General features: G+C 64.6%; 55 protein-coding genes (1 of these 55 only partly in view). 25 read left to right on the forward strand and 30 right to left on the reverse strand.

Going from position 1 to position 55,572, the window contains the following annotated elements; all coding sequences use genetic code 11:
• The coding region (locus TX80_RS19035) for a cation:proton antiporter regulatory subunit (protein ID WP_195893079.1) at window positions 1-189 on the forward strand (189 nt) is incomplete at its 5' end.
• Between the two features lie 39 nt (window positions 190-228).
• Here the strand turns inward: TX80_RS19035 and TX80_RS12955 are convergent.
• Entirely contained in the window at window positions 229-2,466 is a 2,238-nt protein-coding gene (locus tag TX80_RS12955; RefSeq protein WP_049923544.1) for an AAA family ATPase, read from the reverse strand.
• 145 nt (window positions 2,467-2,611) lie between these two features.
• On the opposite strand from TX80_RS12955, the gene TX80_RS20010 reads away from it, so the two are divergent.
• The gene (locus TX80_RS20010) at window positions 2,612-2,746 is read left to right on the forward strand and encodes a DUF7128 family protein (protein WP_049923545.1); all 135 of its coding nucleotides are present in this window, start codon (window positions 2,612-2,614) and stop codon (window positions 2,744-2,746) included.
• A 15-nt stretch (window positions 2,747-2,761) separates the two neighbouring features.
• Here the strand turns inward: TX80_RS20010 and TX80_RS12965 are convergent, their stop codons facing one another.
• From TX80_RS12965 to TX80_RS19040, 3 genes are all read right to left on the reverse strand, one after another.
• Window positions 2,762-3,007 carry a DUF7508 domain-containing protein gene (locus TX80_RS12965; RefSeq protein WP_049923546.1) on the reverse strand — a complete coding sequence of 82 codons (246 nt, stop codon included), beginning with the start codon at window positions 3,005-3,007 and terminating at the stop codon, window positions 2,762-2,764.
• A gap of 4 nt (window positions 3,008-3,011) precedes the next feature.
• The gene (locus TX80_RS12970) at window positions 3,012-3,464 is read right to left on the reverse strand and encodes a DUF5796 family protein (protein WP_049924081.1); all 453 of its coding nucleotides are present in this window, start codon (window positions 3,462-3,464) and stop codon (window positions 3,012-3,014) included.
• A 144-nt stretch (window positions 3,465-3,608) separates the two neighbouring features.
• Complete coding sequence (locus TX80_RS19040; RefSeq protein WP_154658646.1) at window positions 3,609-3,761, reverse strand: hypothetical protein; 153 nt, start codon at window positions 3,759-3,761, stop codon at window positions 3,609-3,611.
• Window positions 3,762-3,950: 189 nt separating this feature from the next.
• Here TX80_RS19040 and TX80_RS12975 point away from each other — a divergent pair, with 189 nt between their 5' ends.
• Together TX80_RS12975 and TX80_RS12980 are read left to right on the forward strand one after the other, a co-directional pair.
• A complete protein-coding gene (locus TX80_RS12975) occupies window positions 3,951-4,823 on the forward strand; it encodes a shikimate kinase (protein ID WP_049923547.1) in 873 nt (290 codons plus the stop codon).
• Window positions 4,820-5,143 (forward strand): chorismate mutase, encoded by a 324-nt coding sequence (locus tag TX80_RS12980; RefSeq protein WP_049923548.1) that lies wholly within the window; start codon window positions 4,820-4,822, stop codon window positions 5,141-5,143. Before TX80_RS12975 ends, TX80_RS12980 begins: the two co-directional genes overlap by 4 nt.
• A 23-nt stretch (window positions 5,144-5,166) precedes the next feature.
• On the opposite strand, the gene TX80_RS12985 is transcribed toward TX80_RS12980, so the two are convergent.
• The 3 genes from TX80_RS12985 to TX80_RS12995 form a co-directional block, all read right to left on the reverse strand.
• Window positions 5,167-5,550, reverse strand: coding sequence for a PIN domain-containing protein (locus tag TX80_RS12985; RefSeq protein WP_049923549.1), 384 nt, complete (start codon window positions 5,548-5,550; stop codon window positions 5,167-5,169).
• A complete protein-coding gene (locus TX80_RS12990) occupies window positions 5,547-5,792 on the reverse strand; it encodes a hypothetical protein (protein WP_049923550.1) in 246 nt (81 codons plus the stop codon). The genes TX80_RS12985 and TX80_RS12990 overlap by 4 nt, the downstream gene beginning before the upstream one ends.
• A 549-nt stretch (window positions 5,793-6,341) precedes the next feature.
• Window positions 6,342-7,286 (reverse strand): nucleoside hydrolase, encoded by a 945-nt coding sequence (locus tag TX80_RS12995; protein ID WP_049923551.1) that lies wholly within the window; start codon window positions 7,284-7,286, stop codon window positions 6,342-6,344.
• A gap of 257 nt (window positions 7,287-7,543) precedes the next feature.
• Between TX80_RS12995 and TX80_RS13000 the strand changes: the two genes are divergently transcribed.
• Both TX80_RS13000 and TX80_RS13005 read left to right on the forward strand, forming a co-directional pair.
• Window positions 7,544-8,794: an acyl-CoA dehydrogenase family protein gene (locus TX80_RS13000; protein ID WP_049923552.1), complete on the forward strand. Its 1,251-nt coding sequence runs from the start codon at window positions 7,544-7,546 to the stop codon at window positions 8,792-8,794.
• 2 nt (window positions 8,795-8,796) lie between these two features.
• Window positions 8,797-9,864 (forward strand): MaoC family dehydratase, encoded by a 1,068-nt coding sequence (locus tag TX80_RS13005; RefSeq protein WP_049923553.1) that lies wholly within the window; start codon window positions 8,797-8,799, stop codon window positions 9,862-9,864.
• Window positions 9,865-9,879: 15 nt separating this feature from the next.
• Here TX80_RS13005 and TX80_RS13010 read toward each other — a convergent pair whose 3' ends face one another.
• Window positions 9,880-10,806 carry a ribonucleotide-diphosphate reductase subunit beta gene (locus tag TX80_RS13010; protein WP_049923554.1) on the reverse strand — a complete coding sequence of 309 codons (927 nt, stop codon included), beginning with the start codon at window positions 10,804-10,806 and terminating at the stop codon, window positions 9,880-9,882.
• Window positions 10,807-11,011: 205 nt separating this feature from the next.
• Here TX80_RS13010 and TX80_RS19805 point away from each other — a divergent pair, with 205 nt between their 5' ends.
• The 3 genes from TX80_RS19805 to TX80_RS19485 all read left to right on the forward strand — a co-directional run bounded on the left by TX80_RS19805 (window position 11,012) and on the right by TX80_RS19485 (window position 13,458).
• Window positions 11,012-11,626: a hypothetical protein gene (locus TX80_RS19805; RefSeq protein WP_230198733.1), complete on the forward strand. Its 615-nt coding sequence runs from the start codon at window positions 11,012-11,014 to the stop codon at window positions 11,624-11,626.
• An 83-nt stretch (window positions 11,627-11,709) separates the two neighbouring features.
• On the forward strand, window positions 11,710-13,224 hold the full coding sequence (locus TX80_RS13020) for an MATE family efflux transporter (protein WP_049923555.1): 1,515 nt from the start codon (window positions 11,710-11,712) through the stop codon (window positions 13,222-13,224).
• A gap of 78 nt (window positions 13,225-13,302) precedes the next feature.
• Window positions 13,303-13,458: a hypothetical protein gene (locus TX80_RS19485; protein ID WP_195893080.1), complete on the forward strand. Its 156-nt coding sequence runs from the start codon at window positions 13,303-13,305 to the stop codon at window positions 13,456-13,458.
• 363 nt (window positions 13,459-13,821) lie between these two features.
• On the opposite strand, the gene TX80_RS13025 is transcribed toward TX80_RS19485, so the two are convergent.
• From TX80_RS13025 to TX80_RS13035, 3 genes are all read right to left on the reverse strand, one after another.
• Complete coding sequence (locus TX80_RS13025) at window positions 13,822-14,133, reverse strand: DUF7521 family protein (RefSeq protein WP_049923556.1); 312 nt, start codon at window positions 14,131-14,133, stop codon at window positions 13,822-13,824.
• Window positions 14,130-14,477, reverse strand: a complete 348-nt coding sequence (locus TX80_RS13030; RefSeq protein ID WP_049923557.1) for an ArsR/SmtB family transcription factor — start codon at window positions 14,475-14,477, stop codon at window positions 14,130-14,132. Before TX80_RS13030 ends, TX80_RS13025 begins: the two co-directional genes overlap by 4 nt.
• 86 nt (window positions 14,478-14,563) lie before the next feature.
• Entirely contained in the window at window positions 14,564-15,430 is an 867-nt protein-coding gene (locus tag TX80_RS13035; RefSeq protein WP_049923558.1) for a DUF6159 family protein, read from the reverse strand.
• Window positions 15,431-15,572: 142 nt separating this feature from the next.
• On the opposite strand from TX80_RS13035, the gene TX80_RS13040 reads away from it, so the two are divergent.
• The 3 genes from TX80_RS13040 to TX80_RS13050 all read left to right on the forward strand — a co-directional run bounded on the left by TX80_RS13040 (window position 15,573) and on the right by TX80_RS13050 (window position 18,762).
• Complete coding sequence (locus tag TX80_RS13040) at window positions 15,573-16,199, forward strand: metal-dependent hydrolase (protein WP_049923559.1); 627 nt, start codon at window positions 15,573-15,575, stop codon at window positions 16,197-16,199.
• 197 nt (window positions 16,200-16,396) lie between these two features.
• Complete coding sequence (locus tag TX80_RS13045; RefSeq protein WP_230198754.1) at window positions 16,397-17,422, forward strand: polysaccharide deacetylase family protein; 1,026 nt, start codon at window positions 16,397-16,399, stop codon at window positions 17,420-17,422.
• Complete coding sequence (locus tag TX80_RS13050) at window positions 17,419-18,762, forward strand: hypothetical protein (protein WP_049923560.1); 1,344 nt, start codon at window positions 17,419-17,421, stop codon at window positions 18,760-18,762. The genes TX80_RS13045 and TX80_RS13050 overlap by 4 nt, the downstream gene beginning before the upstream one ends.
• Before the next feature lie 41 nt (window positions 18,763-18,803).
• Here TX80_RS13050 and TX80_RS13055 read toward each other — a convergent pair whose 3' ends face one another.
• The gene (locus tag TX80_RS13055) at window positions 18,804-19,922 is read right to left on the reverse strand and encodes a DUF354 domain-containing protein (protein ID WP_049923561.1); all 1,119 of its coding nucleotides are present in this window, start codon (window positions 19,920-19,922) and stop codon (window positions 18,804-18,806) included.
• Between the two features lie 168 nt (window positions 19,923-20,090).
• Between TX80_RS13055 and TX80_RS13060 the strand changes: the two genes are divergently transcribed.
• The 3 genes from TX80_RS13060 to TX80_RS13070 all read left to right on the forward strand — a co-directional run bounded on the left by TX80_RS13060 (window position 20,091) and on the right by TX80_RS13070 (window position 23,790).
• Window positions 20,091-21,401, forward strand: coding sequence for an antibiotic ABC transporter permease (locus TX80_RS13060; RefSeq protein WP_049923562.1), 1,311 nt, complete (start codon window positions 20,091-20,093; stop codon window positions 21,399-21,401).
• Entirely contained in the window at window positions 21,398-22,624 is a 1,227-nt protein-coding gene (locus tag TX80_RS13065) for a glycosyltransferase family 4 protein (protein WP_049923563.1), read from the forward strand. Before TX80_RS13060 ends, TX80_RS13065 begins: the two co-directional genes overlap by 4 nt.
• A gap of 146 nt (window positions 22,625-22,770) precedes the next feature.
• Window positions 22,771-23,790: a GNAT family N-acetyltransferase gene (locus TX80_RS13070; RefSeq protein WP_049923564.1), complete on the forward strand. Its 1,020-nt coding sequence runs from the start codon at window positions 22,771-22,773 to the stop codon at window positions 23,788-23,790.
• Between the two features lie 43 nt (window positions 23,791-23,833).
• Here TX80_RS13070 and TX80_RS13075 read toward each other — a convergent pair whose 3' ends face one another.
• A complete protein-coding gene (locus TX80_RS13075) occupies window positions 23,834-25,804 on the reverse strand; it encodes a hypothetical protein (protein WP_049923565.1) in 1,971 nt (656 codons plus the stop codon).
• A 254-nt stretch (window positions 25,805-26,058) separates the two neighbouring features.
• On the opposite strand from TX80_RS13075, the gene TX80_RS13080 reads away from it, so the two are divergent.
• Window positions 26,059-27,228, forward strand: a complete 1,170-nt coding sequence (locus tag TX80_RS13080; RefSeq protein ID WP_049923566.1) for a glycosyltransferase family 61 protein — start codon at window positions 26,059-26,061, stop codon at window positions 27,226-27,228.
• A 5-nt stretch (window positions 27,229-27,233) separates the two neighbouring features.
• Here TX80_RS13080 and TX80_RS13085 read toward each other — a convergent pair whose 3' ends face one another.
• The 4 genes from TX80_RS13085 to TX80_RS19045 form a co-directional block, all read right to left on the reverse strand.
• Window positions 27,234-28,784: a flippase gene (locus TX80_RS13085; protein WP_049923567.1), complete on the reverse strand. Its 1,551-nt coding sequence runs from the start codon at window positions 28,782-28,784 to the stop codon at window positions 27,234-27,236.
• Window positions 28,785-29,072: 288 nt separating this feature from the next.
• Window positions 29,073-30,881, reverse strand: a complete 1,809-nt coding sequence (locus TX80_RS13095) for a hypothetical protein (protein WP_049923569.1) — start codon at window positions 30,879-30,881, stop codon at window positions 29,073-29,075.
• A gap of 76 nt (window positions 30,882-30,957) precedes the next feature.
• On the reverse strand, window positions 30,958-31,995 hold the full coding sequence (locus tag TX80_RS13100; protein WP_049923570.1) for a DUF1616 domain-containing protein: 1,038 nt from the start codon (window positions 31,993-31,995) through the stop codon (window positions 30,958-30,960).
• Between the two features lie 20 nt (window positions 31,996-32,015).
• Window positions 32,016-32,183, reverse strand: coding sequence for a hypothetical protein (locus TX80_RS19045; protein WP_154658647.1), 168 nt, complete (start codon window positions 32,181-32,183; stop codon window positions 32,016-32,018).
• Between the two features lie 142 nt (window positions 32,184-32,325).
• Here TX80_RS19045 and TX80_RS13105 point away from each other — a divergent pair, with 142 nt between their 5' ends.
• The 3 genes from TX80_RS13105 (at window position 32,326) to TX80_RS13115 (ending at window position 36,452) form a co-directional block, all read left to right on the forward strand.
• A complete protein-coding gene (locus TX80_RS13105; RefSeq protein WP_049923571.1) occupies window positions 32,326-33,336 on the forward strand; it encodes a GNAT family N-acetyltransferase in 1,011 nt (336 codons plus the stop codon).
• Between the two features lie 199 nt (window positions 33,337-33,535).
• Window positions 33,536-35,149 (forward strand): alkaline phosphatase family protein, encoded by a 1,614-nt coding sequence (locus TX80_RS13110; protein WP_049923572.1) that lies wholly within the window; start codon window positions 33,536-33,538, stop codon window positions 35,147-35,149.
• Between the two features lie 163 nt (window positions 35,150-35,312).
• Complete coding sequence (locus TX80_RS13115) at window positions 35,313-36,452, forward strand: tyrosine-type recombinase/integrase (protein ID WP_049923573.1); 1,140 nt, start codon at window positions 35,313-35,315, stop codon at window positions 36,450-36,452.
• Window positions 36,453-36,491: 39 nt separating this feature from the next.
• Here the strand turns inward: TX80_RS13115 and TX80_RS13120 are convergent, their stop codons facing one another.
• The 9 genes from TX80_RS13120 to TX80_RS13160 are packed head-to-tail and all read right to left on the reverse strand — an operon-like array spanning window position 36,492 to window position 44,897.
• The gene (locus TX80_RS13120) at window positions 36,492-38,345 is read right to left on the reverse strand and encodes a Na(+)/H(+) antiporter subunit D (protein WP_049923574.1); all 1,854 of its coding nucleotides are present in this window, start codon (window positions 38,343-38,345) and stop codon (window positions 36,492-36,494) included.
• Entirely contained in the window at window positions 38,345-40,255 is a 1,911-nt protein-coding gene (locus tag TX80_RS13125; RefSeq protein WP_049923575.1) for a proton-conducting transporter transmembrane domain-containing protein, read from the reverse strand. Before TX80_RS13125 ends, TX80_RS13120 begins: the two co-directional genes overlap by 1 nt.
• On the reverse strand, window positions 40,255-41,823 hold the full coding sequence (locus TX80_RS13130; RefSeq protein ID WP_049923576.1) for a proton-conducting transporter transmembrane domain-containing protein: 1,569 nt from the start codon (window positions 41,821-41,823) through the stop codon (window positions 40,255-40,257). Before TX80_RS13130 ends, TX80_RS13125 begins: the two co-directional genes overlap by 1 nt.
• A complete protein-coding gene (locus tag TX80_RS13135; protein WP_049923577.1) occupies window positions 41,816-42,172 on the reverse strand; it encodes a cation:proton antiporter subunit C in 357 nt (118 codons plus the stop codon). Before TX80_RS13135 ends, TX80_RS13130 begins: the two co-directional genes overlap by 8 nt.
• Window positions 42,165-42,698, reverse strand: coding sequence for an MnhB domain-containing protein (locus tag TX80_RS13140; RefSeq protein ID WP_049923578.1), 534 nt, complete (start codon window positions 42,696-42,698; stop codon window positions 42,165-42,167). Before TX80_RS13140 ends, TX80_RS13135 begins: the two co-directional genes overlap by 8 nt.
• Complete coding sequence (locus tag TX80_RS13145; RefSeq protein WP_049923579.1) at window positions 42,699-43,238, reverse strand: DUF4040 domain-containing protein; 540 nt, start codon at window positions 43,236-43,238, stop codon at window positions 42,699-42,701. It lies immediately after the preceding gene.
• Complete coding sequence (gene mnhG / locus TX80_RS13150; RefSeq protein ID WP_049923580.1) at window positions 43,235-43,588, reverse strand: monovalent cation/H(+) antiporter subunit G; 354 nt, start codon at window positions 43,586-43,588, stop codon at window positions 43,235-43,237. The genes TX80_RS13145 and mnhG overlap by 4 nt, the downstream gene beginning before the upstream one ends.
• The gene (locus tag TX80_RS13155) at window positions 43,585-43,863 is read right to left on the reverse strand and encodes a cation:proton antiporter (protein WP_049923581.1); all 279 of its coding nucleotides are present in this window, start codon (window positions 43,861-43,863) and stop codon (window positions 43,585-43,587) included. The genes mnhG and TX80_RS13155 overlap by 4 nt, the downstream gene beginning before the upstream one ends.
• The gene (locus TX80_RS13160) at window positions 43,860-44,897 is read right to left on the reverse strand and encodes a monovalent cation/H+ antiporter subunit E (RefSeq protein ID WP_049923582.1); all 1,038 of its coding nucleotides are present in this window, start codon (window positions 44,895-44,897) and stop codon (window positions 43,860-43,862) included. Before TX80_RS13160 ends, TX80_RS13155 begins: the two co-directional genes overlap by 4 nt.
• Before the next feature lie 234 nt (window positions 44,898-45,131).
• On the opposite strand from TX80_RS13160, the gene TX80_RS13165 reads away from it, so the two are divergent.
• From TX80_RS13165 to TX80_RS13175, 3 genes are read left to right on the forward strand one after another with little or no spacing between them, the layout of a single operon-like run.
• Entirely contained in the window at window positions 45,132-45,317 is a 186-nt protein-coding gene (locus TX80_RS13165) for a CbtB domain-containing protein (protein ID WP_049923583.1), read from the forward strand.
• A complete protein-coding gene (locus TX80_RS13170; protein ID WP_049923584.1) occupies window positions 45,317-46,072 on the forward strand; it encodes a CbtA family protein in 756 nt (251 codons plus the stop codon). The genes TX80_RS13165 and TX80_RS13170 overlap by 1 nt, the downstream gene beginning before the upstream one ends.
• Entirely contained in the window at window positions 46,069-46,401 is a 333-nt protein-coding gene (locus TX80_RS13175) for a (2Fe-2S) ferredoxin domain-containing protein (protein ID WP_049923585.1), read from the forward strand. The genes TX80_RS13170 and TX80_RS13175 overlap by 4 nt, the downstream gene beginning before the upstream one ends.
• A gap of 87 nt (window positions 46,402-46,488) precedes the next feature.
• On the opposite strand, the gene TX80_RS13180 is transcribed toward TX80_RS13175, so the two are convergent.
• From TX80_RS13180 to TX80_RS13195, 4 genes are all read right to left on the reverse strand, one after another.
• A complete protein-coding gene (locus tag TX80_RS13180) occupies window positions 46,489-48,285 on the reverse strand; it encodes a PGF-CTERM sorting domain-containing protein (RefSeq protein ID WP_049923586.1) in 1,797 nt (598 codons plus the stop codon).
• A 279-nt stretch (window positions 48,286-48,564) separates the two neighbouring features.
• A complete protein-coding gene (locus TX80_RS13185) occupies window positions 48,565-49,755 on the reverse strand; it encodes a hypothetical protein (RefSeq protein WP_154658648.1) in 1,191 nt (396 codons plus the stop codon).
• 102 nt (window positions 49,756-49,857) lie between these two features.
• Window positions 49,858-50,913 (reverse strand): DUF1616 domain-containing protein, encoded by a 1,056-nt coding sequence (locus TX80_RS13190; protein ID WP_049923588.1) that lies wholly within the window; start codon window positions 50,911-50,913, stop codon window positions 49,858-49,860.
• A gap of 68 nt (window positions 50,914-50,981) precedes the next feature.
• Window positions 50,982-53,105, reverse strand: a complete 2,124-nt coding sequence (locus TX80_RS13195) for a DUF4129 domain-containing protein (protein ID WP_049923589.1) — start codon at window positions 53,103-53,105, stop codon at window positions 50,982-50,984.
• 105 nt (window positions 53,106-53,210) lie between these two features.
• Here TX80_RS13195 and TX80_RS13200 point away from each other — a divergent pair, with 105 nt between their 5' ends.
• The 3 genes in view from TX80_RS13200 to TX80_RS13210 are tightly spaced (each overlapping or abutting the next) and all read left to right on the forward strand, a layout consistent with a single transcriptional unit that may run on beyond the window.
• On the forward strand, window positions 53,211-54,713 hold the full coding sequence (locus TX80_RS13200; RefSeq protein ID WP_326544631.1) for a DUF58 domain-containing protein: 1,503 nt from the start codon (window positions 53,211-53,213) through the stop codon (window positions 54,711-54,713).
• Window positions 54,713-55,249, forward strand: coding sequence for a hypothetical protein (locus TX80_RS13205; RefSeq protein ID WP_049923591.1), 537 nt, complete (start codon window positions 54,713-54,715; stop codon window positions 55,247-55,249). Before TX80_RS13200 ends, TX80_RS13205 begins: the two co-directional genes overlap by 1 nt.
• Window positions 55,236-55,572, forward strand: partial view of a hypothetical protein gene (locus TX80_RS13210; RefSeq protein ID WP_049923592.1) — the beginning only. 536 nt of this gene lie beyond the right edge of the window; only the first 337 of its 873 coding nucleotides appear in the window; its start codon is at window positions 55,236-55,238; its stop codon lies off the right edge, out of view. Before TX80_RS13205 ends, TX80_RS13210 begins: the two co-directional genes overlap by 14 nt.

Below are 55,572 nucleotides of genomic sequence, written 5' to 3' on the forward strand. Positions count from 1 at the left end.
CTATCGGTCGCCCAGAACGAATTCGCTGGCTGGGTGTCGGGGACGGCTCTCGCAATCGATCGAGAAGACGCCGAGATCGCCGTCCCGGCGGACAACGAGACCCTACAGGCCGGAGATACGCTGTCCGTGTTCGGAACACCAGCGCAGTTACAACGACTCGAGGAGGAGCCGGAAGCGAGTACCCCGTGAGTCGCAACGGGACCGAGTACGGAACGCCGGGAGGCGTTCCTATCGGGACTCAGCGAGGCTCTCGCGGGCGGCATCGAGATGGCGGCGTTCGATGACGATATCGTCGGCTCGTTCGTTTGCGGTTTCGGGATCGGATTCGGCTGCGACCTCGCGAATGGCTTCCATCGAGGCGTTCCTGACGAGCGCCTCCAGATCCGCGCCGGTCTTCCCCTCGAGATCGGCCGCCAGCGACTCGAGGTCGACGTCGTCACCGATCGGCTTGCCGCGGGTGTGGACCTCGAGGATCTTTTCGCGCGCCTCCCGACCGGGTTCGGGAACGAGCACGTGGGTGTCCAGTCGACCGGGACGCAACAACGCAGGATCGATGTGGTCCTTGCGGTTCGTCGCGGCGAGGACGACGAGATTCGGGTTTTCCCGCATTCCGTCGAGTTCGGTCAACAGCTGTGAGACGACCCGTTCGGTAACCTCGTGGCCCTCGCCGCGGGCCGCCGTGATCGCGTCGATCTCGTCGAAGAAGACGATCGACGGCGCGGCCTGGCGAGCGCGTTCGAACACCTCCCGGATCGCCTTCTCGCTTTCGCCGACGTACCGATCGATGATCTCGGGACCGTCGACGCGAACGAAGTTCACGTCGGTCTCGCCGGCCAGTGCCCGGGCGAGCAACGTCTTGCCGGTCCCGGGCGGGCCATACAGTAACACGCCCGACGGCGGATCGGTGTTCGTCGCTTCGAAGAGCCGATCGTAGGTCAACGGCCACTCGACGGATTCCCGGAGCGTCTGCTTTGCGTCCGCGAGGCCGCCGACGTCAGAGAAGTCCGTGTTCGGCGATTCGGCGACGTACTCGCGCATCGCCGAGGGTTCGACGGACGCAAGCGCCTCGTCGAAGTGGCGCTTGTGGACCGTCGGGTTTCGGTTCCACGCCGCGCGGTCGTCCGTCTCGGTCGGTCGATCACGGATCGCCGCCATCGCGGCTTCGCTGGTGACGGCATCGAGGTCCGCACCGACGAAGCCGTGTGTTCGCCGCGCGATCGCCTCGATGTTGACGTCGTCCGCAAGCGGCATGCCGCGGGTGTGGACCTCGAGGATTTCTCGCCGGCCGTCCTCGTCGGGGACGCCGATCTGTATCTCGCGGTCGAACCGACCGCCGCGCCGGAGCGCGGGATCGATCGTGTCGACGCGGTTGGTCGCACCGATGACGATCACCTCGCCGCGGGCGTCGAGCCCGTCCATCAGCGTCAGCAGCTGGCCGACGACGCGGTTTTCGGCGTCGCCGTCGTCGTCGCGGGTCCCGGCGATGGAGTCGATCTCGTCGAAGAAGACGATCGTCGGTGCGTTGGCCGCCGCGGTTTCGAAGACGTCGCGGAGCCGTTCCTCCGATTCACCCTTGTACTTGGACATGATCTCCGGTCCGGAGATCGTCTCGAAGTTGGCGTTGACCTCGTTTGCGACCGCGCGGGCGATCAGCGTCTTGCCGGTCCCGGGCGGCCCGTACAGTAACACGCCCGACGGCGGTTCGACGCCCAGCCGCTGGAACAGTTCCGGCTCCGACAGCGGGAGTTCGATCATCTCACGAACCAGTTCGAGTTCGTCGTCGAGACCGCCGATGTCCTCGTAGGTGACGCCGGACCCGGGCTCGAGTTCGTCGGACCGGTTCGGGGAAGCGGTCGCGTCCGCACCCGTCGGTTCGGATTCGCGCCCGGCTCTGGAGCCGTCCGTACTTCCGGCCTCGGACCGAGAGCGCACGGGCTTGCCCGGACTCGAGTCGGTATCGACGATCCGGAGCGTCGTGGTGCTCGTGATGCGAACGTCGCCGTCGGGTGTCGTATCGACGACCCGGAACGGGTCCTGGCTGACGCCTTCGACCCGGACCTGTTCTCCGGCTCGGACCGGGCGGTTCCGAAGCTTCTTGGTCGCCTCGCGCTCGGCGACCTGCTGTTGGGCGTCCGACAGCGAGGCCGGCGGCGTCAACGTGACCCGCTCGGCTTCCCGGATCGACGACTTGTCCGTGGGCCGGACCGTAACCGTGTCGCCGACGTGAACCCCTGCGTTCGCACGGGTATCGCCGTCGATCTGAATGACGGTCTCCGGAACCGACGGATCGGCCGGCCACATCTTCGCGACCGTCGTCTCCTCGCCGTCGATGACGACGGTATCGCCGCTTAGCACACCCAGTTGTCGGCGTGCCAGTTCGGGAATCCGTGCGACTCCCCGGCCCGCGTCCCGTTTCTCCGCCGCTCGAACCGTCAGCGAAACGCCGTCGGAGTCCGACCCGCTCATACGCGTTCCGTTACGTGCCGGCCGCCTTGAGAATTGCCCCGTCCCGGGTTCCCGAGCGCCAGCCGTTCGACCGCGAGCGGACGACGCCGAGGCGGGTCCTCGAAGCGGAGAAACGCCTTTTGCCGTCGGTGTCGGATCGGACAGTATGGTAGTCCAGACCGAGCGGGACGAGGCCACCTGGTACGAGTGTGAGACCTGTGGGCTGCTCTTCGACGAGAAATCGGACGCAACCGAACACGAAAAGCGGTGCGACGATACCGACCCGTCGTACATTCAGTAACGGAGCGCGCCCTCGCTACTCGAGTCGCTCGCGGTGGTCGTCCGCGAGCGACCGAGCGCGGTCGAGGGTGTGCGTCTCCGTCCAGCGGACCCGATCGCCGTCGCCGTAGGCCAGTGCCGTCTTGAGTTCGTCGCGAAGCACGCCGTGATCGACCGAGAGAACCGTTCCCGATTCGTCCCCGAGTTCGTACACGCCGGGGCTGTCGGGAGCGCCCGCGATCGTTTCCCGATCGAGGTCCCGCCAGGGCTTTTGCAGCGGCATCGGATCAGACCCCGCTCCCGTCCCCAGGATCGTCGCCGTCGACGATTTCGTACGCGTGCTCGCTCATTTCGTCCTCAGCGAACACGAACACGCGGCCGTCGACGACCGCCGGATCGGCCTCGACGCGAACCGAGTACGCGTCGGTCGAAACCGTAACACCCGGGTACAGTACTTCTTCGTCGTCCGACTCGAGGATGACGCGACCGACGCCCGTCGACTCGAGGATCTCGTCGTGGGTATCGCGGTCGTTGACGTAGGTCATGACGCCCTCGATCCCGTCGGGATCGGTGACGAGAACGTGAACGTGCTTTCCGGGCGGGGTCGTGATCCCGCCCTCGACGGGTTCCGGCGGCCCGTGGTAAAACACCTCACGACCGTCGAGGTACTCGACGACGACGCCACCTTCGACGAAATCGACGCCGATCGTACTGGGTGCGACGTTACTGCGCGTGCTCATTGCCCGATCGTTCGTCCGGAGTCGGGAAAAACGGTGTGTTCCGGTCACCGGGTTCGCTATCCCAGTGGCCCATTCCATCGATCGCTCCTCGAGCGACGTGGCTCCGATCGTGGACTCGTATCGACCCGTCGAGCCCACGCATCGCTACCAAAAACTCGAAAAGTACCAGACGATGGTCACCCCCACACCGGCGATGACGAGCAAGAAGTTGTCCAGTACGAGCCCGAGAACCGAAAGCTGGAGTCCGAGGACCATCGTCGCGAGCCAGCGGTGTTGCTCATCCATCTTCGCGCTCATGATTTCGAATACTTCTCAACTGATATGATGTTGCTGATATTATTCTTCCGCGGACTGATCCATACCGAAGCGGCCGTGATGGGGGCTTTCAGCCACTCACAGCTAGGTACCCGTTGACGACTGACGCGATCCGTGGGGGCATTTGTCGAGACCGTCAGCCGTAAATACGCTCTCTGAGAGAGTGCCCGTATGGACGGCCGCGCCGTCGCCCCCGCAGCCGGGACGGTTCTCAACGCACTCGCGACCGGAACCGGGTCGGCGTTCGCGATCGATCTCGAGACGACAGCCACCGTCGAACTCACCGATGACGGTGGGATCGTCGGCGAGGTTTCCGGCCAGCCCGACGCGGATACGACGCTCGTCGAACGCTGTGTCGAACTGACGCTTGCCGAGTACGCCGAACCGGCGGGACTCGAGGACGTAAATATCGGTGCACGAGTTCGCACCGAAAGCGAGGTGCCGATGGCCTCGGGGCTGAAAAGCTCGAGCGCTGCGGCCAACGCAACCGTCCTCGCGACGCTCGATGCGCTCGCGATCGCCGATGCCGTCGAACGGATCGAGGCCTGCCGGCTGGGCGTTCGGGCCGCCCGCGAGGCCGGCGTGACGGTCACCGGCGCGTTCGACGACGCCAGCGCGAGCATGCTCGGCGGCGTCACGGTCACGGACAATACGACCGACGGCCTGCTCGCTCGCGAGGCGATCGATTGGCACGCCCTCGTGTATACGCCGCCGAAACAGTCCTACAGCGCCGACGCGGACGCCGCCGCCTGCAAGCGGGTCGCACCGATGGCCGATCTCGTCGAAGAACTCGCCCTCGACGGCCGGTACGGGAAGGCAATGACCGTCAACGGCTTTGCGTTCTGTGGCGCTCTCGGGTTCTCGACGGACCCGATGATCGACGCGCTACCCGACGCCGCCGGCGTTTCCCTGTCGGGGACGGGGCCGAGCTACGTCGCCGTCGGGGATCGGGAGCCGCTCACGACGATCCGGGAGCGATGGACCGACCGCGACGGAACGACGCGCTTACTGCAAACACGAACTGACGGTGCACGAACGACATGACTCGAGAGCCAGCCAGTACGAACGGGGACGAGGAGGATCGAACGCCGGAAGACGTCTGTCTCGATAAGTTACGCGAGGAGATCGAGTCGATCGACCAGGAGATCGTCGAACTGATCGCCCAGCGTACCTACGTCGCGGATACGATCGCGCAGGTCAAAGACGAGCAGGGGTTGCCGACGACCGACGAAAAGCAGGAAGAGCAGGTGATGGAGCGGGCGGGCAAAAACGCCGAACAGTTCGACGTCGACGCGAACCTGGTGAAAGCGATTTTCCGCCTGCTGATCGAACTGAACAAGGTCGAACAGCGCGAGAATCGGTAGCACGCGACGGAGATATTGCTACGTCATTCATCAGCCGGTTCTAGCGGAACTCGTTTCACCTCGATGTCCTCGTAGTCTTTCTCCGATGAGAGCACGTTCACCGTCCGTGTTTCCGCAGTCGCTGCGTGGAACGCATCGAACGCCGTCATTCCCTCGCCGTAGTAGTTGATGGCCTTCAGAACGATTTGTCGCTCTTCCTCGTCCCGGACAGGGACGAGTTCGAGCAGATTTGCCACGAGTGGGACGTAATCGAACTCGTACCGTTCTCGGGCGAGAAGGAGTTCGAGATAGGAGAAGGCCGACGTTTCTACGTCGTACTCGTCGAGTGCCTCCTCTGCTGATTGCTGCAACCAGTCCGAGTCTTTGGCGAGTGCGAGTAAAAAGTCGGTTTCGACGTAGACCGTCATCTATCGTCTCCTTTCTCACGGGCCTCAGCTTTCGCTTCTGCTTCAATGTCCGCACGAATATCATCGACGGACGCGTCACGTAACTCGCCCGCCGCTTCACGGACTGCAGCGAGCGGGTCGTCTGCAACCGGAACGAGTTCGATTCTGTCCTCGTACGTGACGATGTGGTACTTCTCGCCGTATTTTTCTCGTACGTCTTTGGGGATGTACAGCCTCCCCTGCCCGTCCGTTTCTGCTGACATAAATGAGACTATGATGCCATAGACAAAGAATCTTACCACCAGCAGGAACCCAATGGTACAGTCACCAGTGTTTCATCTGTTCGCACATTGGATATTATCTATCTGAACAAAGTAGAGCAGAGAGAGAACCGGTAGCAGCTATTCTACAGGCGGGGCAGCGTAGCGTGAGTGACCTCCTCCTCGCCGTAAACGGCGAGGGTTCCCACGGCACCGCACCGCTGGGTTGGGATATTTGCTGGTTGACGACTCGTCGGCATGACGGGCCGATGGCAGGGCCACACCGCCGTTACTCCTATCCCGGTCGGGGACTCGGAGTTATCTTAGCCGAGACACCACAGCGGTTCGAGAGGGTGTCTCGAACGTTCTGGGCCACGAAGTCCCGATATTGTGCATTTAGGTGGCGGTGTGACCGCCTCGGTGTCTGCTATGCTACGAACCAAGATTACTTAAATATCGGCAGTGCTACTAAACATTAATTGTGTCAGCTTCGTCGGATTCACGCCCGCCGTGAACGGCGGGATTCTCTCCTCGTAGGAAGATAGGCCGTACTCAGTGGATCGTCTCCGCGACGAACCGATCGATCGTCTCGACGAACAGGTCGCGATACCGTTCGTAGTCCGCGTCGACGGCGACCGTACCGTTGGGCTCGTTCCCGGTGACGTCGTTGGGATCACAGACCAGCGCGCCCTGTGCGAGGTCGGAGTCGGTGCCGACCTCCATGTAGAACGGGTCCGTTTCCAGCACGTCGTCGACGAGGGCCGCGATCACCAGCGCGTCGTGAATCGGTGCCGAATCGATGTCGTATCGCTCGAGGTGCTCGGCGGAGTAGTACGTGAGCCACTCATTGATCGAGCGACCGAGCGGATCGTCCCGCGGGATCGAGTCGACCCACTCCGACGGGAGGGTCGCGTGTTTCGTCACGTCTAGGCCGACGATGGTTGGATCGAGGTCACGAACGACGCGATGGGCCGCGTGCGGATCCGAGTGGAAGTTGGCCTCGGCGAGTTGGGTAACGTTTCCGGGGCTAAACGCGGCACCGCCCATGAGCACGAGTTCGTCGAGCAGTTCCGGAAGGTCGGGCTCGAGCGCGAGTGCAAGCGCGACGTTCGTCAGCGGCGCGAGCGCGGCGAGCGTAAGTTCGCCCTCGTGGGCCCGTGCCTGTTCGACGATGAACGTGGCGGCGTGGGTGTCGACGGGGCGTGTCGCTTCCGTCGGCTCCGGCAGCGGACCACGGATCCCGTCCGACCCGTGGATGTGCTCGGCCGTCTGGAGGTCGACGGCCAGCGGGCGGTCGGCCCCCTTCGCGATCGGCACGTCCGTCCGATCGGTCAACTCGAGGATCGAACGGGCGTTCGTCGTCGTCGCGTCGACTGCTGTGTTCCCGTGGGACGTGGTTAGCCCGACGAGGTCGAGTTCGGAGCGTTCGAGCGCAAGGAGAAGCGCCAGCGCGTCGTCACAACCGGGGTCCGTGTCTATCACCACTGGACGAGTCATCGGCTACCGTTGCGGTGCCGGACGTAAAACGTGGGCGAAAACGGACGGCCGTCAGGTGGCTGTCACGGCCGGCCACGCAATGAGCGGTGGCGGTTCGAACGTATCGCCCACCGGGCGATAGCACGCTCTCACTCGCGCTCGAGTCGATCGGGATCGGTTTCGCTCGTTTCCACTGCCCGTCGGCTCGTGCCAACAACCGAAAACTGTTAGCCTGTAGTTTTGTGCACATTTACAATGTAGGACGTGGACGTCCGGGTATGGACTACCACGACTCCGAGAAAGCGAACGCCGTGGCGAGTCGCGTCGCGGAGTTTATGGTCGACGTCGTGCTCCCGCGGGAGCGGGAGGCGCTCGAGACGGGCGAGAAACTCTCGATGGACGAACTGGCGGCCCTGTGGGACCGGGCGAAAGATCGCAACCTGTTCGCTCCGCAGGTCGCACCGGAGTACGGCGGACAGGGGCTGGACTTTCGCGACATGCTGCCGTCGTTCGAGCAGGTCGGCCGGTCGTTGCTCGGTCCGCTCGCCGTTCGTGCGAACGCGCCTCAAGAGGGGAACATGCACACGCTCGAGCTGGTCGGCACCGAGGACCAGAAAGAACGGTGGCTCAGACCGCTCGTTCAGGGGGAACTCACGTCGGCGTTTGCGATGACCGAGCCGCGGCAGGGCGGCGGCTCGGACCCGAAAATGCTCCAGAGCACCGCGGTGAAAGACGGCGACGAGTGGGTCATCAACGCGCACAAGTGGTGGACCACCGACGGATTGGCCGCGGACTTCTATCTGGTGATGGCCCGCACGGATCTGGACGCCCACCCCTACGAGGGGACGTCGATCGTTCTCGTGCCGGCCGACGCCGACGGCGTCGAGGTCGTCCGGAACATCCCGCATCTCGGCGGCCACGGGCTCACCGAGCGCGAGGGCGGCCACGCCGAAGTGAAGTTCGACGACGTCCGTGTCCCCCTCGAGAACACCGTCGGCGAGGAAAACCACGGGTTCCGGATCGCGCAGCAGCGACTCGGCGGCGGCCGTCTCACCCACTGTATGCGGTATTCCGGCATGGCAAAGCGGTCGCTCGAGATCGCGAAGGCCTATCTCAGCGAGCGGGAAGCGTTCGAGTCGACGCTCGCGGAGAAACAGGCGCTTCGCCACCGGATCGCGGACGCCGAAACGCGACTGCACGCCGCCCGGACGATGGTTCGCCACGCCGCACGGGAACTCGACCGCAGCGACGCTCGTACCGAGGTCGCGATGGCGAAGTTGTTCACGGCAACCGTCACCAACGAAACGATCGACCTCGCGGTGCAGTGTTGTGGCGGAAACGGGATCGGGAAGGATCTCCCGCTCGCCCATTTCTACGAGAACGTCCGTGCGTTCCGGATCGTCGACGGTGCCGACGAGGTTCACCGGCGAACGATCGCCCGGTGGGCGTTCGACGACGTCGACACGGCGGAGCTCGAGTCCACCCTCGAGTTCGACGACGACCTCCGCATCGACGCACTCGACGAGTGAGGATGCCGAGCAAGCCACTGTCGGACCTCGAGGCCCTGATCGGCGACTCGCGACGGACCGTCGAGGAGTTCCGGATCGAAGCGGGGAAAGTCGCGGAGTTCGCCCGGGCGATCACGGACCCGAATCCGGTCTTCCGGGACGAAGCCGTCGCCCGTGATCGGGGGTACGACCGCCGTCCCGCGCCGCTTCCCTACTCGCAAGTGAGCCGGTTTCCGCGCTATCGCGTCGACGACCGCGAGCGGTACGGGTTCGACCTCGGCTTTCGACCGGAGTACGTCCTCCACGGCGAACAGGCCTACGAGTACGACCGGCCGCTTCTGGTCGGGGACGTGCTGACCGGGACGACGACGCTCGTCGACGTCTTCCAACGTGACGGCGAGCAGGCCGGAACGATGACGTTTGCCGTCTTCGAAACGGCGTACCGCGATCGGAACGGGGACCGCGTCCTCACCGAGCGAGCGACGGCGATCGAAACGCCGGGTGCGATCGACGATGAGACCCACGACGGACCGGCCGAGACCGCCGCGGACGGGAAGCGTAGCGGCTCCACCGTCGACGAACCGACCGCATCGGTCCGGAGCGAAGCCGGGGGAGCCGGAGACGACGGTTCCGACCGGCGACGTGGAAGCGGCGGCGCTCCCGGCTCCGTCGATCGCGTCCACTCCGTCTCCGACGTCGCCGTCGGTGACGCGGGACCGGCGGTCGTCGTCGAGGACGTCGAGCGTCGTGATTTCGTCACGTATGCCGGAGCGAGCGGGGACTTCAATCCGATCCACTACGACGAACCGTACGCCCGTGCCGCGGGCAACGAGAGCGTCTTCGGACAGGGAATGTTCACGGCCGGCGTCGTTTCGCGGGTCGTCACCGACTGGTTCGGTCTCGAGCCGGTTTCGTCGTTCGGCGTGCGGTTCCGATCGCGCGTATTTCCGGGCGACACGATCGTCGCTACCGGTGAGGTCGACGCCGTCTCCGAGGATGGAACCGTCGAGACGACCCTCAGAGCGACGACAAAGACGGGGCGGACGCTGCTGACCGGAACTGCGGCGGCGACGCTTCCGGCCGACGGCTGATTCGATCGCCCCGCCTCAGTCGGCGGCCGCCCGTTCCTCGAGCGCCGAACTGACGTCGGCGTAGCGTTCGAACCGGTCAGCACCGATGTAATCGATCGTATCCTGCAGGTACTTCGTCAACTGCTCGGCGATCCGTTGCTGGTCGTACCCGTCGAACGGCTGTTCGTAGTCGGTCTCGGCGAGCAGTCGGTTTTCGACGTACTCCTCGATTCGGGGTTCGTAGACGTCCTGAACGATGTCCGGTTCGGCATCGGCCAGTTTCCGCATGACCCAGCGGCCGTTTTCGATGTGGCGCGTCTCGTCCTGTCGGATGTGGCCGACCGCCGTCTGGAACGACTCGAGGACGACCTCCCGGCCCATTTCGTCGGCTTTCAGTTCGATCATCTGGTCGAAGCTGAGATAGCCGGCGCGGGCGAGTTGCGCCTCCACGATCCCCATGTAGTTGAGATAGGCTTCCCCGAGTGCGTAGACGAGTTCGGTCCGATCACCGCTGTTAACCGCCGCAAGCAACTCGTCCGCGGTATCGTAGAGGTCCTCGGTGCTGTATCCCTGTTCCTGATAGCCGTCTTCGCGGTACTGGGCGGTATCCTGCGTTCCGAAGACTTCCGCGAAGTACCGGCTGAAGAAGTCGGTGTGTTTCGCCTCCTCGTAGACCTGCTGGGCCAGATACATCTCTTCCTGGACGGTGTCGAAGGGCATCTCGTCGTTGGGCAGGGCATCGAGGGCCATCATGTACGGCGCAAGCGTCCGTGTGACGTCCTCCTCTCCGTCGTAAAACCCTGCACACGTCGCGAGGAAGCGATGCTGTTCCGCCGTCGAGAACTGGCTCCAGTCCTCCCGATCCTGCGTCAGGTCGTAGTCGTCGGGGTCCCACGTTCCTTCGCGTTTCCCGTTGCGGTACAGTTCGTACGACTTCTCGCGGTCGGCGTAATCGACCGGCATAAGAGTAATGACACTGTTTCATCGGATAAAACTTGGCAACGTTCTAACAGTCGCGGCGTTCGGACGGCACGTCGTCGGGCCGGCGCGGATCGACTCGAGACCGAACAGTTTCGGAGGCAGCCGGCGGCCCGTGACGGTTTCGGATCGATGAGAGTCAGTATTCGGTGTGAAATACTTGATGCCCGACGTTCGCAATGGGGGGCGTATGGCAGGGTTCGACCGCCACGCCGCAGGGAACGTCCCGATACCGCTCGCGTTCCGCCGACTCGCAGTCAGTGGTCTCGAGATCGTGAGTACCCGACCAACTGACGACCGGCCACGGGATGTCGACGCCGACGATACCGGAGAGGAACCGGTTGCGACCGAACGGCCCGGAGCCGCCGATCACGACGACGAAGGCGACCACTCCGTGACGCCGTCGGACGGTGGCGACCGCTCCGGGTCCGGAATCGACGCGGTCTCGGTCACGTTCCGTGACTGCGAGACGGTTCGGATCACCGGCGACCTCGACGAGGTGATCCTCTCGGTATTCTGGTGGGACGAGTCGGGGACGGTCGGGACGCTCGCCGAGACGGTCGGCGGTGTCGACGGCGAGCGGATCATCACTGCGACCGAGGTGTTTGGCGAGTTCGCCTACGGTCCCATCGTCTCCGGCGTCGATTGCTTCGCCGCCGGCACACCGATCGTCCCCGGTGGCGGCGACGTCTCGGTCTCCCGTCCCGACGTCGACGACTGCGTGACGGCAGTGCGAGCCGCTACCGACGGACCGGTCGACCTCGAGCAACCGTTTCCGGACCGATCGGGAGCCGACGGCTCCTAACGGATATATCGATTCGAAACCGGTCCCGTCTGCCGGCTCGAGAAGGTCTTTTTGTCGGAGTTTGCTATGCTGATCCGGTCCCCGTGACTCGACGGTTTCCGAACCCGATTCGGCTGTGTCTGCAGTGGATCGGCCTCGCGCTCGCCCGGCTCGAGTTGATCGCCCCGGAGCGGGCGCGCCGGACCACTGCCCTCGCGTGGCCCCGCATCGTCACCGGGCTCGCACGGATGTCGAAAAACGCGGTCGACGTCGCGATGGTCGGCGTCGCCGTCGGTTCGACCGCGATCGTCGGCGTCGGCTACGCCGCTCCGTTCTGGGGACTCGCGTTCACCGTCGGTGGCGGTATCGCCGGCGGGACGATCGCGCTGGTCTCCCAGCGATACGGGGCCGACGCGTACGATCAGCTCGGGCAGGCGATTCGTTCGAGCGCGCTGTTGGTACTCGTGGGATCGCTGCCGATCACGGCGGCGTTCTGGTACTCCCCGGCGGCGTTGCTCTCGCTCATCAGTTCCGATCCGAACGCGATCGCTCAGGGGGCGACTTACCTTCGGATCGTCGGGCTCGGTGTTCCGTTCGCCGGACTCAACCTCATCGGGAGCCGTACGTTCGTCGGGATGGACGACGCGTGGACGCCGATGGTCGTTCGTGCGGGTGGGGCCGTCGCCAACATCGCGCTCAACGCCGTCCTCGTTTTCGGACTCGAGTGGGGCGTCGCCGGTGCCGCACTCGGCACCGTCCTCTCGAACGTCGTCGTCACGGCGACGTTCGCGGCCGGACTGGTCGCGGGCCGACTCCCCGGTCTCGGCTCGTTTCCGGTCGCCGTCGACCCGTTCGGAAGCTACGCCCACGCGGACACCGTCCGGGATTTGCTGACGATCGGCCTCCCGGTGTTCGGGACGAAACTGGTCTGGACGGCCGCCGAGTTCCCGATGCTCGCGATCGTCGACCTCTTCGGATCGGAAACCGCCGCCGCTTACGTCATCACCCGCCGGATCTGGGGGCTGATGAACACACCCGGCTGGGGGTTCGGACTGGCGGCCTCGAGTCTCGTCGGCCAGGAACTCGGAACCGGCGACGAACGTCGCGCCGAAGAGTACGGCCGCGAGATCGTCCGGTTTGCCGTCGCGGTCTACGCCGTTGCGGCGGTGATCGTCTTCGTTTTCGCCGAACCGATCGTCCTGACGTTCACGTCCAACCCGGACGAACTCGCCGTCTCGACGGCAGTCACGCTCATCTACGCCGCCTGTATCGCCGTCGTCCTGCAGGGGGTCTACACGAGCGCCGCGGGTGCCCTCAAGGCCAGCGGCGACACACGGTGGCCGTTCTACGGCCAACTGCTGGGGATGTTCGGGTTCGCGATTCCGTTGACGTATCTCGGTGCGGTGGGACTGCGAATTCCCTCCCCGGGAACGGTGCCGGTACTCGAGGTCCCGATTCCCGGAGTCGCGATTCCACCGCTCGGTGTGGCCGGACTCGGCCTCGCGTTTCTCGCCGAGACCGCCGTTCCCGCCGTGATCAACTACTACCGGTTTTCGACCGGCCGATGGAAGGCGATCAGCCGCGGCTACCGGCCCGAGACGGCACCGAGCGACGATTGACGACTGTCACGGTTTTCGGGGCCGATCACGTACTAGTGTGGGACAGTAGTAATCCCTCTCGATCGGCACGTCCCGTGTATGGGCGACTCGACGGAAGCGGAACGGACGCTCGGCGTCTGCGTTCACTGTGAGTCGGTGTATGCGATCCGGTCGTGGCCGAACGGGAAAACCCGCCCGATCGGAACGCCACGTAACTGTCCCTGTGGCGAGTGTGAGTTCCGGGTGCTCGAGTGACCGTCGCTGCGTCGCCGGGCGACGTGTCGCCGAGGGCCGCACGAACCCGGTTCGGACTGGCCGAGCGAAGCATTTTCCGACCCAGAAAACACCCTCACACCACTAATACGAGACAGCAGTAAGCACGACGTGGGGGACGACAGGTTCGCGCCCGTACGCCTCGTTGGTCCCCCACTGCCCGATCACCGAACTCGAACGACGATGGCCACACCGACTCCGTTCGCGATTCGAAATCGCGGATTCCGTCGAGTCGTTCGAGGAGCCCTCGCCCACTAGCCGTGGTCTCCCACCACCATCATTTCCCTTTCCGCTTCGCTTCGGCCCCACTGGCAGTCGGCGATCGCCGTCCGGTACCCGTTGTCTTCAATGGTGTCCGTACAACGAGTACATGATCGAAACCAGCCCGAGGAGCCGGCTCACGTTTTCGAAGAACACGATGACGATCTGGGCCGTGTCGGTAAGCGTATTCACCGAGATGTTGACCACGAACGGACACAGCGTGAGCAACAACAGCCCGATCGAGAGATAGAGCATCGACTGCGCGTCGTTGCGCCGATAGCCGCGATAGGCCTGATACGCGATGACGGTCCCAAGCAGCGCGACCAGGAAGAGACTCGCGACGGTCAGCAGTTCGAACATCGTCGCCTCGTCGATGCGGACGACGTTCCGACTCATCGCATCCCCTCCCACATCTTCGTGAATTTGTCCGCGACGTCTTCCTCGCGATACGTGAGTTCGAGGTCGAACGCCCCCTCTTCCAGCGACAACTCGAGGCGGTCCAGATTCGCACTGTAGACGCTGTAGTGGTTACCATCCGGTGCGAGTTCCGTCTCTTCGGTAACGAGTCGACACTCCTCGAGACGATCAAGACGGCGATAGATCGTCGGCAAGGACGCGTCACACCGTTCACTCAATGTACTAGCGGACATGGGTTCGACGCTCGTATGGGTGAGGATTTCCCGCGCGTACTCGTCGTCGAGAACCGAAAGGACGGTCGACAGGTCGGTCTCCTCACTCACTGGTGTCTGTTCGTTTCGGTATTACTATGAAAAACGGCCCGGTTTTTCTGAACGAGAAAACACCTTCCGTCGCCGATGCCGAGCAGTTAAATCCCGCGGTTTGTGCGGCCGGGTACCCGCCCTGCAGTGCCGGAGCCGGAATCCATCAGCGCGTCGAAATCGTAGCCGTCGAACGCTTCGGGGTGAATCGACTCCGTTGCGTAGAGATACAGCGCGGTCTTGACGACGCCGGAGATAACGCCGCTGACGAGCAACGCGGCGACGACGGTCACGAGACCGATCGTGACGATCGCCCCGAACGAGACGGGACCGGGAAGCACGACGGCCGCGACGACGATACTTCCGAGACCGACGATAGTGATCAGTCCCGGAACGATCCCGAGACCGAGCCTCGCACCGGCCGTCTCACCCCACGTCTCCGTAAATACCGACGCGCTCCGGGAGAACATCCCCGTCGGCGACGGCTCCTCGAAGACGATCACGGGGATGACGAAGAAGGTGGCAATCGTCCAGCCGACGCTGAACACCAGCGCCGCGATCCGGGCACCGATCTCCCCGCGGGACTCGAGGAGTCGAATGGCGATTCCGACGACGGCGCTTGCAACCGCCCAGACGAGCAACGGTCCGGAGTGAGACGCCGCGGCGCTGAGTCCGTCACCGATGTGTGGGTCGTTTCCGCGGAACACCTCCCGAACGGAGTAGACGAGTCCGGCGTTGAACAGGGCCGTAATGTACGTCGAGCCGACGTAGACGACGAAGAGGCCGGCTAACTCGAGCCAGCCGAGCGAACCGCCGCTGACGAGCACGAGCGGCCCGAGGAGCGCGAGCACGAACAGCGTGGACGCGATCCCGCTGCAGAGCGGATACACCGCGAGTTTCGGATGCGATCGCAACACGCGGAGACTGGCGACCGAGAGGGCGAATCCGGTCTTGAGGCGGCTACCGATTCCCATAGTCAAACCGTTCTCGTCACCGATAATATATTTATTGTATCGTGTTCGGGGCGAATACATGCCGTTCCGGTCCCGATAGGGAGCGGCCGACTGCCGAGTAGCTGCTCCATAACTAACCCGTCGAGACCGCTTTCGCTCACTGATGTGGCCGTGGGAGCACGCAGTCGTCGGCTATCTCGTCTACTCACTGTGTTGTCGGCTCGTCTATCGGGAGTCGCCGACCGGACTCGAGGCGCTCGTGGTCGGGATCGCCTCGGTGCTCCCGGACGTCGTCGACAAACCGCTTGCGTGGGAGTTCGGCGTCTTCGACGGCGGCTACGCGCTCGCACACTCGGTTTTCGTCGCGGTACCGCTTACCGCCGCCGTCGGTGTTGTCGCCCGGTCTCGAGGCCGGCCGCGGGCCGGCATCGCGTTCGGGATCGGATACCTCCTTCACCCGCCGGCGGACGTCCTCTACAACTACGTCAGTGAGGGACAGGCCTACCCGGAACTGATGCTCTGGCCCGTCGCAACGGTCGATGCGGCGGCTGCATCGCCCGGATTCGCCGACGAGTTCGCCCGGCTGTTCGGACGCTATCAGCGGCAGGTACTGGCCGGGGAGCTGTCGGCGTACATGCGCGTCCAGCTGGCGCTTGCCGTCGGAACGGTCTTGCTGTGGCTCGTCGACGGTGCGCCGGTCCTCCGAGAGTGTCTTCGCGGAAGCAAGCGGCTCCTCGCCGCGATCGCCGGCCGCGACGGTTCTGACCCGCCGACGGGGAACCAGCGGTAGGAACGGGCCGTCGTCATCGACTTCTCCCGGCTCCGAACGTTCCGCTCCCGGATAATGTTGTCATTTACTATCGTATCGGTTCCGATGACAGTGAAACCGTAATGAGCGATACGACTCGACACGAACACCGCTCGAGCGACGGGCGACGGGACCGTCGGCGTCGGAGTGGGCGGTCGGTGCCGGCACCCGACGCCGGCATGTCCGCCGAACCGGCGACCGGTCGAGCCGGCGGCTCGTGCCCCCGGATCGAACCCGCACGCGTTCGGTCCTTTCCCGACGACGCCGAGTTCGCCCTCTGTCTGACACACGACGTCGACCGGCCGTACAAGGGGTTTCGATCCCTGTACTACGCGACACAGGAGCGTCCACGGTACCACCTGCGGACGGCGCTCTCGTCGTCGAACCCGTACTGGCAGTTCGAGGAGATCATGGCACTCGAGGACGAACTGGACGTTCGATCGGCCTTTTACTTCCTGAACGAACAGCACTTGCTGTCCGTTCGCCCGGTCCGTGAGTGGCTCTCACCGTCGAACTGGATCCAGCATCTGGGACGGTACGAGATCACTGACGACGACATCGCGACTGTCGTTCGGGAGCTCGATGCCGGCGGCTGGGAGGTCGGCCTCCACGGCTCGTACCACACGCGGAACGATCCGGGGCGATTACGCGAAGAGAAGGCCGTCCTCGAGGGCGTTCTCGACGGCCCAGTCGTCGGCGGTCGTCAGCACCACCTTCGGCTCGCGGTCCCCGAGACGTGGCGACACCACCGATCGATCGGCCTCGAGTACGACGCCAGCCTCGGCTCGGCGACCGAGTGTGGGTTTCACGCGGGCTACGATCCGCTCCGGCCGTTCGACGACGGGTTCCTCGTGTTCCCCCTGACGATTATGGATCAGGCGCTTCCGGACCCCGGAACCGAGCCGATCGCGGCTCGGCGAACCTGCGAGCGCCTGCTCACGGCGGCGGCGAGAAACGGGGCCGTCATGACGATCCTCTGGCATCCGCGGTTTTTCAACGACCGGGAGTTCCCCGGCTACCGCGATCTCTATCGCTGGCTGATCGAGCGCGCGCTGGACCTCGGTGCATGGGTCGGCGCGCCCGGAACGTTGCACGAAACGATCCGGCAAGAACTGGCGGCTCGAACGCGGCGGGACGAAGCTGCCTTCGATCGATCGGGGGCGGTGACTCACCCCTCGAGCGTGGAACTGCGGGGTGAATCATGAGGCGACGAGCGAAGACGCTGGCGGTCGTCGCCGTCGTCGGACTCCTCGTGGTCGGCAGCTTCGGCGGCGTCACACGGTCAACCGTGAGTTCGGCGACCGGAACGCCGTCGCCGGCGATGCCGCCGCCGTCGGACTCGTACGTGATCGAACAGGGGGAGTTCTGCCAGCCGATCGAACCGCTCTCGACCGGCGAAACGGTCGCGTCGTTCTACGACTATCGGAACCACGAAACCCATCCGGAAGACGTCGATCGACTCTATAGCTCCTACGGGACGTCACACCTGCAGGAAGACGATACGAGCGTCCTGTTCCTTCACGAGGGGACCGACGGGACGAGTCTCGTCATGGTTCACGATCAGGTCGACGGCGACACGAACGGCGGGATGGCCACGTTCGATATCGTCGGTCTCCCCCACGAAGCCGAGTGGGTCGTCGAGGACGACAACTACACAGGCGAGACGAATATGGCCGAGTTCGACAGCGGCGACGGCTGGGCCAGCGCCTCCTGGATCTGGTCGGACGAGCGGACCGACGGCGGTGCCATCCGTGGCGGCTTCAACGACGCGTTCGCCGTGACCGTCCACCCGGCGTTCAACGAGGACGCGGAGTTTCACAACGACGACGACCTGCACGATCCCGACTTCCACGGCGGCGGCGAGATCGAGGACTGGGAGGTCCTGTCCGGGGACGCCGACAACCCCGACCGAACGGAGCTGCCGTCGCTCGACGATCCGGTCACGATCCGCAGCGGGACGTGTGACGGCCCGACCGTGACCCACGACCGGATCGAGGACGGGATCGCGGTTACCGTCGACGGTGCGGACCCGGACGACCACGCCGTCTTGCAGCCACCGACCGGGTCGAGCGAGGGCGTCGCGTTCGACGGGATCGTACTCACCGGTCTCGAGGGCGAGGCGTCGATCACGTTCGAGAACCGCCGGCCGGACGGTTTGCCGGCGTCGCCGGACGGCGTCGACGCCCTTTCGCAGCTGGCGGTGACGGGTGCCCCGTCGCTCGAGGACGGGTCCGCCACCGTCTCGTTCAGCGTCGACGGCGATCGACTCGATGAGCACGGTCTCGAGCCGGACGAGATCGCGCTCTACGAACGGGACCGCAACGGGGACGGCTGGAGCGAAGCGGAAACGACGGTTCGTGACACCGCCGACGGAACGTATCGGTTCGAAGCGACCGTCTCGTCGGTGGACGGGCTGGCGGTCGCGCCCCAGCAACCCGACACGGACGAACGCACGTATCCGGCCCCCGGATTCGGGGTCGGGGGCGTCGTCGGTGCCGCCCTGTTGCTCGTCGGGCTGTGGGCCGTTCGGACACGGCGTGAGTAACGAGCGCCGACCGCAACGCCGTCGGTCCGTTTGCTGTCTGGTCAATCGCTGCCGACGCCGACGGACCCCGCGGGCTCCTGTCTCGAGGGCTGGCCGAACTGGCGAAGCCCCTCGAGTTCGTCGACGTGGCCGCGAACGGACGCGACGTCGACGATCACGTCGGTGAGGTTGACCTTATCCGAGAGGTAGTCGTCGCGTCGCCGTCGCCACTTCTCGTCGCGGTCGTCATCCCGGAGCACCGCCGTCGCCCGCTCGAGAATGGCGTCCGCGGACGCGACGTTGTGGATCAACCCCTGATTCTCGAGTTCGACGAAGTTCCCCATGTCGTCGTCGCCGACGAACGAGTTCGACCGGATCGCCGGCGTCCCGAGGACCGCCGCCTCGGTCACCATCGTCTGCGTGTCGGCGATCAACAGCGCCGCCTCGGAGAGCACGTCGTGCATCAAGGCGGGATGGAGATCGAACGGCCGAGCCGACAGCGTCTCGAGGTCCGCGTCGCCGCCCTCGTCGGAGACGAAGACCGTGACGTCGTCGCCGAGGCGCTCGACGATACGCCGCCGGTCGGCGCTCGAGAGTCCGTGCTTTCCGACGTCGTGTTGCGAGCCGAAGGCGTTGAGCCGGAGGATCGCGTACGGTTCGTCGGGATCGAGCCCGAGCCGATCGCGGATCGACGGATTGGAATCGTAGACCTCCGGATGGAGGTACGCACACTCCTTGAATCCGGGGAAGACGTAGTGCTTCTCGCCCAGATCCTTCCGGAAGGTGTTCGGCGTGAGGACGGCACGGGCGAACGGCGTCGAGATCGTGTGATCGAACGACGCCGGTTCGGAGTCGATCAGCAGGACCGTCGGCGTTCGGATCACTGCGCCGGTGTGTGCCGCGTACCCGCCCATCCCGAAGACGAGGTCCGGGTCGAACCGCCGCGCGTGGCGGATCGCCCGGGCGTAGTGGGCCGGCAACCGGCTCAGCAGCGATCCCTTGGACGTCTCACAGGTGCCGTAGACGGCGTAGGGGAGGTCGTACCACTCGAGCAGATCGACAGTACAGGTGTAATCGCGGGCGAGAACGAGAACGTCGTGGCCGCGCTCGCGGAGCGTCCGGACGGCGTGTTTGTACAGATGGACGTGCGCCGGCGTGTTCGTGAAGAACAGGTATTTCATGCTGAAGACCACCGATTCCTGAACGAGGGTGAAACGATCGATCGGGTTTGTTATCGCCCACGTACCCGACGGGGCCGGCACCGAATCCGGAACCAGCCGACGCCCGCGTTCTCGAGGCGACCGGTAGCGACTCTATAATAATGGGCGATCCGCGCCTGGGTTCCGTAGATGCAGTCGCACGGACTCTCCGAAACCGACGATGGGACCGAACCGGCAGGCGCTCGGCCGTTCGATCGGTACGGCTCCGTTCTCGATTCGACGCTCGCGTACGCCCGTCGACGGGAGTACGTCGGACCGGATTACGGCGACGGACTGAGTAGTCGTCTCCTGCAGGCGCTGCCGGTCGACAACAGGTGGCTCAATCTCGCAGTTCAGGAAACCGTAAAGCGTGCGCCGATCGACGTTCGACCGCTGTTTCGCGTCGAACACAGGCGCAACTACAAGGGCGCAGCGCTGTTTACGATGGCCAACCTGAACTACCACGAGCTAGCGGCTCGGGACGGTGGGGCCGACGCCGCGTTCGATCCGGTCGCGGAGGCCGAACGGCTCGCCGACTGGCTCGTCGACGAGCGGATCAGGGGGTACAGCGGGTTCTGTGGCGGGCATCGGCATCCGATCCAGCATCTCCATACCAAAGGCGTCCCGAGCGATCCGGACATCGTCTCGACCGCCTACGCGGTCAGGGCGCTGTTGCGAGCCGCGGACCTGAACGAGGAGTACGCCGAACTCGCCGGGACCGCACGCTCGTTTCTGATCGAGGACCTGAACTATCGGGAGGTCCCCAACGGTGCCAAGATCGACTACCATATGAACCACCCCGAGGACGCCTACACCATCAACGCGGCCGCCCTCGGGGCCGGGATGCTCGTCGATCTCTACGAGTACTTCGGGGACGATGACCTTCGAACCCGCGCGACGAAGATCCTCGATCACGTCGCCGCCACCCAGACCGAACGCGGCGGCTGGCCCTACCGGCTCCCCGCGTCGGCCTCGCACCTGTCGATGGACAACCACCACAACGGGTTCGTCATCGAAGCGTTCCAGCGATACCGGGACGTCGTGGATGCGGATCGGTACGCGGAGACCCTCGACGACGCGCTCGAGTTCTACCGGACCGAACTGTTCCAGCTGGACGGCGCGCCGAACTTCGACGAAGAGCACGCCTACCCCCGTGACATTCACGCCAGCACGCAGGGGATGCTCGTGTTCACCCGCGAGGGCGACCTCGAGTTCGCCGAGCGCATCCTCCGGTGGGTACTCGCGAACCTGCAGGTCGAGGAGGGCCAGTTCTACTACCGGAAGTACCGCCACCACACGAAACGCGTGACGCTGATGCGGTGGTGTCAGGGCTGGATGGCCTACGCGCTCTCGGAGTTTTTGCGGGCCAGCCTCGCGTCCGATACCGGGGCCGCCGGGTTCGAGGCGGAGTCGAGTCGGGCTTTGGGGTCCGGTCGAGTCCCGGCGGAAACGCGGCCATGAGCCGCCCGAAGCCGTCGAGCGAACCGGAGACGCCGCCGTCCGGCGCGACGGCTGACGGGTCCCGATCCGCGAACGGGGGGCGTGGCGGTCCCGGAACCGACGAGGGGGACGCCGCGCACGGCTCGAGGCGCTCGCGCCGAACCAGCACGTCTTCCGGCCGACGGCCCGGCGAACAGCGCGTGCTGGTCGTGACCGGGCTGTCGCACAAGAACGAGCGCCATTACGGACCGCTGGCGGCCGTCGCCGGGGACACGACGCTCGTCTGTCTCGACCCCGCGTCGGACGTCGACGGGGCACGCGCCGTTCGGGTCCCCGACGTCGGACCGCGACTCCTCCGGCTCGTCCTCCTGTTTTTCGTCGCCCTCTACGAGGGCTACCGGAACGACTACGACGCGGTCGCGTCGATATCGCTGTTCCCGTACGGGTGCTATGCCCTCGCGCTGAAGGCGCTCTACGGCTATCCGGCTCATCTCGGTATCATCGGGATCGACCTCGACCACCACGCCCAGCAGTGGTACGGGCCACTCCCCCGGTGGGCGTTCAGGCGGTTCGACGCCGTTTCCGTCCCCGGTTCCGTCCACGCGACCAGACTCGAGCGGTGTGGCGTTCCGGACGACCGGATCGAACGCCTGACGAACCCGATCGACGTCGAGACGTACCGGCCGCCCGCGGACGGCGACGCCGACACCGACTACGAGTTCGTCTGGGTCGGCCGGTTCAGCGAGGAAAAGGACCCACACCGGTTCGTCGACGCGCTTGCGGAGCTTTCGGCCTCGGGCCGGGAGTTCCGTGCCGTCATGGTCGGCGACGGGCCGCTCCGGCCGGCCGTCGCGGATGAGATCGCTGCCCGCGGGCTGGACGGAGCAGTCGATCTCACCGGCTGGGTCGACGATCCGGCGGCGTACTACCGTCGCTCGTCGGTGTTCGTCCTCACGTCCGGCCGGGACGCGCTGCCGCTCGTCTTGCTCGAGGCAATGGCGAGCCGACTCGCACCCATCGCCCCGCCGATCGGATCGATCCCCGACGTCGTCAGCGACGGCGAGAACGGGATCGTCGTCCGTGACCGCGACCCCGAAACTTTCGCCGCGGCGATGGAACGCTGTCTGGACGAGCCTGCACGCCGGCGCTCGCTCGCGGCGACCGCGACGGAGGTACGCGACGAGTTCTCGATGGAACGGGCGAGCGACGACTGGCGGCGCATTCTCGCGGCGCTAACCGCCTGAGATTCCCATCACCCGTGGTTCGTGTGGCCGGGAACCGACGGGAACACGAAGCTCCGGTGATGCCGGAAAACCGGCCCGATAGGTGCCGAATTACCGACGGGTAGCAACGTGATAACAAAACGGATCGTCACTGCACGGAGAACCACATGGACGTTGAACGACTCACCCTCTCGGAGTGGGACGACGCGCTGCCACACTCCGGGTTCGAAGTGTTCCACGACCCGGATGCGCTTGCCGTCCTCGATGCACACACCGACGCCGACCTCACGCTGTACGGCGCGTACAAGGGCGGACAGGCGGTCGGCCTGCTCCCGGTCTTCGTCGACGAGCGATCGGTCGGGCGGACGGTCTTCTCACCGGCGGTCTCGCTCGGCGTTCCCCGGCTCGGGCCGATCATCTCGCCGAACAGCCCGAAACGCAGGAAGTGGGAACGGATCAACGGCGAACTGGCCGACGCGGTCGTCGACGACCTCGAGATCGGCAAGCGGTCGACGCTGTTCCGGATGACCTGCCCGCTCGGGTACGACGATCCGCGGCCGTACGCCTGGAACGAGTTCACGACGAAACCCCAGTTCACCTACGTCGTCGATCTCACGGACGACGCCGACGTCGAGGACGCCATGGCGGGGTTCAGCAAGAGCCTCCGGAACGAAATGCGTCGGTACGACGAGCTGGACCTCTCGATCGAGACCGAAGGGATCGATGCCGCCCTCCGCGTCTACGACGACGTCGTTTCCCAGTACGAACGGTACGACGACACCGCACCGATGTCGCGCCCGTTCCTCCGGGATCTCCTCTCGAGTCTCGACGACGACCGGTGGCGCGTCTACGTGGCCCGAACGCCGGACGGGACGTACAAGAGCGGCATCATCACGCTCTTTTCGACCGATCTCGCCTACTACTGGCAGGGGGGAGTCACCGCCTCCTACGAGAACGTCAGCGTCAACAACCTCCTCCATCGGGTCATTCTGGAGGACCTCGTCACAGATCCCGCGCTCGAGTCGGTGACGGGGTACGACCTCGTCGGAGCCAACACCGAGCGGCTCTGTGAGTACAAGGGGAAGTTCAACGGGGATCTCCGACCGTACTACGTGGTCGAGTCCTCGGGGTTCGAAATGACGCTCGCAAAGTCGGTCTATAGTACGGTGAGCGGATCGTTGAAGTGACGGTCCCGGGTCCCGATCGTCGGTCGTCGACCGCGGTCGAAGACTACTCCCGCGCGTCGTACTCGACGTCGACGCGTGCGTTACCGTTCAGCCAGAAGTCGACGATGTCGCCGCTGAACCAGTAGGTGTCCGTCGAGTTCCGGACGGTGCCTTCGATTTCGTTGCCGTCGATGATATCGTCGTCGTCGATCGAGGCGTCCCGGTAGGTCGATTTCTCGATCGATCCGGAAACCTTGAACGAGTACGAAACCGGCTCGTCCGACTCCGTCCCGTCGATTACGATCGCGTGCGACGGACGATCCTCCCGGTCGTCCTCGCCGCTCGTCGCCTCGATGACTTCCTCGGCGGTCATCTCCTCGCCGTCGAGTTCGATCCACATCGCGTCCGGCTGGTCGAGATCGATGGCCGTCACGGGACCGTCGACGCGGAAGGCGTCGCCGTAGCCGCCGCCAGTTGCTCCGCCGGCACGGTACGTGCCGTTGTCCGACTCGATGTAATCGTTCGACGAGCTGCCCTCGATGGAGCCGCCCGACGGGCTCTCGTAGGGTGCCGTCGCGAACTCGACCGGTCCCTCGGCCGTGAACTCGTACTCCGCCAGTCGAGCGTCGGACTCCGTTACGAACGCGAGGAGATTGCTCGTGTCCTCGGCGTCGTCGTCCTGCTGGTCGTCTTCCTCTTCGGCCGTCGCTTCGATGACTTCCTCGACGGTCATCTCCTCGCCGTCGAGTTCGATCCACATCGCGTCCGGCTGGTCGAGATCGATGGCCGTCACGGGGCCGTCGACGTGGAAAGCGTCGCCGTAGCCGCCGCCGGTCGCCCCGCCGGCACGGTACGTGCCGTTGTCCGACTCGATGTAGTCGTTCGACGAGCTGCCCTCGATGGAGCCGCCCGATGGGCTTTCGTAGGGTGCCGTCGCGAACTCGACCGGTCCCTCGGCCGTGAACTCGTACTCCGCCAGTCGAGCGTCGGACTCCGTTACGAACGCGAGGAGGTGGGCATCCTCCGATACCTCCCCGTCGTCATCGGTTCCGTCGTCCTCGTCACCGTTGGTTGGCGGCGACGGATCGGCACTCGAGGTCCCCGCGGCGGCCTCCTCGGGCGTCAGCGGGACGCCCTCGACTTGGTCCGGCTTCGTGCGCGGCGTCCTGTCGGCCGAACTGCCGACGACGCGACCGTTGGAGCCGTGTTTTCCGGTCGTTTCGAAGTACGTGTTCCGCGCGGTGACCGTCGCCGCGTGGTCCCAGTAACTGTCGCTGACGACGATGTCGCCGTGCTGGCTCGAGTCGCTCAGGTCGCAGTCGACGACCGCCGTGTCGTGGTAGAAGCCCCAGTAGTTCCGGGTACAGTTCGTCACGACGCAGTTCTCGAGGCGGGAGCCGTCCGATCCGAGCCGAAAGCCCGCGGGGGCACAGTCCGCCGCGTACGAGTTTCGGATGATGACTTCCCCGCCACCGCCGCCACCGCTCGGGTGGCTGGACAGGTCGCCGGGGGACGAGCCGTAGACGCCGTTGTCGGAGAACCCCTGCAGGTTCATGTTCTCCATGATCAGCGTCCCCGCGTGGCTGTTCGCGACGTAACAGCCGGTCGCCGCGCCGCCGTAGGTTCGCTGGCTGTCGAACGGGGCGGTGCCGTCGGCCCAGTAGAAGTTCTCGACGACGCCGGTCCCGCCCGCGGTAACGTTGACGATGAACGGCTCTTCCTTGGTATCGTCGTCCCAAGTCCCGCGGATGCCGATGTTACGGACCGCCCAGTCGCTGCCGTTGGCCCGGATGTAGAACTTGGCGTTGTGTGCGGAGATGTCGATCAGCAGGTTCTCGAGCGTTTCCCCGCTGCCGACGGTGTAGGTAACGGACTGGTTCGCGCCGACGACGACCTCTTCGTAGTCGCCGCTCTGTGCAGCCGCGCCCATACTGGCGGCGATCGTGGCTCCGACCCCCGCGACGCCTTTGAGATACGTCCGCCGGTCGAACAGTTGGTCCCGGCGTGTCTCGCTCCCGGTGTCTCGTTCGGTCATGCGATTCAGTCCTTCCTGACTTACTTCCGAGTAAGATTGTATTAACCAGTGCTAGCTTTATGATCACCCGAACGTGACGGTATCGAGCCGATGACTGTCACCGGGGATGGAGTAACGAGGGGCGGAAATTACCGACCGATCACGAACGCCGATCGAGCGTGTTTTTCGCTTTCGGCCATCGGGGGCTCGCCGATCACGGGTCGGCGGGATAAACGCGAGCATAGTAAAGGACTCCGTCGGGGTTACAGCCCACAATGCGCGTGAAATCGATCGGACGGCGGCTCGGCGAACGGGGCTTTCCCTACGCGACCAAAGTAGCCGGGCTGAACTGCGCCCGGATCACACGGACGGAACTGTACGATCGGGCCGCGAGAAACGGCTCCCTGATCGACTACGGCGAGTTCGAATCGGTGACGGTCCCCGAACCCGACGCCTTCGTGGACGAACTCCCCGAGATGAACCGCTGGATCGGCACCCATACGATATCGAAACCGTTCGTCGGCGTCCTCTCCGACGTCCGACTCGTCGGCTCGCCCCCGCTGGCGTTTTCCGGGTCGAAGTACGTCGCGGACGCGTCGGTGAGCCGTAACGTCCAGACGCTGAACGTCATCAACTCGGCCCGTGAAACGCCGAAACGAATCCTCTCGGGAAACGGCAGGGGAGAGCGACTCGAGGAAGCGGTGCTCCTGCACCACAGCTGGGTCGACGGCTACTTTCACTGGGTCGCGGAAACCTTGACCCGGCTGGAGGGGGTCGAACGGTACGCGGCCGAGACCGGCCGCCGACCGACGCTGATCGTCGGCCCGGAGCTCACCTCGTTCCAGCGCGAATCGCTGGCGCTGCTTGGCTACGAACGCGAGGACCTTCGCAACTGGCAAACCGCCCACTGTACGGTCGATCGGCTCGTGGTGCCGTCGATGCGCCGGGAGATCGATCCGCCCAACCCGTCCCCGTTCTCCCACCGCTGGCTGCGAACGCGGCTTCGAGAGACGGCCCTCCGTGAGGCCGACACGTCGCGGTTTTCGGAGCGGGTGTACATCAGCCGCGGCGACGCGGCGAGCCGACGGGTCGTCAACGAGCCCGAAGTCGAGGCCCGACTCGAGTCCTATGGGTTCGACTCCTACCGGCTCGCGGAGATGAGTGTACAGGAAACGATCGCCCTGTTCGCGCAGGCGGACTGTCTCGTCGCCCCCCACGGAGCCGGGCTGACGGACCTGATCTACACCGACGACGCGGCGGTCCTCGAGTTCATGCCGCGTGACAGGGTCAACGGCGTCTACTTCATGCTCTCGAAACAGGTCGGCGACTGGTACGGCTACCTCGCGTGTGACCGGCCCGGCGTCGATCTGGTCGTCGACGTCGACGACCTCGAGTCGATGCTCGAGGCCGCGCTCGACCGGGAGCGGCCCGGCCGGATCGCCTAGCGGGGTCAGTTCGTCGAAATCGAATCCAACTGTTCGCCGGACTCGGGCATCCAGCGGCGAACGAAGGGGATCGACACGCCGAGTTTCTCCTCGACGAGATCGACCACGACGGCGTCGTCCGGCTCGAGCCCGCCCGTGAGGGCGACGACGACGAGCGAGATGACGCCGACCGCGAGCAAAAGCGGGACGAGGGTCACGGCGGTGATCGAAACCCACGACGAACAGCCGACAGCAAGCGGGAGCAACACGGCCGGCAGGGAGACGTAACACCGGAGCGCAGCCCCCGAAACCGGAGTGATGTCGTACTCGAGCGCGAGGACGCCACAGATGATCGTGTGGACGATCACCATCGAGGAGACCGACGCGATTCCGGCCCCGAGGAACCCGTAGCGCGGGATGAGTGCGAGGTTGATACCCACGTTTGCGAGGAGTCCGGCGACGTTACCCACGGCGATCCAGGTGGTCGCTCCGACCGCGGAGAGGGTTTCGCGGTCCCGGCCGGCGACGACGCTCAGGAAGAACCCGGCCGCGAGAATCGGAAGGACCGACGCCGCGTCCGCGTACGACGAGCCGAAAAAGAGCGAGACCATGTCCGCGGGAAAGACGACGAGCAGGAGAAAGAGGGGGAACGTCACGATGTACACCCACTTCGTCGACGTCGCGTAGATGTCGTCGATGGCATCCCGTTCGCCCGCCGCGTCGAGCCGCGAGGCGATCGGCAGGTAGAGAAAGCCGAACGCGGAGAGGACGACGGTCAGACCGGTCGCGAGCGGATACGCCGCGTTGTAGAGCCCGACCTCGTACGAGCTGCGGAAGTACCCGAGCATCAGGGTGTCGGTCTGGATGAGCAAGACGCCGATGACGGTCGAGACGACCAGCGGCAACGAAAAGGAGAGCAATTCCCGTACGTGCGTGGTGTACCGGCCCCGGAGCGGCATGAGACGGCCGAGAAGGACCAGCGAAACGACGAACGAAAGCGCCGCAGCGAGGAGGTAGGCGGCCCCCGCCGCGACGATGTCCATGCCGGCGAGTAACAACAGCGCGATCAGTACGATCCGCAGGAACGGATCGAGGAAGTTCTGGATGACCGTTCGATAGACCGTATTCTCGTAGCCCCGAACCGCGGCGATGGCGATCCGAAACCCGGCGGTAAACGGAAGCGCGGCCGCGAGCAATCGCAGGAACGGGATCGCCGCCTCGGTTTCGAACAGGTGCGTGGCGATCGGTTCGGCACAGACGAACAGCACGCCGCCCAGCCCCACCGCGAGGACGACCGCGACGAGCAGGCCGCTCACCCAGACACCCCGTCGATCCGCGACGGTCTCGTACCGCGGAATGTACCGGGAGACGCCCTGCGGACAGCCGGCCAGCGCGACCGTCAGCGTAAACATCAACAGCGCGAGCCCGACGCTTACCTCGCCGTAGGCATCGGGCGAGAGCAACCGGCCGATCACGATCCGCTCGCCAAGGTTCGCCGCCGTACTTACGACCCCCCCGACCATGACCAGCGCTGCGCTTGAAAGCAGCGCCGACAGCTCGTGCTCTCGGTCGACCATCAGCGATCCCCGGCGCGATCACCGGGCCGAACGGGACCCAGCGCGGACTCGAGGGCGGACGCGTTCGCCAAGCTGGGTGCTGATCCGGGACTGGCAATTCCTCTCCACGTCGGGCGTAAACGAGCCGTTCGAAGGGCTGGAACGCCGTTCAGTCGACACATCGAATCGAAAAACCGAACGTGGCGGTTTTGTTATCACGCGACTTCGGCCGGGTAACGGTCCCGTTCCGAAGTCGCGGTCGATCGCGGTCGACGCGAAGACAGCGGCCGGCCCCGGATCGAGGTGGGTTCACGCCGCCGTGTCGGCGTGGACGTAGTACAGTTCGAACTCGCCGTTCGACTGGATCCGGTCCACGCCCGGCTGGGTCCGGATGGACTCGAAGTCGTGGTCGCCGTACCGCAGCCCGCGATAGGCGATCAGCTCCCGTTCGTAATCGGCCCGGGTCAGCGCGAGATAGCGATCCTCGTCGTACTGGCCGGCGAGTCCGTCGGCGATTGCCTCGTCGGACAGGTCCCCGTGAAGTCGCATTCGATCTTCGGTCCCGTGAATGGCGTCGTGGTTCCGGTTCGGCCCGTTTCGAAGGCCGAGGAACCTGTATTCCTCGTTTCCGGAGTCGAACGCGGTTTCGTAGCCGTGCAGTTGCTGGTCGGTGACGTGTGGCGACGCGTTGTAGGTGTACGGCGAGGGGAAGACGGCGGCAAGCGACAGGAGCACCAAAAGGGCGAACCCGACCGCAAGCGCCGGGTGGCCGGCTCGAGCGACGGAGCCGTCCGGAGTGTGTGATGTCCCCGCCGCAAGCCGATGGACCGCAACCGCGCCGAGAATCGTCACGAACACCATGACCAGCCCGAACACGCGAAAGTGCATCATCGACCCCGGGGCGACGAAATAGACGACGAACAGGACCCCGAGTCCGCACAGCCCGACGACGAAGTAAGCCGTTTCGGGACGGACGCCGTCGAACCGGGGCCACCGTCGCCACACGCCGACGACGAGCACGCCGACGAGGACGGTACCCACGAGCTGTGGAAAGAAGAGTTTGAAGAAGATTTCCGTCAGGCTCCCGCCGATAGCCGCCAGCGACGCCCCTTGCATCGCGACGGTATCGCCCGCGCGGCCGCCGGTTCCGAGAAGGAACTCCATCGCGGAGCCGAGAAAGAACCCGACGACGTCGACGACGAACCCGTGGTTGGAGATCCAGGCGAGGAAGACGGCCCCCAGAAACGCCGTCTGGCCGTACAGCGGCGTCTGCTCGCCGATCCGGCCGCCGCGGACGAGGTGTCGGCCCAGAAACTGTACGAGACAGATCCCCAGAAACACCACGAGCACGTGAGCCACGAGCTGTGGGTGATAGACGACGGCACCGGCCGACGCGACCGCGAACGCGATGCCGACCGCGGAAAGCGTCGCCGCCTCCCGGTCCGTCCGGAGATACTTCGTCAACAGGTACACGAGGACCGTCGAAAACAACACCGCCTGCGACATCGCGTGAGCCTCCATGTACATCGATATCGTCGTGATCGGCAACAGCAAAAACGCCACAAACGCAGCGGTTGCAGCCGCGCCCCGTTCGGGAACGATCGTGGTCACACACAGCGGTACGAACACGCAAAACACCAGCACGGCAAGGAAGACGACGAGAAGCATCGCCCTCGAGAGCGGAATTCCGAGCGCCGCGTTGACGAACACCGTCGTCGTGTGAATACCGGGGTAGTACAGGTCGAACGGAACGATGGTCCCGTCGGCGATAGCTCTGGCCCAGCCGAGATGGGTTAACGCGTCGTGGTGGCCGTAAAAACGGTAGCCGCGGATGATCGGGAGACCGGTGAAGACGGCCATCACCAGTCCGCCGAGTACGAGCGCAAGCGGGCGGCTTCCGTGGCTCCCCGCGGTCGGGACGAAGACGACCGCGAGTGCGACGCTCAGGGCGACCAACAGCCCGGCCCAGACCAGCGGCGGCGTCATCGTGTACACCGAAAGTTCGTACCCGGTGGCCGGGTTGGCATGTGCCACGAGCGCGCTGGTCCCGACCGCGAGGAATCCGATGGCCAGCGCCAGCTTCCGGAACGGATCGTCGCCGGGTGACTCCGTTGACATTCGACTGGCGTGACGTTCGCCCATTTCGGGCCTTGTTATTCGCCGGTTGCCGTCCGGAAGTCGGCTGATACCGCCGTTACTCGTCCCCGCCGTCCTCGGTCAGGTCGACCCAGACGTAGGCGTATCGGTACGCGTTGTCGGTGGTCGCCGTCTCCGGGACGCCGTCCTCGTACAGCAAAACGGTAATCCGAACGGTGCCGCTCTCGGCTTCCGGCGTCACCGACCGGTCGGTATAGCTGGTCTCCCCGTCATCGACGCGCTCGTCGAACCGCGCCAGTTCCGTTCGCTCGTGGACCTCACCCCCGTCGAGCCACTGCTCTTGGACGACGATCGTATACGCCGCGTCCTCCCCCTCCCGGTTCTCGAGGGCGATCGTCAGCGGGACCGAGTCGCCGGGTTCGATCGCGTCGGGATAGCCGTCCGCGACCGGTTCGCCGGACTCGTTCTCCGTCAGCAACTGGACCGACGTGTACTGCTCGCCCTGCTGTGGCGAGACGAGCGCGTACCCGACGCTCGAGAACGCGAGACACAGACTGACGACGAGGACGACGTTGACGGTCGCGTGGACCACGGAGTCGGTTCCGAACATCGCCGACCGGACGGCTCCCAGTTTTCGACCGAGGTGGAGCCGATACCGCTCCTCGGGGGGGATTCGGACCCGTCTGATCGCGGCGACGACGGTCCCGATCAGCGTGACAGCGCTTACGGTCCCGACGACGACGGTGCCGGTAAACGCAAGCGACAATGTACCGATGAGCAAGCCGAGAAGCGGCAGTACGGCGACGCTCAGCCCGAACGACAGCGCCACACGCTCGAGGTCGGTCACCGACACCGTCTGTCCGATCACGGCGTTTGACTCCGACGCCTCGATCGCAGCGGCGCGTGGAAACAGGGTCGCGACCGTCGCGTACCCGGGAGCGAGAAACAACAGCGGCACGCCGATCGCCGCTCGCACGACCCGTGAGACGGGGTCGACGACAGTCAAGAGGGCCGCGGCGATGGCGACGAACCCGGCAACGCCGACCAGATCGATCGGGAGTCGCGCAAAGAGGTGTCTGGTTCCCCGGCCGGCGACGACGAACGGCCGGCACGTTCGGAGCAGGAGCTTCTTCATTGATCGGGATTTCGATCGGCTCAGCCATTGTTACTGGTCGCATAACCGATCGCCGGTGACGGCCCGTCCGCGCTCGCTGTTCCCGTCCGGTGGCGACGTGTCCCCGGCGTCTCCGGAGTGACGACGGGCGGATCGCCGCCGCGTGCCTCGAGGGCGACGCGCCGGGACGCGTCGACCGGACTCGGCATCCGTTGCCGGGACCGATCCGACCGGAAACGAGTCGCTTACAAAGGTATCAGCGAGGGTGCCATCCAGTATGAGCCACGGACCGACCGACCGACGTCTCGCCGAGCGAGCGTCTCGATTGGCCGCTCGAGGGGGTGCAGTCGAATGAGCGTCGACGTTCGCCTCGCGACCGACGACGACCGCGACCGCTGGAACGACTACGTCGAGCAGTCGCCGCAGGGAACGCTCTGTCACGAACTCGAGGCGCTTCGCGTTCAGGCAGACCACGCCGACGCGACGCTCCATCCGCTGGTCGGGTTCAAGGGGCAGGAGCCGGTCGGGATCTTCCCCGTTTTCGAGATCGACAAACGCATCGTGACGACGGTCTTTTCGCCCCCGCCACGGCTCCGCGTGCCGTATCTCGGCCCGGCGTTTCTGAACATGGCCAAACTGAAACAGCGAAAGCGCGAGCGGCGACGACAGCGGTTCATGGACGGCTGCTTCGAGTGGATCGAGTCCGAACTGTGCCCGAAGTACGGCCACGTCAGGACGTCGACTGCCGTGACGGACTCGCGCCCGTTCAAGTGGAACGCGTACGACGCGACGCCGAAGTACACCTACGCCGTCGATCTCACGCCCCCGGCGGACGATCTCCTGCTGACGTTCAGCAGCGACGCGCGACGTAATATCACCACCACCGACGACGACGCATACGAGATCGACGTCGGCGACGAAGCGGCGATCCGGTCGATACACGAGCAGGTCAGGAGCCGCTACGAGTCCCAGGGGATCGACTTCGACGTCCCCGTGGAGTTCGTCCTCGATCTCGCCGACCGATCGCAGAACGGCCACGTCCGACCCTACACGCTGTCGGTCGACGGCGAGTTCGTCGGCGGCATCCTCGCGCTCGAGTACGGCGACACGACGGGCCGGTGGATGGGCGGCGTCCGGCCCGACGCGGACGTCGACGTGCCGACGAACGACTTGCTCGACTGGGCGATCATGGAAGACGGCCTCGAGCGAGGGATCGAGACGTACGATCTCGTCGGCGCTGACACGCGCCGGATCAACCGGTACAAGGCGAAGTTCAACCCCGAGTTGCGGACGTACTACGGCCTCGAGTACGGGAGCTGGGGAATGCGGGCGGTCGCGTCGGTGTACGATTCCGTCAAGTGATCGCCGGCCGCCGATCGAGGACGCGCAACTGCCGGGTTTCGTTGCGACCGCCAAATCCCGGTACGGGGTTGTTTATCAGGTTTGGCGAGGGGTCGTGACGGGCGTCGGCTCCGAAACGGGCGGAGTTCGAGTCGGTCGTCGGACTCCCCGGCGATAATCTCGTCCATAACGAAGGGTCGACACGACGGAGCCGTCCCCGATGAACGATGGATCTTCCCTCCGGACGCTGCTCGTCGGCATCGATGCCGCCTGTCATCGGGTGCTGAATCCGATGTTCGAAGACGACACGTTGCCGACGCTGGAACGGATCTACGAGGGCGGGGCCAGCGGGCCGCTCGAGTCCCAGATCCCGCCGTGGACGGCCTCGGCGTGGCCGTCGCTGTACACCGGGATGAACCCAGGAAAGCACGGCGTCTTCGGGTTTCTCTCGTTCGACGGCTACGACTGGGACGTGGTCAACGCGACCGACGTCCGAGAGCGGACGCTGTGGGAACTGCTCGACCGGCACGGGATCACGAGCGTCGTCGTCAACGTCCCCGTCACGCATCCACCCCGGGAGTTCGACGGGGCGTTGATTCCGGGCTATACCGCGCCGGAAGACCCCGACTGCCACCCCGACGGGCTGCTCGACGAGATCCGTGAGGCGATCGAGGCGTATCGCGTCTATCCCGACGAGGACGCGCCCGACCGCGCAAGCGCGTACAGCGACTGCGTTCGCATGCGCGGCGAGGCGTTTCGCTACCTCGTAGACCGGTTCGATCCCGAGTTCGGGTTCGTCCAGTTCCAGGCGACGGACTCGATCTTCCACGAGCAGCCGGACGACGACGCGGCGATCCGCTCGATCTATCGGGCGGTCGATCGACAACTCGAGGCGATCCTCGCGGCCCACAAGCCGGCGACCGTGATCGTCGCCAGCGACCACGGCATGGGACCGTACGACGGCACGGAGTTCCGGATCAACGAGTACCTCCGCAGGGAGGGCCTCGTCGAGACCGCGCGGGGCGGACGGGGGATGCCCACCTGGGCGACGGTTCGCGACGACTCGCTCAAGCAGGGCGAGGACGCCGGCCGACATGCTCCCGGCGTCGCCGAACGAGCCATGGCGATCGCCGCGCGGACCGGCCTCACGAGCCAGCGGATCGGGGCCGTCCTCGAGCGCCTTGGCCTCGACGAGTTCGTCGCAAGCTACGCGCCGACCGGGCTCGTCAACGCCGGAACGACGCAGGTCGACTTCCCGGACTCGACGGCCTACGTTCGATCGCGGATCGAACTGGGCGTTCGTATCAACCTCGAAGGACGCGAACCCGACGGCGTCGTTTCGCCGGACGACTACGAGGCGGTCCGGACCCGGATCATCGACGCTCTGCGATCGGTGCAAACGCCCGACGGGAACCCGGTGTTCGAGGCCGTTCGGCCCCGAGAGGAGTACTTCCACGGCCCGGAAAGCCACCGCGCCGTCGACGTCGTGACCGTTCCGGCGTCGTTCGATCACTTCCTGTCGGCGACGCTGCGAGCCGACCAGTTCGGACCGCCGAGCGAACCGTGGAACCACAAACTCGAGGGGACCGTCGCGGTCCACGGCGCGGGCGTCGATCCCGACGCCGGCGTCGGCTCCGCCCACCTCTTCGACGTCGCACCCACCGTCCTGTCGACGCTCGACGTGCCGATCGACGAGCGGATGGACGGCACGGCTCTCCCCTGCGTCGACGCCACGGGCGGACGGGAGTATCCTCGACTCGACGCCGGCCGCGCAGTCGAGACGGCGGACGACGCCGTCGAGAAACGGCTTGCGGATCTGGGGTATCTCGAGTAACGTCGAACGGGCGTTCGGAACGCGGGGGCCGGCTCGGCCAAGCGGGGTTCCGGACCCGGGGGTACCGAAACACAGATTTACGGCGGTACGGCAGTAGCATACGAACGATGATCCGCGGCGACGATTCCGGTGATCCACCCCGATCTCAGGGAGTGATCGCGTCGTGACCGAGATCGCGATCACGGATGCGGTCGACGCCTACCTCCAGCGAAAAGCCGTCGGCGACCCCGACGGGCCGGGGGCGGGTGCCTACGCGGCAAACGCCGAGTCGATCCTGCGGCGGTTCGCGGACTGGATCGACCGCGAGCACGGCGTCGAATCGCTGGCCGCGCTCGAGGCCGACCACATGCGGGCCTACGCCGCCGAACTCCGCGACCGAACCGACCGGGGGAAGTACACCGCCTCGACCGCCGGCACCTACTACGCGGTCGTCCGAGCCTTTCTCTCGTGGTGTGTCCGCGGCGGCATCGTCGACACGAACCCGGCGGCGACCGAGACGGCCACGGCCGAACTGCCACGCACCGAACAGCGGCCGGCCGACGACCGCTGGACCGCCGAACACCGCCGCCGACTCGAGACCTACGTCCGCAAGCGAGCGCTGGGCACCGGTGCCGACGGGACGGACCGCGATCCCGAGACGCGTCGTAACCGCTTGCGCGAGTACGCCATGGTCGCCCTGCTCGCCCACTCGAGCGTTCGCGGGGCCGAACTGTTCCGGGTCCCGGAGGACGACCGCCGGACGGGAGCGACCTGGGAGGACGTCGACTTCTACGCGGGAACGATCCGGGTGCTGGGGAAATCCCAGCGGCTCGAGGACGTTCGACTGCTGGCACCGGCCCGAACCCCGCTGCGACGGTATCGGGTCGTCCTCGATCCGCCGTCGAACGACTGGCCGCTGTTTCCGACCCGCCACGCGCCGTCGATCGCCCGTCGCGTCCGGGAGACGCTCCGGGACCGCGGGTACGGCGAGGACGAGATCGAGTCGCTGCTCGAGCGACGGACCGCGAGTCAACTCGCCCGCGAGCGGTCGATCGTACCGCCGGCGATCACGACCGAAGGCGCACGCTCGGTTCTCAAACGGCTCTGTGCCGAGGCCGGCGTCGACGAAGACTCACTGACACCGCGGAGCGTTCGCGGCGAGCACGACGACGAGCGGTCACGCCGTGAGGCGTCCCAGCCGACCCCGGCGCTGCGTGCGTCCGTCGGCGAGCGATCGATCGCCGTCCCTCGCCCTCGCCCGTCGGTCCCCGACGCCGGCTCGAACCCCGGGGCCGACGGCGACGGACCGACGGGGACGAACTGACTCGAGCGCTCGAGAGGCGGCCGGCCCCGCTTGTGCCCGTTAGCTCACGAGGAGCAACAGGACGACGGTCAAAAGCAGCGTCAACAGCAACACGGTCGTCCCGATCGGCAGCCGGAGCGGGATCGTCGACGGCCGACCGCCGTCGGCGGGCTGGCGCGGTTCGACGTCGACCATGGGAAGCCGGCGAGCGACCGCTTCGGTCGCCAGCACGGGGTTGTTCCCGACCCAGTAACAGCGTTTCACCGCGCCGACGACGGCCGCGTCGACGGCGGCGTACAGCTCGGTCGTCGCCAGCATCGACCAGCGGCCGAGGTAGTAGCCGGCCGGGTAGACGAACGACGCCGGATCCGGCAGGTCGAGCTTCGAGAGCGGCTTGCGGACGACGACGAACGAAACGGCCGCGACCGCCGTCAGGATGCCCGCGGTCTCGAGGTGGCTCGAGCTGTATGGGTGGAGGTGTTTGGATTTCTCACTGACCGGAACGGCGAACTCGAACTCGCCACCGTGGGCGTGAAGCGTCGGCGCGAGGTCGGCAAGCCCCTGCCACCAGACGCCGAACAGAAGACAGGCACCGCCGAGGCCGAGCATCGCGACGGTCTGACCGGGCTTTGCGTCCGAGACCGAAATATCGCTCTCACCGTGGAAGAAGACGTAGTAGCCGAGTTTGATAAAGGAAAGCAGGGTCCCGATCGCACCGAGCCAGAGCAGGTAGTACAGCGCCTCGAACTCCGTTGGTCCGTAGTAGTGTGGATTGGCCGCGTCGAAGAGCATCCCCTTGCTGACGTAGCCGTTGAAGCCCGGAATCGCGGTGATCGAGAGCGCGCCGAGGCCGAACCCGATCGCGGTCAGCGGCATCTCCCGCCAGAGCCCGCCCAGCTTGTACAGGTCCTCCTCGCCGGTGCGGTAGATGACGACGCCGACGGCCATGAATAGCAGGCTCTTGAACAGCACGTTGTTGAACAGGTGGCTCATCGCGCCGGCAACGGCGATTTCCGAGTACACCGTCGCACCCATGCCGATCCCGGCGACGATGTACCCGAGCTGGGCCTGGATGTGGTAGGACAGCAACGCCCGCATGTCGTGTTGGAGCAGCGCGAAGGTCGCGCCGTAGACGGCCATAAATCCGCCCATGTACGCGATATAGATCCCCAGATCGCTCGTCGCCTCGAGCGGGAACGCCCGGTAGAGGACAAACGCGCTCGTCTTGGTCGTATACACCGAGAGGAACACCGAGGCCGCGATGTGGGGCCGCGGATAGGTGTCGGGCAGCCAGACGTGGAACCCGATGAAGGCGACGTTGACGCCCATCCCAAGCACCGCGAGCAGTTCCGGAACGCCGCTCGCGATGCCGGTGCCGTCGTAGACGAAGGTGCCGGTCTGGACGTAGTGGACGGCGACGGCCATCATCACGAGCACGCCGCCCGTGCCGTGGAAGACGGCGTATCGGAAGCCGGCCCGGACCGCCTCGCCGCCGTAGTGCCAGACCACGAGCGTACTCGTGACGGCCATCAGCTCCCACATGAACAGGAGCACGAGCCAGTCGCCGGCGAAGGCCGCCCCGATCGAGGAGGCGACGTAGGCCAGCGCGAAGGCGGTCAGCGTCTCGCTTGCCTCGCTCGAGTAGGCATAGATGACGCTACAGACCCCGAGGAAGCCGAGCGCGAGTCCGACCATCCGGGAGAAGTCGTCGACGTAGAACGGGACGACCTCGAATCCGAGGAACTGTCCGGCCAGATGCTCTCCGCCGGGCGCGATCAGCGATATCGCCAGCACGGCCGCCAAGCTGCACGCGCCGGCGGCGAAACCGGCAATTCGGGGCAACACGAGCACCAGCAGCGCCGCCGCGAAGACGAGCAGCGGCGGGTAGGCCATCGATAGCCACTCGAGTTCCATCAGTTGCTCACCTCCGTCATGAGCTGGTCGAAGGGAACGTCGGTCAGCTCCTCGAAGGGCATCCCGAAGACCTCCTTGACGATCCGGGTCGCCAACTCGAGGAAGACGGCGTGGTCGGGAACGATCCCGAGAACGATCGCGCCCGTAGCGATCACGGCGATGGGCGCGAGCATGAGCCACGTGCTCTCGGTGAGCGGGGAGCGGCGCGTCCAGCCGTCGGCCGGCGGACCGCCGGTGAGGTGGTCGTCGTGGTCGCCGTGATGGTCGACGGTGTCGACATGGTCGCCCTGCACGTTGGAATCGACCTCGTCGGGAACCGTGTGGTCGCTGGGGTACTTGTCGACGGCGTACTCGTAGTCGTCATCGTCGTCCGTCTCCGCCGATTCGGAGCGGTCGGTCGGCTCCCCGCCGTCGGCGGCGACCTGTTCGTCCGCCGCCGTCTCCGCACCGTAGGACTCGACGATGCCGCCCCGGGGGAACTCGAGGACCGGCTTGGCGTCGTGGCGGTCCTCGCTCTCGAAGAAGGCCGTGTAGACGACCGGCCAGAAGTAGCCGATGTTGAGGACGGCCGAGAGCAACAGCGCGCCGGCGAACAGCCAGTAGCTCCCGCCGACGTCGCCGGCCCCGATCAGCATGTAGAACTTGCTGACAAAGCCCGCGATCGGGGGGAGTCCAGCCATCCCGGCCGCACCGACGGTAAAGGCGGTCATCGTCAGTGGCATCCGTTTCCCGATGCCGGCCATCTCGCTGATGTAGTCGGTGTGGGTCTCGACGTGGATCGCGCCGGCACAGAAAAACAGCGTGAGCTTCGCGAACGCGTGTGCCGGAATGTGAAACAGCGCGCCGACGATCGTGTAGGGATGGAGCATCGACAGCCCGAGCACGATGTAGGACAGTTGCGCCGTCGTCGAGAACGCGAGCCGGCGTTTGAGGTGATCCTTGCGCATCGCGATGATACTCGCCGCGGTCAGCGTGAACGCGGCGACGACCGCGACCGGAACGTTCAGACCGACCTCGCCGATCCCCGGGACGGAAAGCGGCAGGTCGTGGATCAGTCCGGGACCGTAGACCTCCAGGATGACCCGCGAGATGCCGAAGGCTCCGGACTTGACGACCGCCACCGCATGGAGCAGCCCGGAGACGGGCGTCGGCGCGACCATCGCGTCCGCGAGCCAGGAGTGCAACGGCATCAGCGCGGCCTTGACGCCGAACCCGAGGATTAGCAGGAAGAAGGCGACCTGCGCGTACACCGGCTCGGCCTGGGCCGCCTGGGCCAGCGCGTCCATCCCACCCGCCTGGAAGGCCAGCGTCGGCTCCTGGACCAGACTCGTCAGCCAGTAGATCATGACCGTGCCCGCGAGCAGGAAGACACCGCCGCCGAAGAACGTGTAGGTGATGTACTTGCGCCCGGCGATGCGGGCCTCGTCGTCCTCGTTGTGGGCGACCAGCGGATAGGTGACGAGCGACAGCAGTTCGTAGAAGACGAAGATCGTCACGAGGTTCGCCGCGAAGGCGATCCCGACTGCCGTCGAGAGGCTGGCCGCAAAGGCCGCGAAGAAACGGGTCTGAGCGTGCTCGTCGAGGCCGCGCATATATCCCGTCGCGTAAAAGGACGTGAAGATCCAGAGGAAACTCGCGAGCAGAGCGAAGAAGATCCCCAGCGGATCGGCCCGCAGCGCGAAGTCGAGGCCGGTGAGGAACTGAATCCCCGTCGCCTCCTTGAGGCTCCACGTGTAGACGGTTCCGGCCATGACGCCCGGCAGCATGCTGGCGACGAGGCCGAACTTCGTGAGGGCGGCCAGGACGGACCACCCCTCGCGGAGGTTCGGTCGGCGATGCGATGCGACGATCAGGACGATCGCGACCGCCGAGACGAGCACGGCGGCGAGCGGTCGAATATCTGCAACCATCAGTTGAACACCTCCGTCAGGAACGGATCGAGCAGTTCAGCGACCGTGCCGCCGGCGAAACCGAGCACGACGGCCCCGATCGCGGCGACGACGACGACCGCGAGCATCCCGGTCGAGACGGCCTCCGGGGAGCCACGACCGCGGAACGCGGCGGTGATCGCACCGGTTTCGCGACCGGGTCCGGTCCCGCCGTCGGTCGCGGCTGCCCCGGACGTTCCGGGCGCGTGGGACCGGTCGACCGGTGCCGACGGCGTGAAGTACATCTTCTCGAGCAGGCGAGCGGCATACGCAAGCGTGAGCATGGTACTGAGGAAGATCACTGCGGCGACGGGCCACAGTTCGGACTGGACGGCACCGAGGGCGATGTACCACTTGCCGACGAAGCCGACCCCCGGCGGGACGCCGACCAGCGCCAGCAGCAACACCGCCATCGCGGCGGCGGCGACCGGCCGGTCCTTCGACAGACCGGCGTACTCGTCGACGGTACGGGCGTCGTAACTGACCGCGATCAGGCCGGCCGTAAGGAAGAGTCCGGCCTTCAACAGGCCGTGCCCGACGAGGTGGATCGCGGCACCGATGAACGCGGTCTCGGAGTGACCGGCGATGACGACGCCGTAGGCGGCGATCACCAGCCCGAACTGCGACACCGACGAGTAGGCGAGCATCCGTTTGACGTCGCGCTGGATCACGGCCAGAACAGTCCCGGCAAGGACACTCACGCAGCCGATCGTGACGATGACCGCCGACGCTCGGGGCATCGCCGAGAGGTAGTCGACCCCGAAGACGGTGACGATCAGCCGACCGAAGGCGTACGCGGACGCGGTCGAAACCAGCGCCGCGATCAGCGGCGTCACGCCGTCGGGAGCCCGGTTGTAGGCGCTTGGCTGCCAGGTGTGCAGCGGCCACTGGGCGACCTTGGTGGCGAAGCCGACGATCATAAACGCGAAGCCGGCCCGGATCAGGGTCGGATCGCCGTCCGGAATCGCCGTCGCGAGTTCGACCATGTTGAGCGTCCCCGTCGCCATGAGGACGAAGGCGACGCCGATCAGGTACATCGACGCGGCGACGGTCCCGAGGATCAGGTACTTCAACGCGGCGACCGCCGCCTCCGGCCCGTCGCCGCTTGCGACCAAGGCGTAGGTCGCCAGGCTCGTGATCTCGAGGAAGACGAACAGGTTGAACACGTCGCCGGTCAGCGAGATCCCGAGCAAGCCGCCGGTCAACAGCAGGTAGGCGGTGTAGAACGTGTTCCCGCGCGGACCGCCTCGGCGCGTGTACGCGAGAACGCCGAGGGCGACGGCGGTCACGAGCAGGACGATCAGCATCGAGAACTGGTCGGCGACGAGTTCGATCCCGAACTCCCGCGAGTAGCCGCCGAGCTCGTGTCGCTGCTTTCCCGCCGTGAAAACGACGCCCGCGAGGTACGCGGCCGCGACGAACAGTCCGGACGTCGTGATCGCGGCAACCGACCACCCGGTCCGGTCGAACCACAGGCCGAGCGCGATCGGCAGCGTCGCCGCGACGATCGGCGCGACGATCAACAGCGGCACGAGCAGTTCGCTATTCATCGACGCGCACCTCCCGCAGCGTATCCTCGCGAAGCGTCCCGTACTCCGAGTAGATGCGGATCACCAGTGCCAGCCCGACGGCCGTCAGCGCGATGCCGACGACGATGGCGGTCAGGACAATGACCTGTGGAAGCGGACTCGCGACCCTCCCGTCGGCGGGGACGATCGGGGACGAACCCCCATCGACGTACGCCATCGAGATGAAAAACAGGAAGATCGCCGACTGGAAGAGGCTCACCCCGATCAGCTTCTTCACGAGGTTCTCGTTGGCGATCACCATGTAGAGGCCGATCCCGAGCAGGACGAACAGCAGGACGTACGTGTACCTGTTCGCGAGCGTTTCAATCATCGTCGCTCACCTCCGCGGACCGCGAGTCGGCGGGTGCGTCGGCCGGCTCGTGTCCGCCGGTTCCGCTGTGGCCCTGCGCGTTGAATCCCGCGGCCATCGCGAAAAAGAGGGTGATGATGACGCTCGAGACGATCAGCGAGACGCCGCCGATCTCGATGGCCTCGAGGCCCCACTTTTGTTTGTGGCCGAGAACCTCGTAGATCCGATCGAACTCGAGGAAGTTCCCGCCGAGGGCCATCATCGACAGGCCGATCCCGGCGAAGATGGCGACGCCGCCGGTCGCGAGCCCGACGAGGACGCTGTTTCGGAGCCACTGGCGGGTCGGCTCGATGCCGAACGCGAACGCGAGCATGAGCACGGTGACCCCGACGATGGTGCCACCCTGAAAGCTCCCGCCGGGCGTGTCGGACCCGTGAAGGACCATGAACATCCCGTAGGTCAGCGTAAACGGGGCAAGGATCTTGACGGCGGTCATGATCACCTGACTCTCGGTGTAGGTATCGTCGACTGTATCAGCGTTGGACATTCAGGCAAACACCTCGCGTTTCAGGACGAGCAGCGTCGAGACGCCGGCCGCGAAGACGACGACCGCCTCGCCGAAGGTGTCGAACCCACGGTAGGCAGCAAGGACCGCGGAGACGGCGTTGTGGATTTTCGTGTCCTCGTAGGTATTCTCGATGTAGTGCTGTGTGACATCCGGGTTCGACCAGACCGGTGCGCTCGGGTCGCCGAGGGTGTACATCTCCGGGAGCACGGTCATACAGACGACGAGTACGAACGCACTCACGACGACGACCGCCGGCACGTGAACCCGCTCTACGAGCTGATCGGACGGCGGACGGGTCGTCCGCGCAATGGTCAACAACAACAGGAGCGTCGTCACGCCGGCACCGATCGCGGCTTCGGTCATCGCCACGTCGGGGGCCAGCAGGAACGTATAGAGGATCGCCATCCCGAGACTGTAGGCGCCGAAAACGATGATTACCGACAGAACGTCCCGAAACAGCGCCGTCGCGACCGCAGTCGCGAGGATGAAGACCGCGAGCGTGTACGCGAGCGCGCTCATCGCGACTCACCTCCGTCCGTGGCGCTATCGGCGTCGTCGCCTTCGTCGGCCAGCAGCGGCTCGACGCCGGTTTCGGCCGCGGAACGGGCGATCGCGTGTGCCGCGGTCGGGTTCGTGATGAACACGAAAAACAGCAACAGGACGGTATACACCGTCGAGTGCTGCCAGCCGAACGCAACCGCAACGCCCGCGAGCGCGAATCCGGCACCGAGCGTGTCCGTCTGGGATGCGGTGTGTGCCCGCGTGTAAATGTCCGGCAGGCGGAGCACGCCGACCGTCGAGACGAACGTAAAGAGCAGGCCGAACCCGAGGAGGACGACGACGGCCCAAAACTGGATCGCCTCGATCACAGCACACCACCCCGCTCGACGGTAAACTTCGAGATGGCGATCGACATCAGGAAGTTCAACAGCGCGTAGATCAACGCGACGTCGAGAAACCACGGTTCGTCGAGTCCCGCCGCCAGCAACGCGAGAATAACGACCGTGTTCGTCCCGAGAACGTTCACCGCCAGCAGCCGATCCTGGGTCGTCGGACCGGCCACGGCGCGGTAAAACATCGCGATCGCGAGCACGACGAACAGCGCGGCCGCAGCGAGAAAGACGTCGTCGATCGGGGGCGTCACAACTCGTCACCCCCGACGATCTCCGCGTCCTCGCGTTCGCGGGGCGACGGGATCGCGGCCGACTCGCGGCCGTAGAAGACAAAGCGGACCGCCCGCTCGAGTCCGCCGTCGAAGAGGTCCTCGCGGGCCGACGGGATCAGCGTGTGAACGAGCAGTTGCTGATCGTTGGCTCGGACCGTCAACGTCCCCGGCGTAAGCGTGATGCTGTTGGCGAGTGCAAGCAGCGGCAGACCGCTCCGAACCCGGGCGTTGACGCGGGTCAACGTCGGTTCGATCGGCATCGACGGCCGGAGGATGACCGCCGAGACCGCGAGGTTCGCCTTGACGATCTCCCAGAGCAGGTACGGAACGTAGCAGGCAAATCGGACGGTTCGGATCGGCGACTGGACGCGGTCAAGCGGAAACGTAAACGTGACGTGTGCGAGCGACACCGCGACGATCCCGGCGACCGCCGCACCGGTGATCAGATCGAACCAGTAACTCGGATCGCCGAGCACGAGATAGAAGCCGTACGAGATCCAGAACGTCGCAAACAGTCGGTCGAACCGTTGAGTGCCGCCTTTGACCAGCCGCTCGTGGCGAGCGGGACGATCGACCGGGGCCTCGTCGTAGGACAACCCGATGTTCGTGAGTTCGCGCTCGAGCGGTTGGAGCATCTGTGCCGTCGTCCCCGGGCGAAACTCCGGATCGAGGACGACGCGATCGATCCCGTGCTCGTCGGCGTACGCGTCGAACGTCTCCGCGTAATCCCGCGGGCTGAAGAGGTATTCGTCGAACCCGATGATCGCCGTTTCGACTGTCACCGAGCCCTCACCCGCGTCTTCCCGTGCCCAGTTTTCGGCCTTCGAGAGCAACTGTTCGGCTTTCTCCATCTGGGCCTGTCCTTCCGGCATTTCCAGGTCGTACGGGAGCGCGGCGACGAGGTGACACTCCAGCGCGTCGGCCGCCTCGAGCCCCGACTGGACGGCGTAGCCGACCGTCTGCCGGACGGTCACCGTGTCCGACAGCGGTACGAGTACTCGCTCAGCCGCCACGGCACATCCCTCCTGGTGACCGTCGTTGGATACTCATGACTCTCGTCGTTAGTCGAGTCAAGCGGTAGCCGTAGGAAAACGATTTCGTTATCCACCAGCAGTCTCCCGATTCGACACTCTTTGTTGAACGTTCACGTCGTTTATTCATTCGTACTGGTCGGTCGACGGAACTCCCGCGAAGGACGATCGACCGGTAGCTTTACAACTACAGTTGCAATAGAGAAACCTGACTTTATGACGCGGGCCGAAACCGTTCACGACCGTATCGGAACTGCACGCAACGAACTGACGAGCGCCCAGCTAGCGGTCGTCTTCGCGTTCGCCGCAGCGGCGGCGTTTGCGCTGCTTTTCGTCCAGGAACCGCTGGTTCACGACTCGCTGCACAACTTCCGGCACGCGGCCGGTGTGACCTGGCACTGATGCTGCTCGACTACCTCCAGCGAGGCGTCCTCGCGGGCGTCCTCGCCGGTCTTGCTTACGGACTCTACGTGGCGCTCGTAGCGAACCCGCTGGTCGACTACATGGAAACGGTTGCGAAGGGGGGTGAACACGGCCATACCGCCGGTGAGCACGTCCACGCTGCCGGCGAGCACGCTCACGCGGTAAGCGAAACGACGACTGCCGTCGTAAGCGTCGGTAGCGCCATTCTGTGGGGAATCTTGCTCGGCGGCGTCTTCGCGCTTGCCGTTTACTTCCTCGAGCCGGCGCTTCCCGGACGCGATCCGATCAACGCCTACGTACTGGCCGGATCGGGCTATTTTACGGTCTCCGTTGCACCGTGGCTGGTGCTCCCGCCGACGACGCCGGGGGCCGAACAGGCCGGCGATCCCACGACACGGATCGTGATCTACATCGGGATGATGGTCGTCGGCGCGGTCGTCGCCACAGCCTCGGTTCTGGGCTACAGACGCGTTGCATCCCGTAGCCGTCCCCTCGGCCTTCTCACGGCAGCAGTCCCGCTCGTCTCCCTCGGCCTCCTCGCCGCGTTCGTGGCGCCGACTATCGTCGAGACCGGGACGCTTCCGGCTGATCTCGTGACCGCCTTCCGTGGGCTGACCGCGTTGAGTCAGGCCGCCCTCTGGGTGCTCGTGGCCGGCTTGTTCAATTGGCTTGGGGCGCGACCCGCCCTCGGTTCGACGACCGAACGACACGATGGAGCGCTGACGAACCCATGAAAGACCGAACTCCGGAGTACCGGGAACGCCTCGACGCACACGTGTTCGTCTGTACGACCGATCGGGACTCCGAATACGCCAGTTGTGGCGCGGCCGGGGCCGAGGAGACGCTCGCGACGGTCAAAGACTGGCTGCGCGACCGGGATGCGTACTGGTCGCCGGTCGGCGTCAGTTCGACCTCGTGTCTGGGCCTGTGTAGCGAGCACGGAACCGCGATCACGATCCAGCCCCACAACGAGTGGTACTCGGACGTCCAACCCGAGGACGTTCCCGGACTGCTCGAGTCGGCGTTCGGTCCGAACGCCGAACGGGTCAGCGACGAAGAATAGCCCGACTGCTTTTCTCGAGTTTGAATGAATCGGACCCGTTCTGTGGAAGGGTTGTGTCGTTCCTGCCGTAGTTCAGTCTGAACGTTGTTACTGACGCCACCGACTCGTCACGAGAGCAACTGACAGGAGGGCCACGAGTGCAGTTACCGGACCGAAGCCGGGGATTCCGTCATCGTCCCCATTGGGTTCGTCGTCGTTTCCGGGGTCTTTCCCGGGATCCTCTCCGTTTCCGGGATTCTTACCGGGGTTTTCACCGTTCCCGGGGTTCTTCCCGGGATTCTCTCCGTTTCCGGGATTCTTACCGGGGTTTTCACCGTTCCCGGGGTTCTTCCCGGGCCCCTCTCCGTTTCCGGGGTCGTTTGGCGGTGGACTGCCGCCACCACCACCGCCACCTCCGCCACCGCCGCCGCCTCTGTTAGGCGGCCCGTCATTATCGCCATCGCCGTCACCATCGCCATCGCCGTCGCCGTCTCCATCACCGTTGCCGTCTCCATCACCGTTGCCGTCTCCATCACCGTTGCCGTCTCCATCACCGTTGCCGTCTCCATCACCGTCGCCGTCGCCATCACCGTCGCCGTCTCCATCACCGTCGCCGTCGCCATCACCGTCGCCGTCGCCATCGCCGTCACCTGGTTCGGACTCGTTTAACTCGATCCGAACTTTCTTGGTCGACGTTTTCGTCCCGTCGGCGCTGATTGCGGCATGGAGAACGGCATACTCACCGCGTTCCCACTCTTCGTCAGTTCCAACCGTGACTGTCGTTTCCGGTTCGTCAGCAGTCACACCGGTGAATGACGCGTTGATGATCGACCCCTCGCCGGATTCGAGACGATTTCCAGTGCTGTCGATCAGCCGCCGATTGTCGTCGAACGTCCATCCCGACGGGAAAACCGAGAGGAAATCCGCTAACTCGATACGCCGATCGATCTCCCGTTCGCCGATCTGCGTCCCGAACATTCGGATTTCGTCGGCCTTGAAAACGCCGTTCACGCCTTCAACTGTATGCTCGACAACGATATCGTCGGCACTCGGAACGGATTCGAGTCCCCCTTCGATAACCAGGTTGATACGTTCGTCGTCGATATCCGCTTCATCGAACACTGCAACGACGTGATCAGCGGACTCCGCCTCGAACCCGGCCTCGACGTTGAACTCGAGGTCGTCACCGACGTCGGCGTCACTGGTTACGGGTTCGACGCGATCCGACGGCGCGGACTGGACCGTGGCGGTATCGACACCGTAGATCGTTCCGCCGCCCTCGATGTCACCGTTCTCGAGGGTGAAATCGCCGCGTTCGACGACCACGAACGCATAGATGCCAGCCTCCTTCGGCTCGTAGGTAAACTCGAGTCCGGAGTCACCCAGTTTCGTTCCCGTACTTGCCCGCTCGAGGTCGATCTCGTTTTCGTTTACCAGCCGCCGGAGCGTTTCTCCATCGAGCGTGCCGGTCGTATCGTTCTCGCCGTCAGTTGCAACCGCTGTCGCGCTGTCATCGACGTGTCCGACGACGAGATCGAACTCCTTCCCCTGGAGAGCGTCGAAGGACAGTCCCGGCCGCTCTTCGAACTCGAGTGTGAGTTCCGTCTCCTTCGTAAAGACACGTATCGGATCCTTCTGCGCACTCAGTTCGGGGGTGAACGAGCTATCGAGACCTTCAGCGCGGACGAACGTCTCCGGAGTACTCACCTGTGTGTCGCCGGCGCTACCGACGCGCAATGAGAAGGCCGCGCCTTTCCAGATATCTACTTCGTCGGTTACGGTGATGCGCTCGTCTTTCAACTGATCCGATGCTGCGGCCGTTCCGGTCAGTCCGTATCCGGCCGGTGCTAACACGCTCGTAACCGTGAGGAGCGCGAACGCGACTGCGCCGATCTTGGCGTTCATCGGATCCTCTCACCCCATTTTATTTTTGCGTCTGGGGGATAGAATTCTATGGTTTTGCTACTGGAGATCATGTATTACTGTGCAAACTAATAAGAGATAATAGTAACGGCTTAGAAGAGTAAGTGATTTCCCCCGAGTAATAAATTAAAGCAGTTGACCGAATTTTCCGCTTCGCTCGTCTGCGTCATCGGGTTCGTTCATGTCTCGCTTTCCATCGGAGAGAACGCGTCGAACGATCCGAGGAGGGTCTTCGATTCCGTCGATAAACGACCCACAATGTTAGCGTCCCGATCGAGCGTACCGTTGCACGCCGATCAACGCGGACAGGGCACCGATGGCGAGAAGTGGCCCGAATCCTGGCGTATCGTCGGAATCCGGATCGGCATCGCTATCGTCATCGTTTCCATCGGTCCCGTTCGATGGCATATTCACTCCGTTACCGCCGTTCTCGGTACCGTTCCCGTCTTCGCCGCCGTTCTCGGTACCGTTCCCGTCTTCGCCGCCGTTCTCGGTACCGTTCCCGTCTTCGTCGCCGTTCTCGGTACCGTTCCCGTCTTCGTCGCCGTTCTCAGTACCGTTCCCGTCTTCGTCGCCGTTCTCGGTACCGTTCCCGTCTTCGCCGCCGTTCTCGGTACCGTTCCCGTCTTCGCCGCCGTTCTCGGTACCGTTCCCGTCTTCGCCGCCGTTCTCGGTACCGTTCCCGTCTTCGCCGCCGTTCTCGGTACCGTTCCCGTCTTCACCGCCGTCGCCCGATTTGATCTCGACGAGATGGTTCTCGCTCACGCCAATGAGTTCCTCTTCGTCGCTGTCGGCAACCTCGTTTCCACCTTGGACACCGACGTACAGGTCGTACTCCCCGGGATTGAGGTCGGAAACCGTCGTAGAATACGTGAGGCTGTCTTCTGCAGTCAACTCGATGCGCTGGCTATCGTCCTCGTCGTTCCAGACAATAGCTTCGACGGTCTCGATCGATCGATCGTCGTGTTCGGTGAGTTTTGCGGTGATGGAAAGCTCCTCGTTTTCGTGGACTGTAAAGTCCTCCGACGAGGAGACGTCTACCTCATAGGCTGCGATAACCACGGGCTGTGTCTTCTCGATCGTCGTCGTCTCGATGGAGGCAGCGTAGGATCCAGTATCCAGATTGTCCGTCGAGAACGAGATGTCCGTTTCTCCCTCGGTCAGTCCGCCGTTCATCATTTCAGCTTTGCCCTCGGAGTTTCGGAGGAAAACGCTATACTCCTCGTCTCCGGGCCCGGTAGCAGTCCCTTCGATGACGTCACCGGGTTCGACGACGGTAACGCTGTCGACGGCGAACTCCTCGCCCTCTACTTCGACCGTCCGCTCGGGCGTGTCGATCGAATCATCTAGCTCGAGACCGTATCCGGAACCCGCAACGATTCCCATTCCCACCGTCGACGCGATGAGAACGCAGAGGATGGGGACCAGTAATCGCGTTGTGTGCGATGACATGATTAGTGTTTCAGACTCAGTAATTAAATTCCTTTCTATAAACAATACAAAATAAGTAGGGTCATCCAGTCGGAACCGTTTCGTACATCATCTCGATTTCGTTCAGGCCCGTGAGGATTCGTTCGATGGAGTGACGGTTATCCAGAGGTCGGTGTAGTACTCCGTAGTCTCCAGAGAAGGAGTCTCCGGAACATCGTTGTCGGGGTAGAGGAGCCAGACGATGCGGACGTCGTCGCCGGTCATCGTCGGCTCGAGATCGTACGTATGATGCCACGATTCGTTGTGGTCGAGATTGACCTGCAATCGATCGAGTTCACGTTGCTCCGTGATGGTTGTCCCGTTTCCGATGGTATCGGTACTCGAGCCGCTGGCATTCGTTTCGTTGCTGATCGGCTCCGCTCTTTGCTCGAGAACGACGACAGTGTACTCGACGGGACGATGTTCGTGGTTATCGACGCCGAGAACGATCTCCCTCGATTCCCCGTCGACGAACTCCCTGGGGAAATCGTCGGCGACGAGTTCCCCATCGTCGTCTTCGGTCAGAAGATAGACAGCAGAAAACTGCTCTCCTGCAGGCGGAGCGACGATCGCGAACGTCACGACGCCGATCACGAGCAGTATCGAAAGGACGAGCAGGACGTTCAACGTCCCATCGATGCGCGATTCCGGTTCGAGCAGTTCGGATCGACCCGCCCGATACCATTCACGATATGGAACGCGGAACCGTTCGTTTTCCGGAAGTTGCCACCGGCGAACGGCAGCAGCGCCGGTCGTGACAAGCGTGAATCCGGTGAGAACAACCATAATCGGCCCCAGCCGGAGCCCCCACGGCGTAAAGTGCAACCCGAGGCCGACGAGGGGAATAATCGTGAGGCTAAGACCGACGGACAGCACGGCCCGCTCGATGCCGTCGATACCGGACCGAAGCGACGGTTCGGGATCACTGGCTTCGGGAAAGAGCACGGCGAGAAAGACGTACCCCGGAACGACCAGCGCGAAAGCTGTCCCGAACGGAATGCGAAGCGGCGTCTCTCGAACGACCGGCGTGAAGACGGTCACGTTGACCAGAACTGTCATCACGAGCATACAGGTCAGATCGCCCGGAAGCTTACGAAGCGGTCGTGGCAAAAGCAGTTGCAGTGACCGTCGATCGACCATTAATTCACCATTTAATGATTGGTTATAAAAGTCGATCGATCCGGACGGCGCTCGACCGACGCTTCGTTTCAACCGTCGTTCGACGGAGCTCCCCTCTCCGTGTGGGTGTTCCTACTGGGTTCGGATCCCGGACTGTCACAGACGTGTCGTGTCGTTTCCAGCAGGCGTTCGGCATCCTCGGACGAGACCGTGGCCGGCATGAACGCGGCCCGTTCGTACGCTTCCGTTAGCTCCCGCAGGAACGTCTCGTTCCCAACGTCGGTGCCGTACTGACGATAGAACTCCCAGTGCGTGAGCGAGTCCGAACGGTCAGCCTCGATATCGGACTCGAACGACGCTCTGGCGGCGGCATAACAGGCTCTGACCGCTTCGTCCGACCGTCCATTAGCGAGGTGAGTGTGTGCGTTCTCGAGCAGTACTCTCCCCATGGCTTGACTCCTTTCCCCGGGTTCGCGATCGACCGTGGAACGTTGCCGTGTCGACTTCCAAGACGGGGGCTCTCGGATCGATTCCCGACGGCTTCGGTACCACCATCCGAGACAGGCCGCAAGCGTGATCACACCGAATCCCGCAAGGAGCGACGCCCTCGTTGGGACTCCGAATCCGCCATCGGTACCGGATTTCGCAAGCGGAGAGAGCCGTACCGTTTCCGTCGCCCCCTCGAGGTTCGTTTCCGCCCCGTCGTACGTCGCCGTAATCTCCCGTTCCGTCTCCGCTGCCAGCGCGATGGTTGCCGAAATAGCACCGTTTTCGTCCGTCGTGACAGTGTCGGCTGATTCTCCATCGACCAGAATCCCGACCGTCTGATTTTCGAGTCCATCGCCGTCGATGGTCGCCAGCGTCCCGGCGATCCGAACGGCGGAAGCGTTCGTTCGCTCCGCCTCGAGTTCGAGGGTCGTCTCCGTTTCCGTTATCGTTACGTTTCGGGCCGCTGTCGTCGGTGCGAGTGCGCGTCCCTCGGGAAGTGATACCCGTAACGTTCGATCTCCATCCGCAACAGCGGCTGGAACGGGTATCGATTCCGAGAAGTGTCCGTCGGCGACGGGGAGCCGCCCGATATCGTGATCCCCGAGGCTAACCGTCACTACCGCGCCGTCAACGGGTCGTTCTGCTGCGACCACGTCCCCTGTAACCGAAAGCGATTCGTTATACGCGGCCGTCTCCGATACCTCGAGGTTTCGGATCTCCCCTTCGGTCTGTTCGATCGAAACCGGAACCGACGTTTCGGTACCGAGGTACGTCGACCGAGCGGCAGGGACGTACTGAACGGTGAGACGTTCAGTCGAGAGCGGTTCCGCCGCCGGCCGATACTCGAATTCGACCGTCCCGTTGTCCCACGTCTCGACATCGACGGGCTCGTTCCCGACGAGAATTCTGCCGTCCGTCTCGGCGACGGTCGATCCATCACCGGTCCGTATCTCCCCGCGGACCGGAAGCGGGTCCCGGAACGATATCGTTTCGCTCGTCGTCGAAACGTTGAGTTCCGTTTCGACGAACTGTTCTTTCCGGACTGTCTCCTGTTCCTGCTGAATCGACCGGGTCGTGTTTTCGATAGTGGCTTTCTCCGCCGAGAAGTCCCGGTCCGTCTCTCCCGTAAGTATCTCGTAGCGTTTCGAGATCGTTTCGTTCCCTTCCTCGATGTCGGTTGCAAGCGCCTCGAGTTCACGAGCGAGTTCGCGGGCCCGGTCTACGTCGCCGGATTCACGGGCCGCTTCGTACTCCGCTTTCGTTTCCCGATACTGTCGTGTTCGGTTTATCAGCCGTTCTTGTTCCTCGGCGGCCGTTTCGAACGATTCAGTGATGTCGTCTCCATCGGTTTCGTCGTCGCCGTTTCGACCGTCCGTCTCACCGGTTACCTCGACGAACTGCTCGAGTCGCTCGTAGTACTCGTCGTCGAGGTACTCGCTTGCTTGCTCGTACTCTTCTTGCTCGAGCGCGACCGTACTTTCGCCCAGCCGGTCACTGAGCCGATCCGAAAGCCAACCGGTTACTGCAGCGGTATCGCCGTCTTCGTCGTATCTAGCCGGCTTCCGGTGACGGACCGTCTCATTGACGCCGTCCGAGTCAGCGACGACGAACGACGAACCCCCCGTTCCGTCGCTTCCGGGAGGGATGCCGGTAACACCGGTCAAAACGACGGGAAGAAAAAACAGCACCGACGCGAACACGAAATACCTGACGACGTTGTTCACGGACGAAAATTCGTTTCTCTGGATAAAAGTCTGTCTGCTCGATCGGTTCCGGGAGCAACCAATAAGTTCAACACCCTATCTTTTCAAATGATAGCTATGCGTCCAATGCGGCGGTCGTTGGAAGCCGGTTTGCTTGCGACCCTCATGGCCGCTCTCGCGATTCTTTTTGGTCGACCGCCCTTGCTCGGGGCCACAGTCACGATCGGCGCGTTACTTCTGGCACGACAGTACTGGTTCCTCCGAACCCTTTCCGAAACAGTCGGGTCGCTCTCGGTCGAACAAAAGCCCCAACTGACGGGAACCCACACCGGCGATTCGGCGGATATTACGTTTGCAGTATCACGTGCCCCGACGCCACTGGCGCTCGAACTCGAGCCCGGACTGCCGACGGCTGTTACCGTCGACTCGAACACCACTGCCGAGCCGACCCTCGAACTCGAACCGGGGACGCCGAACGCGGAGCGTACTGTACCGGTAACGTGTCACGTTACAGGACGCCACACGTTCGATCCAGCGCGGTTGACGGCCACGGACGGGTGGTTCCGCGAGACGCTTCCCGTCGGTCCGACGCCGACGATGCTTATCGAACCGCGGGGACCGCGAAACGTTCATGTCGGATCGGGCGGCGACCACATCGCCCTTGCACAGGGCCAACACGCGTCAGACCGGCGCGGATCCGGGCTTGTGCCGACCGAACTCCGTGAGTACGTTCCCAGCGATACCGCCGATCGGATCGACTGGAAGGCGACAGCGCGACTCGGAACGCCTCACGTACGGGAATACCGGACCGAAACCGATCGGCCGACGCTGCTCGTGGTCGACCATCGTACCACGCTCGCGACCGGGCCGCCGGACGAGACGGAGCTGGATTACCTCCGCGAAACCGCCCTCGCAGTCGCGACCAGTGCTCGACGATTCGGCGATCCGCTCGGCTTGCTCACCGTCGGCGACGACGGAACGACCACCCGAATCGATCCCGCCGTCGAACCGGCGCAGTATCGGCGGATTCGACAGCAGTTGCTCGATCTGGAACCGACGACGGCGGAGCCACACCGTTCGTCCATCGGGGGAGACGGCGGGTCGACGACCGGGAGTTCGAACATCGACGACGTCGATCTACGATACGAGCACGAACCGACGGACGCCCGGTCGGCACTTCGAGCGCTCGAGCGAAACGACGCGACCGATTTCGAGCGGACGCTCCGGCCGTTTTACGCGACGCGCCGAACGTACCGCGAACGGTTCGTTTCCGAGCCGCTGTATCGCTCGCTCCAGACCGTATTAAACACCCAGGAACGGGAGCCGTGGACGATCCTGTGTACCGACGATTCGGAGCCGACGAAACTCCGAAAGACGATTCGGTTGGTTCGCGAGCACGGAAACAGGGTTCTCGTGTTACTTGCCCCGCGGGTGCTGTTCGAATCAGAATCGCTTGCGGATCTCGATCGGACGTACGATCGGTACCTGTCGTTCGAGGAGTTCCGACGGAGTCTCGACCGTATCGACGGCGTAACGACCCTCGAAGTCGCTCCCGGCGACCGACTGGCAACGGTCCTCGCCGACGGCCGAGACCGAGCGCGGACAACCGCGTCGGGAGGACACCACTGATGCGCAAACGGAGCATCAAATCGAACGATATCGGGGGACGAGATGATCCCGAGGAACCCAGCGGCCGGCTGGAAGGCGTGGGGGTTGCGATCGTCGTCAGCTGTTTTGGGGTGACCGCCGGCCCGATGGGCGTCCTCGCGGGACTCATCACAGCCGTGATCTGGTATACCCTTGGCGTCGCGTACACGCTTGCCGGCGGCCACCTCCTGCTTGTGGTTCTCTTTTCGGACGGGATCGACGCGACTACGTTCGTCGTTCTCGAGGCGGGGTTCGTGGCTCTCCTCGTTGCTACTATCGTGGGCTCTCGAGCCGACCGTCGAACCGGACTGGTCGGTATCGGGGCTGTCTTCGGCACTGGTGGGATTACGTGGGTCTCCCTTTCGCGGTCTCTCGTAGTGGGGGCCGGGACGGCGGTCCTGACCGTTATGATCGCGAGCTATCTCTTGCATCGGTACGAACTCGTTAGTTTCGACCTCGTTTCCGACCCGGAACGACCAACCGACAACGAGACGGATTCCAGCTATGAGTGTGAGTAAACGGCTCGACGGACCCGAGTCCGACGACAACAAGGATGACGAGCAACCGACCGAATCGAAGACGGACCACGAACTTACCGACAGGGAACGAGCCGAACTGCTGGCAGCGGAAAACCGGCGGCTTCGTGAGGAATACGCTCGAGCGCGGCAGTCACGGTACCGAAGCGCGGCCGCAGGGTTCGCCGTTGTCGGTCTCGTCGCACTTGCTGCCGGCGTCCTGTTTCCCAGTACCCGAGAGGTACTGGTCGCCCTTGGCGGGACGGGGCTGTTCGGTGCGATACTTACGTACTATCTGACGCCGGTCGAGTTCGTTGCTGCAGATG

Origin of the sequence: Halopiger djelfimassiliensis (genome assembly GCF_000455365.1) — an archaeon.
Classification (GTDB): Archaea; Halobacteriota; Halobacteria; order Halobacteriales; family Natrialbaceae; genus Halopiger_B; species Halopiger_B djelfimassiliensis.

Excerpts from the sequence above, each read along its gene's own strand:
- TX80_RS12955 (WP_049923544.1), bottom strand. The coding sequence starts at position 2,466 with ATGAGCGGGTCGGACTCCGACGGCGTTTCGCTGACGGTTCGAGCGGCG.
- TX80_RS20010 (WP_049923545.1), top strand. The coding sequence starts at position 2,612 with ATGGTAGTCCAGACCGAGCGGGACGAGGCCACCTGGTACGAGTGTGAG.
- TX80_RS12965 (WP_049923546.1), bottom strand. The coding sequence starts at position 3,007 with ATGCCGCTGCAAAAGCCCTGGCGGGACCTCGATCGGGAAACGATCGCG.
- TX80_RS12970 (WP_049924081.1), bottom strand. The coding sequence starts at position 3,464 with ATGAGCACGCGCAGTAACGTCGCACCCAGTACGATCGGCGTCGATTTC.
- TX80_RS19040 (WP_154658646.1), bottom strand. The coding sequence starts at position 3,761 with ATGAGCGCGAAGATGGATGAGCAACACCGCTGGCTCGCGACGATGGTC.
- TX80_RS12975 (WP_049923547.1), top strand. The coding sequence starts at position 3,951 with ATGGACGGCCGCGCCGTCGCCCCCGCAGCCGGGACGGTTCTCAACGCA.
- TX80_RS12980 (WP_049923548.1), top strand. The coding sequence starts at position 4,820 with ATGACTCGAGAGCCAGCCAGTACGAACGGGGACGAGGAGGATCGAACG.
- TX80_RS12985 (WP_049923549.1), bottom strand. The coding sequence starts at position 5,550 with ATGACGGTCTACGTCGAAACCGACTTTTTACTCGCACTCGCCAAAGAC.
- TX80_RS12990 (WP_049923550.1), bottom strand. The coding sequence starts at position 5,792 with ATGTCAGCAGAAACGGACGGGCAGGGGAGGCTGTACATCCCCAAAGAC.
- TX80_RS12995 (WP_049923551.1), bottom strand. The coding sequence starts at position 7,286 with ATGACTCGTCCAGTGGTGATAGACACGGACCCCGGTTGTGACGACGCG.
- TX80_RS13000 (WP_049923552.1), top strand. The coding sequence starts at position 7,544 with ATGGACTACCACGACTCCGAGAAAGCGAACGCCGTGGCGAGTCGCGTC.
- TX80_RS13005 (WP_049923553.1), top strand. The coding sequence starts at position 8,797 with ATGCCGAGCAAGCCACTGTCGGACCTCGAGGCCCTGATCGGCGACTCG.
- TX80_RS13010 (WP_049923554.1), bottom strand. The coding sequence starts at position 10,806 with ATGCCGGTCGATTACGCCGACCGCGAGAAGTCGTACGAACTGTACCGC.
- TX80_RS19805 (WP_230198733.1), top strand. The coding sequence starts at position 11,012 with ATGGCAGGGTTCGACCGCCACGCCGCAGGGAACGTCCCGATACCGCTC.
- TX80_RS19485 (WP_195893080.1), top strand. The coding sequence starts at position 13,303 with ATGGGCGACTCGACGGAAGCGGAACGGACGCTCGGCGTCTGCGTTCAC.
- TX80_RS13025 (WP_049923556.1), bottom strand. The coding sequence starts at position 14,133 with ATGAGTCGGAACGTCGTCCGCATCGACGAGGCGACGATGTTCGAACTG.
- TX80_RS13035 (WP_049923558.1), bottom strand. The coding sequence starts at position 15,430 with ATGGGAATCGGTAGCCGCCTCAAGACCGGATTCGCCCTCTCGGTCGCC.
- TX80_RS13040 (WP_049923559.1), top strand. The coding sequence starts at position 15,573 with ATGTGGCCGTGGGAGCACGCAGTCGTCGGCTATCTCGTCTACTCACTG.
- TX80_RS13045 (WP_230198754.1), top strand. The coding sequence starts at position 16,397 with ATGTCCGCCGAACCGGCGACCGGTCGAGCCGGCGGCTCGTGCCCCCGG.
- TX80_RS13050 (WP_049923560.1), top strand. The coding sequence starts at position 17,419 with ATGAGGCGACGAGCGAAGACGCTGGCGGTCGTCGCCGTCGTCGGACTC.
- TX80_RS13055 (WP_049923561.1), bottom strand. The coding sequence starts at position 19,922 with ATGAAATACCTGTTCTTCACGAACACGCCGGCGCACGTCCATCTGTAC.
- TX80_RS13060 (WP_049923562.1), top strand. The coding sequence starts at position 20,091 with ATGCAGTCGCACGGACTCTCCGAAACCGACGATGGGACCGAACCGGCA.
- TX80_RS13065 (WP_049923563.1), top strand. The coding sequence starts at position 21,398 with ATGAGCCGCCCGAAGCCGTCGAGCGAACCGGAGACGCCGCCGTCCGGC.
- TX80_RS13070 (WP_049923564.1), top strand. The coding sequence starts at position 22,771 with ATGGACGTTGAACGACTCACCCTCTCGGAGTGGGACGACGCGCTGCCA.
- TX80_RS13075 (WP_049923565.1), bottom strand. The coding sequence starts at position 25,804 with ATGACCGAACGAGACACCGGGAGCGAGACACGCCGGGACCAACTGTTC.
- TX80_RS13080 (WP_049923566.1), top strand. The coding sequence starts at position 26,059 with ATGCGCGTGAAATCGATCGGACGGCGGCTCGGCGAACGGGGCTTTCCC.
- TX80_RS13085 (WP_049923567.1), bottom strand. The coding sequence starts at position 28,784 with ATGGTCGACCGAGAGCACGAGCTGTCGGCGCTGCTTTCAAGCGCAGCG.
- TX80_RS13095 (WP_049923569.1), bottom strand. The coding sequence starts at position 30,881 with ATGTCAACGGAGTCACCCGGCGACGATCCGTTCCGGAAGCTGGCGCTG.
- TX80_RS13100 (WP_049923570.1), bottom strand. The coding sequence starts at position 31,995 with ATGAAGAAGCTCCTGCTCCGAACGTGCCGGCCGTTCGTCGTCGCCGGC.
- TX80_RS19045 (WP_154658647.1), bottom strand. The coding sequence starts at position 32,183 with ATGCCGAGTCCGGTCGACGCGTCCCGGCGCGTCGCCCTCGAGGCACGC.
- TX80_RS13105 (WP_049923571.1), top strand. The coding sequence starts at position 32,326 with ATGAGCGTCGACGTTCGCCTCGCGACCGACGACGACCGCGACCGCTGG.
- TX80_RS13110 (WP_049923572.1), top strand. The coding sequence starts at position 33,536 with ATGAACGATGGATCTTCCCTCCGGACGCTGCTCGTCGGCATCGATGCC.
- TX80_RS13120 (WP_049923574.1), bottom strand. The coding sequence starts at position 38,345 with ATGGAACTCGAGTGGCTATCGATGGCCTACCCGCCGCTGCTCGTCTTC.
- TX80_RS13125 (WP_049923575.1), bottom strand. The coding sequence starts at position 40,255 with ATGGTTGCAGATATTCGACCGCTCGCCGCCGTGCTCGTCTCGGCGGTC.
- TX80_RS13130 (WP_049923576.1), bottom strand. The coding sequence starts at position 41,823 with ATGAATAGCGAACTGCTCGTGCCGCTGTTGATCGTCGCGCCGATCGTC.
- TX80_RS13135 (WP_049923577.1), bottom strand. The coding sequence starts at position 42,172 with ATGATTGAAACGCTCGCGAACAGGTACACGTACGTCCTGCTGTTCGTC.
- TX80_RS13140 (WP_049923578.1), bottom strand. The coding sequence starts at position 42,698 with ATGTCCAACGCTGATACAGTCGACGATACCTACACCGAGAGTCAGGTG.
- TX80_RS13145 (WP_049923579.1), bottom strand. The coding sequence starts at position 43,238 with ATGAGCGCGCTCGCGTACACGCTCGCGGTCTTCATCCTCGCGACTGCG.
- TX80_RS13165 (WP_049923583.1), top strand. The coding sequence starts at position 45,132 with ATGACGCGGGCCGAAACCGTTCACGACCGTATCGGAACTGCACGCAAC.
- TX80_RS13170 (WP_049923584.1), top strand. The coding sequence starts at position 45,317 with ATGCTGCTCGACTACCTCCAGCGAGGCGTCCTCGCGGGCGTCCTCGCC.
- TX80_RS13175 (WP_049923585.1), top strand. The coding sequence starts at position 46,069 with ATGAAAGACCGAACTCCGGAGTACCGGGAACGCCTCGACGCACACGTG.
- TX80_RS13180 (WP_049923586.1), bottom strand. The coding sequence starts at position 48,285 with ATGAACGCCAAGATCGGCGCAGTCGCGTTCGCGCTCCTCACGGTTACG.
- TX80_RS13185 (WP_154658648.1), bottom strand. The coding sequence starts at position 49,755 with ATGTCATCGCACACAACGCGATTACTGGTCCCCATCCTCTGCGTTCTC.
- TX80_RS13190 (WP_049923588.1), bottom strand. The coding sequence starts at position 50,913 with ATGGTCGATCGACGGTCACTGCAACTGCTTTTGCCACGACCGCTTCGT.
- TX80_RS13200 (WP_326544631.1), top strand. The coding sequence starts at position 53,211 with ATGCGGCGGTCGTTGGAAGCCGGTTTGCTTGCGACCCTCATGGCCGCT.
- TX80_RS13205 (WP_049923591.1), top strand. The coding sequence starts at position 54,713 with ATGCGCAAACGGAGCATCAAATCGAACGATATCGGGGGACGAGATGAT.